The 57,671-nt window shown below is 47.2% G+C and carries 55 protein-coding genes and 1 tRNA gene (2 of these 56 cut by a window edge); 31 read left to right on the forward strand and 25 right to left on the reverse strand.

Translation table 11 applies throughout. From position 1 onward, the window contains the following. Both ACFOET_RS10445 and ACFOET_RS10450 read left to right on the forward strand, forming a co-directional pair. Positions 1-752, forward strand: partial view of a bifunctional UDP-N-acetylmuramoyl-tripeptide:D-alanyl-D-alanine ligase/alanine racemase gene (locus ACFOET_RS10445; protein ID WP_379022300.1) — the final stretch only. It extends 1,711 nt beyond the left edge of the window; the window shows 752 of its 2,463 coding nt (coding positions 1,712-2,463); the start codon falls outside the window, past its left edge; the stop codon is at positions 750-752. A 31-nt stretch (positions 753-783) separates the two neighbouring features. Continuing rightward, positions 784-1,380, forward strand: a complete 597-nt coding sequence (locus ACFOET_RS10450) for a DUF502 domain-containing protein (protein WP_379022302.1) — start codon at positions 784-786, stop codon at positions 1,378-1,380. Between the two features lie 39 nt (positions 1,381-1,419). Here the strand turns inward: ACFOET_RS10450 and ACFOET_RS10455 are convergent, their stop codons facing one another. From ACFOET_RS10455 to ACFOET_RS10470, 4 genes are read right to left on the reverse strand one after another with little or no spacing between them, the layout of a single operon-like run. Then, a complete protein-coding gene (locus ACFOET_RS10455) occupies positions 1,420-2,412 on the reverse strand; it encodes an LLM class flavin-dependent oxidoreductase (protein ID WP_379022304.1) in 993 nt (330 codons plus the stop codon). A gap of 43 nt (positions 2,413-2,455) precedes the next feature. Beyond that, a complete protein-coding gene (locus tag ACFOET_RS10460; RefSeq protein WP_379022306.1) occupies positions 2,456-3,637 on the reverse strand; it encodes a class I SAM-dependent methyltransferase in 1,182 nt (393 codons plus the stop codon). 12 nt (positions 3,638-3,649) lie between these two features. Then, entirely contained in the window at positions 3,650-4,849 is a 1,200-nt protein-coding gene (locus ACFOET_RS10465) for a polysaccharide pyruvyl transferase family protein (protein ID WP_379022308.1), read from the reverse strand. A gap of 29 nt (positions 4,850-4,878) precedes the next feature. Continuing rightward, positions 4,879-6,066, reverse strand: coding sequence for a cysteine desulfurase family protein (locus tag ACFOET_RS10470; protein ID WP_379022310.1), 1,188 nt, complete (start codon positions 6,064-6,066; stop codon positions 4,879-4,881). A gap of 73 nt (positions 6,067-6,139) precedes the next feature. Here ACFOET_RS10470 and ACFOET_RS10475 point away from each other — a divergent pair, with 73 nt between their 5' ends. The 10 genes from ACFOET_RS10475 to ACFOET_RS10520 all read left to right on the forward strand — a co-directional run bounded on the left by ACFOET_RS10475 (position 6,140) and on the right by ACFOET_RS10520 (position 14,495). After that, entirely contained in the window at positions 6,140-6,556 is a 417-nt protein-coding gene (locus ACFOET_RS10475) for an OsmC family protein (RefSeq protein WP_379022312.1), read from the forward strand. Between the two features lie 87 nt (positions 6,557-6,643). Continuing rightward, positions 6,644-6,716 (forward strand) — tRNA-Thr (locus tag ACFOET_RS10480). Positions 6,717-6,994: 278 nt separating this feature from the next. Continuing rightward, positions 6,995-9,361 (forward strand): mechanosensitive ion channel family protein, encoded by a 2,367-nt coding sequence (locus ACFOET_RS10485; protein ID WP_379022314.1) that lies wholly within the window; start codon positions 6,995-6,997, stop codon positions 9,359-9,361. Positions 9,362-9,508: 147 nt separating this feature from the next. Next, a complete protein-coding gene (locus ACFOET_RS10490; RefSeq protein WP_379022316.1) occupies positions 9,509-10,417 on the forward strand; it encodes an SDR family oxidoreductase in 909 nt (302 codons plus the stop codon). A gap of 15 nt (positions 10,418-10,432) precedes the next feature. Next, positions 10,433-10,927 carry a CinA family protein gene (locus ACFOET_RS10495; RefSeq protein WP_379022318.1) on the forward strand — a complete coding sequence of 165 codons (495 nt, stop codon included), beginning with the start codon at positions 10,433-10,435 and terminating at the stop codon, positions 10,925-10,927. Between the two features lie 90 nt (positions 10,928-11,017). Then, complete coding sequence (locus tag ACFOET_RS10500) at positions 11,018-11,485, forward strand: thermonuclease family protein (protein ID WP_379022320.1); 468 nt, start codon at positions 11,018-11,020, stop codon at positions 11,483-11,485. Between the two features lie 130 nt (positions 11,486-11,615). Continuing rightward, a complete protein-coding gene (locus tag ACFOET_RS10505; RefSeq protein ID WP_379022322.1) occupies positions 11,616-12,614 on the forward strand; it encodes a helix-turn-helix domain-containing protein in 999 nt (332 codons plus the stop codon). Positions 12,615-12,692: 78 nt separating this feature from the next. Then, on the forward strand, positions 12,693-13,484 hold the full coding sequence (locus tag ACFOET_RS10510; RefSeq protein WP_379022324.1) for an SDR family NAD(P)-dependent oxidoreductase: 792 nt from the start codon (positions 12,693-12,695) through the stop codon (positions 13,482-13,484). A gap of 81 nt (positions 13,485-13,565) precedes the next feature. Further along, on the forward strand, positions 13,566-14,075 hold the full coding sequence (locus tag ACFOET_RS10515; protein WP_379022326.1) for a GNAT family N-acetyltransferase: 510 nt from the start codon (positions 13,566-13,568) through the stop codon (positions 14,073-14,075). Positions 14,076-14,093: 18 nt separating this feature from the next. Beyond that, positions 14,094-14,495 carry a hypothetical protein gene (locus ACFOET_RS10520; RefSeq protein ID WP_379022328.1) on the forward strand — a complete coding sequence of 134 codons (402 nt, stop codon included), beginning with the start codon at positions 14,094-14,096 and terminating at the stop codon, positions 14,493-14,495. A gap of 63 nt (positions 14,496-14,558) precedes the next feature. Here ACFOET_RS10520 and ACFOET_RS10525 read toward each other — a convergent pair whose 3' ends face one another. The 4 genes from ACFOET_RS10525 to ACFOET_RS10540 form a co-directional block, all read right to left on the reverse strand. After that, positions 14,559-15,014, reverse strand: a complete 456-nt coding sequence (locus ACFOET_RS10525; protein WP_379022330.1) for a hypothetical protein — start codon at positions 15,012-15,014, stop codon at positions 14,559-14,561. 29 nt (positions 15,015-15,043) lie between these two features. Further along, complete coding sequence (locus tag ACFOET_RS10530) at positions 15,044-15,538, reverse strand: ankyrin repeat domain-containing protein (protein WP_379022332.1); 495 nt, start codon at positions 15,536-15,538, stop codon at positions 15,044-15,046. Between the two features lie 11 nt (positions 15,539-15,549). Next, positions 15,550-17,160, reverse strand: coding sequence for a catalase (locus ACFOET_RS10535; RefSeq protein WP_379022443.1), 1,611 nt, complete (start codon positions 17,158-17,160; stop codon positions 15,550-15,552). Between the two features lie 203 nt (positions 17,161-17,363). Further along, positions 17,364-18,851: a glycoside hydrolase 5 family protein gene (locus tag ACFOET_RS10540; RefSeq protein ID WP_379022334.1), complete on the reverse strand. Its 1,488-nt coding sequence runs from the start codon at positions 18,849-18,851 to the stop codon at positions 17,364-17,366. A gap of 426 nt (positions 18,852-19,277) precedes the next feature. On the opposite strand from ACFOET_RS10540, the gene ACFOET_RS10545 reads away from it, so the two are divergent. Together ACFOET_RS10545 and ACFOET_RS10550 are read left to right on the forward strand one after the other, a co-directional pair. Beyond that, positions 19,278-20,192: a pirin family protein gene (locus ACFOET_RS10545; RefSeq protein WP_379022336.1), complete on the forward strand. Its 915-nt coding sequence runs from the start codon at positions 19,278-19,280 to the stop codon at positions 20,190-20,192. A gap of 139 nt (positions 20,193-20,331) precedes the next feature. Beyond that, complete coding sequence (locus ACFOET_RS10550; RefSeq protein WP_379022338.1) at positions 20,332-21,354, forward strand: LLM class flavin-dependent oxidoreductase; 1,023 nt, start codon at positions 20,332-20,334, stop codon at positions 21,352-21,354. A gap of 153 nt (positions 21,355-21,507) precedes the next feature. On the opposite strand, the gene ACFOET_RS10555 is transcribed toward ACFOET_RS10550, so the two are convergent. Beyond that, positions 21,508-22,416, reverse strand: coding sequence for an alpha/beta fold hydrolase (locus ACFOET_RS10555; RefSeq protein ID WP_379022340.1), 909 nt, complete (start codon positions 22,414-22,416; stop codon positions 21,508-21,510). Positions 22,417-22,641: 225 nt separating this feature from the next. Here ACFOET_RS10555 and ACFOET_RS10560 point away from each other — a divergent pair, with 225 nt between their 5' ends. After that, the gene (locus ACFOET_RS10560) at positions 22,642-25,785 is read left to right on the forward strand and encodes an error-prone DNA polymerase (RefSeq protein WP_379022342.1); all 3,144 of its coding nucleotides are present in this window, start codon (positions 22,642-22,644) and stop codon (positions 25,783-25,785) included. A gap of 70 nt (positions 25,786-25,855) precedes the next feature. Here ACFOET_RS10560 and ACFOET_RS10565 read toward each other — a convergent pair whose 3' ends face one another. The 11 genes from ACFOET_RS10565 to ACFOET_RS10615 all read right to left on the reverse strand — a co-directional run bounded on the left by ACFOET_RS10565 (position 25,856) and on the right by ACFOET_RS10615 (position 33,598). Then, positions 25,856-27,010 carry an Sb-PDE family phosphodiesterase gene (locus tag ACFOET_RS10565; protein WP_379022344.1) on the reverse strand — a complete coding sequence of 385 codons (1,155 nt, stop codon included), beginning with the start codon at positions 27,008-27,010 and terminating at the stop codon, positions 25,856-25,858. Between the two features lie 302 nt (positions 27,011-27,312). Then, the gene (locus tag ACFOET_RS10570; protein WP_379022346.1) at positions 27,313-27,537 is read right to left on the reverse strand and encodes a CDGSH iron-sulfur domain-containing protein; all 225 of its coding nucleotides are present in this window, start codon (positions 27,535-27,537) and stop codon (positions 27,313-27,315) included. A 164-nt stretch (positions 27,538-27,701) separates the two neighbouring features. Beyond that, positions 27,702-28,247, reverse strand: coding sequence for a DinB family protein (locus ACFOET_RS10575; protein WP_379022348.1), 546 nt, complete (start codon positions 28,245-28,247; stop codon positions 27,702-27,704). 19 nt (positions 28,248-28,266) lie between these two features. Further along, positions 28,267-28,518, reverse strand: a complete 252-nt coding sequence (locus ACFOET_RS10580) for a hypothetical protein (protein ID WP_379022350.1) — start codon at positions 28,516-28,518, stop codon at positions 28,267-28,269. Positions 28,519-28,523: 5 nt separating this feature from the next. Then, positions 28,524-28,940 carry a hypothetical protein gene (locus ACFOET_RS10585; RefSeq protein WP_379022352.1) on the reverse strand — a complete coding sequence of 139 codons (417 nt, stop codon included), beginning with the start codon at positions 28,938-28,940 and terminating at the stop codon, positions 28,524-28,526. A gap of 22 nt (positions 28,941-28,962) precedes the next feature. After that, positions 28,963-29,463, reverse strand: a complete 501-nt coding sequence (locus ACFOET_RS10590; RefSeq protein ID WP_379022354.1) for an OsmC family protein — start codon at positions 29,461-29,463, stop codon at positions 28,963-28,965. A 314-nt stretch (positions 29,464-29,777) separates the two neighbouring features. Beyond that, positions 29,778-30,626 carry an NmrA family NAD(P)-binding protein gene (locus tag ACFOET_RS10595; RefSeq protein WP_379022356.1) on the reverse strand — a complete coding sequence of 283 codons (849 nt, stop codon included), beginning with the start codon at positions 30,624-30,626 and terminating at the stop codon, positions 29,778-29,780. A gap of 42 nt (positions 30,627-30,668) precedes the next feature. Further along, positions 30,669-31,199, reverse strand: coding sequence for a glycosyl-4,4'-diaponeurosporenoate acyltransferase CrtO family protein (locus ACFOET_RS10600; protein WP_379022358.1), 531 nt, complete (start codon positions 31,197-31,199; stop codon positions 30,669-30,671). 66 nt (positions 31,200-31,265) lie between these two features. Then, on the reverse strand, positions 31,266-31,772 hold the full coding sequence (locus ACFOET_RS10605) for a hypothetical protein (protein ID WP_379022360.1): 507 nt from the start codon (positions 31,770-31,772) through the stop codon (positions 31,266-31,268). A gap of 84 nt (positions 31,773-31,856) precedes the next feature. Beyond that, entirely contained in the window at positions 31,857-33,035 is a 1,179-nt protein-coding gene (locus ACFOET_RS10610) for a hypothetical protein (protein ID WP_379022365.1), read from the reverse strand. Between the two features lie 2 nt (positions 33,036-33,037). After that, positions 33,038-33,598 (reverse strand): RNA polymerase sigma factor, encoded by a 561-nt coding sequence (locus ACFOET_RS10615; RefSeq protein ID WP_379022367.1) that lies wholly within the window; start codon positions 33,596-33,598, stop codon positions 33,038-33,040. Positions 33,599-33,802: 204 nt separating this feature from the next. On the opposite strand from ACFOET_RS10615, the gene ACFOET_RS10620 reads away from it, so the two are divergent. Then, a complete protein-coding gene (locus ACFOET_RS10620) occupies positions 33,803-34,513 on the forward strand; it encodes a DUF4397 domain-containing protein (RefSeq protein ID WP_379022369.1) in 711 nt (236 codons plus the stop codon). A gap of 103 nt (positions 34,514-34,616) precedes the next feature. On the opposite strand, the gene ACFOET_RS10625 is transcribed toward ACFOET_RS10620, so the two are convergent. Continuing rightward, positions 34,617-34,895, reverse strand: coding sequence for a hypothetical protein (locus ACFOET_RS10625; protein WP_379022371.1), 279 nt, complete (start codon positions 34,893-34,895; stop codon positions 34,617-34,619). 489 nt (positions 34,896-35,384) lie between these two features. Here ACFOET_RS10625 and ACFOET_RS10630 point away from each other — a divergent pair, with 489 nt between their 5' ends. The 5 genes from ACFOET_RS10630 (at position 35,385) to ACFOET_RS10650 (ending at position 44,010) form a co-directional block, all read left to right on the forward strand. Continuing rightward, entirely contained in the window at positions 35,385-38,321 is a 2,937-nt protein-coding gene (locus ACFOET_RS10630; RefSeq protein WP_379022373.1) for a SusC/RagA family TonB-linked outer membrane protein, read from the forward strand. Positions 38,322-38,365: 44 nt separating this feature from the next. After that, positions 38,366-40,111: a RagB/SusD family nutrient uptake outer membrane protein gene (locus ACFOET_RS10635; RefSeq protein WP_379022375.1), complete on the forward strand. Its 1,746-nt coding sequence runs from the start codon at positions 38,366-38,368 to the stop codon at positions 40,109-40,111. Positions 40,112-40,116: 5 nt separating this feature from the next. Continuing rightward, complete coding sequence (locus ACFOET_RS10640) at positions 40,117-41,187, forward strand: phosphatidylinositol-specific phospholipase C1-like protein (RefSeq protein ID WP_379022377.1); 1,071 nt, start codon at positions 40,117-40,119, stop codon at positions 41,185-41,187. Positions 41,188-41,512: 325 nt separating this feature from the next. After that, a complete protein-coding gene (locus ACFOET_RS10645; RefSeq protein WP_379022379.1) occupies positions 41,513-43,039 on the forward strand; it encodes an FAD-dependent oxidoreductase in 1,527 nt (508 codons plus the stop codon). 2 nt (positions 43,040-43,041) lie between these two features. Continuing rightward, positions 43,042-44,010, forward strand: a complete 969-nt coding sequence (locus tag ACFOET_RS10650; RefSeq protein WP_379022381.1) for a S66 peptidase family protein — start codon at positions 43,042-43,044, stop codon at positions 44,008-44,010. Between the two features lie 67 nt (positions 44,011-44,077). Here ACFOET_RS10650 and ACFOET_RS10655 read toward each other — a convergent pair whose 3' ends face one another. Together ACFOET_RS10655 and ACFOET_RS10660 are read right to left on the reverse strand one after the other, a co-directional pair. Further along, positions 44,078-45,982, reverse strand: a complete 1,905-nt coding sequence (locus ACFOET_RS10655) for an AAA domain-containing protein (protein WP_379022383.1) — start codon at positions 45,980-45,982, stop codon at positions 44,078-44,080. 90 nt (positions 45,983-46,072) lie between these two features. Continuing rightward, positions 46,073-46,441: a winged helix-turn-helix transcriptional regulator gene (locus tag ACFOET_RS10660; protein WP_379022385.1), complete on the reverse strand. Its 369-nt coding sequence runs from the start codon at positions 46,439-46,441 to the stop codon at positions 46,073-46,075. A gap of 156 nt (positions 46,442-46,597) precedes the next feature. On the opposite strand from ACFOET_RS10660, the gene ACFOET_RS10665 reads away from it, so the two are divergent. The 3 genes from ACFOET_RS10665 (at position 46,598) to ACFOET_RS10675 (ending at position 48,166) form a co-directional block, all read left to right on the forward strand. Next, a complete protein-coding gene (locus tag ACFOET_RS10665; protein WP_379022387.1) occupies positions 46,598-46,921 on the forward strand; it encodes a DMT family transporter in 324 nt (107 codons plus the stop codon). Positions 46,922-47,076: 155 nt separating this feature from the next. Next, the gene (locus ACFOET_RS10670) at positions 47,077-47,649 is read left to right on the forward strand and encodes a Crp/Fnr family transcriptional regulator (protein ID WP_379022445.1); all 573 of its coding nucleotides are present in this window, start codon (positions 47,077-47,079) and stop codon (positions 47,647-47,649) included. A 73-nt stretch (positions 47,650-47,722) separates the two neighbouring features. Further along, positions 47,723-48,166 (forward strand): DoxX family protein, encoded by a 444-nt coding sequence (locus tag ACFOET_RS10675; RefSeq protein ID WP_379022389.1) that lies wholly within the window; start codon positions 47,723-47,725, stop codon positions 48,164-48,166. 399 nt (positions 48,167-48,565) lie between these two features. Here the strand turns inward: ACFOET_RS10675 and ACFOET_RS10680 are convergent, their stop codons facing one another. Together ACFOET_RS10680 and ACFOET_RS10685 are read right to left on the reverse strand one after the other, a co-directional pair. Further along, complete coding sequence (locus ACFOET_RS10680; protein ID WP_379022447.1) at positions 48,566-49,363, reverse strand: rRNA adenine N-6-methyltransferase family protein; 798 nt, start codon at positions 49,361-49,363, stop codon at positions 48,566-48,568. Positions 49,364-49,690: 327 nt separating this feature from the next. After that, a complete protein-coding gene (locus tag ACFOET_RS10685; protein ID WP_379022391.1) occupies positions 49,691-50,572 on the reverse strand; it encodes a LysR family transcriptional regulator in 882 nt (293 codons plus the stop codon). 95 nt (positions 50,573-50,667) lie between these two features. Between ACFOET_RS10685 and ACFOET_RS10690 the strand changes: the two genes are divergently transcribed. From ACFOET_RS10690 to ACFOET_RS10720, 7 genes are all read left to right on the forward strand, one after another. Continuing rightward, positions 50,668-51,552, forward strand: a complete 885-nt coding sequence (locus ACFOET_RS10690) for an alpha/beta fold hydrolase (protein ID WP_379022393.1) — start codon at positions 50,668-50,670, stop codon at positions 51,550-51,552. A 150-nt stretch (positions 51,553-51,702) separates the two neighbouring features. Further along, positions 51,703-52,455 carry an SDR family NAD(P)-dependent oxidoreductase gene (locus ACFOET_RS10695; RefSeq protein WP_379022395.1) on the forward strand — a complete coding sequence of 251 codons (753 nt, stop codon included), beginning with the start codon at positions 51,703-51,705 and terminating at the stop codon, positions 52,453-52,455. Positions 52,456-52,535: 80 nt separating this feature from the next. After that, positions 52,536-53,120: a TetR/AcrR family transcriptional regulator gene (locus tag ACFOET_RS10700; protein WP_379022397.1), complete on the forward strand. Its 585-nt coding sequence runs from the start codon at positions 52,536-52,538 to the stop codon at positions 53,118-53,120. Positions 53,121-53,626: 506 nt separating this feature from the next. After that, positions 53,627-54,349, forward strand: coding sequence for an SDR family NAD(P)-dependent oxidoreductase (locus ACFOET_RS10705; protein WP_379022399.1), 723 nt, complete (start codon positions 53,627-53,629; stop codon positions 54,347-54,349). A 43-nt stretch (positions 54,350-54,392) separates the two neighbouring features. Beyond that, on the forward strand, positions 54,393-54,851 hold the full coding sequence (locus ACFOET_RS10710; protein ID WP_379022401.1) for a GNAT family N-acetyltransferase: 459 nt from the start codon (positions 54,393-54,395) through the stop codon (positions 54,849-54,851). A 168-nt stretch (positions 54,852-55,019) separates the two neighbouring features. Next, entirely contained in the window at positions 55,020-56,639 is a 1,620-nt protein-coding gene (locus ACFOET_RS10715; RefSeq protein WP_379022403.1) for a DUF6377 domain-containing protein, read from the forward strand. A gap of 223 nt (positions 56,640-56,862) precedes the next feature. After that, on the forward strand, positions 56,863-57,671 hold the 5' portion of the coding sequence (locus tag ACFOET_RS10720) for an SGNH/GDSL hydrolase family protein (RefSeq protein ID WP_379022405.1). It continues 598 nt past the right edge of the window; the window shows 809 of its 1,407 coding nt (coding positions 1-809); the start codon lies at positions 56,863-56,865; the stop codon falls past the right edge of the window.

A 57,671-nucleotide genomic window follows, 5' to 3' on the forward strand; every position in this document is an offset into this window, starting at 1 on the left:
CCAATAGGGGAATGGCCGAATATCCAGTCCACATCAAACTGGATACAGGGATGCATCGGCTGGGTTTCGGTGTAAATGATATCAATCAGCTAACAAGTGACTTATCTGAAACAAATGCAGTAAAGGTTAAGTCTGTATTTTCCCATTTAGCAGCTGCCGGTGAGGGAGAACACGATGCATTTACGAAAAGGCAATTGGCGTCGTTCGACGCAGCAGTAAGCCGATTGAGGAAGGTTTTGGGCTATCCCTTTATCTGCCATATCGCCAATACCGCAGCAATCCAGCGGTGGCCCGGCGCGCATCTGGACATGGTTCGCTTAGGTATCGGTCTTTACGGGATTCGTAACGCGGGCAATCATTCCATACCGTTGCAGCAGGTATGCACGTTAAAAACAGCGATTGCGCAGCTCAGGAGAGTGCCCGCCGGTGAAAGCGTAGGGTATGGCTGTAAAGGGATACTCACAAGGGAACGTATCATAGCGACAGTAAACGTCGGGTATGCGGATGGTTATGACCGGCGTTTCGGCAACGGAGTAGGCTGCATGGTTATCAATGGAAAGGCCGTGCGTACGGTGGGGGATATCTGTATGGACATGGCAATGGTTGACGTCACGGGTGTTGAAGTTCGGGAAGGGGATGAAGTGGTTGTTCTCGACGACCTGGCACAGCAAGCGGCTGCTATCGGTACAATTCCGTATGAGCTGCTGGCGGGTATTTCGCAGCGTGTCAAACGGGTATATTTTTATGGTTAACGTGGTGATTTATTAGAGGCAATTTAACAATATGAAGCATAAAACGATACGATTATTTTTCAATTACCTAATTAAAGGAACGCTGGTGATGGTGCCGTTGGCTGGGGCGCTGTTCCTGATCGTTTGGGTGGTAGCCAGCATTGATTCGGCACTCAACCTAAGCAGTTGGCTCTGGGAGGATGAGAGTGGTGCGCCGCTCTACGTGCCGGGTCTGGGTATCCTTACCGTAGTGGTCTTATTGATTCTCGTGGGGATGGTATTTACCAATGCGGTTACCGAGCCGATATCCAATTGGTTTAATAACCTGCTCAACCGGATTCCGTTGTTCAATACCTTGTATTCTTCCATTAAGGATTTTACGGAAGCCTTCGTTGGTGACGCCAAAAAATTCAATGAACCGGTGATTGTGGAGGTTAACGAAACGGGATTGAAGAAAATCGGTTTTTTAACGCAACGGGACCTGAGTAAGATCGGTCTGTATGGTGAAGTTATAGTTTACTTTCCTTACTCTTACTCATTTGCCGGTCAGGTTGTTGTCGTAAAGTCCGAGCGGGTGAAACCGCTGCATATGAGTGCCACGGACGCGATGAAACTCGTAGTGTCAGGCGGGGTGAGCGGCTTGGAATAGGAGCCGCGTTGTCGGTGGCCAGGACAGCCTTTGCATTGGCTACGACAATACTTCCTTGAGGATGCGGTATGATTTCAATCGTGCGCCCTGATCGTAGATATTGCTTGTTGTCATCAGCTCGTTGATGCCTGTCTCTTCGATGAACCGGGAAAGCTGAGCTGCCAGGGTTTTATCACTTCCGATGAACGTACAAGCCGTCATCTGCCTAACAGCAGCCTCCACCTCGGGCGACCAATACGGGTCCATCGAAGGTACGGGCGGCGATAGCGGTCTCCGGGTGTTTGTGACGATGCCTAGGAACATGCGGTACATACTGGTAGCCAGTACATGTGCTTCTTCATCGGTGTCTGCCGCGATAACATTCACGCAGGCCAGTACATACGGTTTATCCAGTTGTGGCGACGGTTTGAAATGCTGCTTGTAAAGCGCTATTGCCGTGCGGAATTGAGCTGGAGCGAAATGCGCTGCAAAAGCATAGGGTAAGCCCATTTCTGCCGCAAGAAAGGCGCTATCCGTACTGGATCCCAATATCCAAAATGGAATGTTCAGCCCTTCACCTGGGAATGCACGCACGCGGCCGCCACTGTTATCATTGCTGAAATAGGTTTGAAGCTCGCGGATATCTGAGGAAAAGTGGTACGCGGTATTGGGGTTGTTTCGGCGCAGTGCCATGGCGGTCAGTTGGTCTGTGCCGGGAGCCCGCCCTAGGCCAAGATCGATGCGTCCCGGATACAATGTTTCCAAGGTGCCAAACTGTTCGGCAATGGCCAACGGTGCATGGTTAGGCAGCATGACTCCGCCCGAACCCACGCGTATGTGAGTTGTTTTACCAGCCACATGACCGATTAGGACCGATGTGGCCGAGCTGGCGATGTATTCCATGTTGTGGTGCTCGGCGAGCCAGAGGCGTTTGTAGCCAAGTTGTTCGATATATTGGGCAACGTCTACGGTGCGGGCGATGGCTGTAGCGGCATCACCTCCTTCAATGACTACGGAAAGATCAAGGGCAGAAAGTTTCACTTGCTTTGACATGTAAACAAATTACCGCATTATGGCGATGAGGGGCAAGTGGGTGTCAGCATTTTGATGAAAAGATGACCAATGGCGCTTCATCAATGCCTTTACAGAAGAATAGGTAGGTGTCTCCACCATCCTGTATCTGGTGTTTTTTACGCAATTCTTCTGGCTTCAAAGGAAAATTCCTTGCACTGATATTACCGCGTATCGATTTTTTATTCCGTTTAAAATCAGTGTAATCTACCGTTTTATCTATACGGAAGATTCTACCTGAGAATCCGGGTATATAGTCTGTGGAGGTATAGAGGTGGGTGTGCCGGTGAAGCTTCTTCAATTTATAGTGTTGGGCGACAAGTTTGAAAGCTCCGCATTTGAGCAGTGCTGCATCAGGTTCGTACAGGTAGTACTCCGGTAGACCGTATTCGGGCATGGCGGCTTTTTCCTCAGCGATATGGAAGGGGAAGGTGTGCTGTTGCCCGCCGTCCAGCATCACCGCAATGATGCGCGGCGTCGCGGTAGGCTTTCGGTCGAGTATGAGCAATAATTCTTTGCATTCGTTATCCATGCTGATCACATGTATCTCGCGGATGTTTTTCAGGGCATTCATGGCGATGGAGATGTCCAGCAGTGGCGCCGCCTTGATGAACACCCTCGCGGTTTTTTCCAGCAGTTGTTCTTGGTATTTTACCACATCCGGCTCGCAATCCTCAAGCCGGAACACCCTGCGCTGCTGCACGCGCCGCGACGGATCGATAAACATGCAGTCAAACGTATCAGTAGGTTGGTCCAAAAGGTAGGCCATGCCGTCAGATGCTACGAAGCCCATGTTGTCTGCGTTTAAGACTGAAGCATTGTGCTGGGCAATCTGTGAGAGGAGCTCAATTTTTTCGCAATGCGTTACTGATGCGGCATGCTTGGCAAAAAAAAAGGCATCAACGCCGAATCCTCCTGTTAAGTCCGCCATTCGGCTCCCTGGAGCTATAAGGGCGGCTTTGTATTTGGCCGTCAGCTCGGATGAAGCCTGCTCTATTGCACGTTTTTCTGGGTAGTAGATACCGGTTGCATTATACCAGAGGGGTAATTTTTTACGGCACCGCCGCCGGGCATCAAGCTGTTGGGCCAATTCCAGGGAAGACACGTTTAGAAACGGACTTTTCTTAAGCGCCATACTAGCGGGATCAATCTGTTCAGGCCGTCGCAGGTATCGTTGTACTTCCGGTTCGAGTATATGCAGGTTCATTCGCCGTGTTCGTTATGGGAAGACAAGTTGGCTGATCTGTTGAAAAGATTCTTCCGCGGCCTTCAGCTGCTTTTCCTTAGACTGGTGCAGTGCGGTCCGGTCAACTCTCAGGGCTTGCCTGAAGCCTTCGGATATGCCATCCAGTGCCACAATGCCGTTTATACCCGCTACACCCCACGTTTGTAAGTAGCTGTTCAGCTTCGGCACTGCCACGCCGACATAAGGGACAGCGTAGCTCATTGCCGTGATGGCCCCATGCAGGCTGGTTCCGATGTACACACCTGCATTGGCGATCAGATACATGATATCCCAGATGCTGACATCATCGAACACCGTACAGGGATGCGCTAGCAGTGGCGCAATTCGTTGCAGGGCAAGATGGTCGTCATGATTCAGCGCTTTACCGATTGGGCATAAACACAGATGCATGCCCGATTCTTGGGCAATCGCATTCAGTTGCTGAGCGATGCGATTTTCGTTGTTTTTTGCATGGTTGTTTTTAATTTGGAAGAACACGTAGGTTCCTTGTTTTTCGGCTACATAGTTGCGGACCGCCGGAGAGACCCGCTCAATTAAAACGGCGTTTGGGAAAAATTTGGACATCAGAATGGCCGAATCAGGATACAGCAGTGTCTTTATATCTTGGTTAGCGAGGTTTAGCTGTGTGGCGTTGTCGCGTACGGCGAAGTAGTCCACCTGACGCAGCTTGTCCTGTAGGGCAGGGTAACGGCTGAAAATGGAGGGATCAAGTTCCGATCCGCCAAGCGAGTTGAAGATCACTCGGTTTATTCTTGGAAAATCAGAATTGGTAAACACAAAGGGCAAGGCTGTCCGGCCGTGCAGCATCCGCCGGGCAAAAGCATTTAGGTCAACTATCTTGTTTAGATGATGATGGAATCGATGCGTGCGCTTGAATGTCTTGTTCAGTGCCAATAGCAGCGAACTCCAAGTCACTGCCACCGCCTCTCCGCCGGCCACAACGATGCTCGTATGCCCTGTGCTTTCATCGCACCGGCGGTAAAACGCACGGATATCCGCTGTAGGTTTCCCGCCCAGCGCGCTAAGATCGCTGGATATAATACCAAAGTATGACACCTCGTAAGGGCGCCCATATGTGCTCAATTGCGCTTCGATAACTAGGGGGAACAAAAGGTCGCCATAATTGTAGCGGTCAAAAGCCCCGATGATCAGGATATTGTTTTGTTCAGTCAATCTGTTAAAAATTAGTATAAAAACTCAATTTAATCTGTCAGTCCGGCCTCATGCAGCTGCCAGATAGGAGAGGTAGCTCTCAGTTTTTCAACAGCCGCAAACACCAATTTGATGCATGTGCGGATGTCTTCACTCGTGTTGAATCTGCCCAGACTGAAGCGTAGCGCGGCGTGAGCATCGGCATCCGACAACCCCATGGCTTTCAATACATGCGACGGATCCCGTGTGCCGCTCACACAAGCCGAGCCGGAGGCGATGGCAATATCAGGTACACGGCCCATGATCTGGTCTGCCCTAAGGTGCCTGAAGGAGACATTGCTTACATTCGGCAGTCGTTGAGCTCCTCGGCCGTTTATGAATGTGGCTGGCAGTTTTGCAAGGCCGACTTCCAATTCATTGCGGAGATTGGCCAGCCGTGCAGATTCCGTTGCCATGTTTTGCGCTGCGATGGCGGCGGCTTTGCCCAGTCCCACAATACCTGGCACATTCAGCGTGCCTGCACGGAGCCTGTTTTCCTGGCTTCCGCCATGCAGGAGCGCGCCGGTTTGTATCCGTTTGCTTCTGCGTCTTATATATAGTGCACCAACGCCCTTCGGTCCGTAAAGTTTGTGTGCGCTCAAGCACAGCAGATCCGCGCGTATTGCTTTCACATCCACAGCAACTTTACCCGCCGCCTGCGTAGCGTCGCAGAAAAACAACACATCATGCTTTTGGGCTATTTCGCCGATCTGGGCCACCGGATGCAATACCCCGGTCTCGTTATTGGCGTACATCAGGGCTACCATTACCGTATCCTTGCGGATGGCTGATTCGAACAACGCGCTGTCGAGCGTCCCATCTGCTTCCACCGGCAGGTAAGACACCTCGGCTCCCTGCTTGTCGAGATAAGCAAAAGTATCCAGTACCGCCTTATGTTCTGTCTGGCAGGTAATGAAATGGCTACCTTTGGCGCGGTAATGCTCAAATACGCCTTTGATCGCCATGTTGATGGCTTCTGTGGCTCCTGAAGTAAATGTTATTTCGCGTGATGAGGCTCCAATAAGCCCGGCAACCTGCTCCCTTGCGTTTTCCACCGCCGCGGCTGCTGCCCGGCCTGCGCGATGGGTCACGCTGGAGGCATTGGCGAAGTGCGTGGTAAGGAAAGGCATCATTGCCTCCAACACCAGCGGGTCAAGCGGGGTAGTGGCATTGTTGTCCAAATATATGAGTCTTCCCATGTTGCGAATTTATAAACAATTTAAGCGTAATACTTGTTCTTGAAATATACTTTACAGAAAAATAGCGAATACCATGAAATTAACCAGAAAAGCAACTGCTCATTGGAAAGGCACAGGCAAAGACGGAAGCGGTACCGTCTCTACACAGAGTACCGTGCTTGACAAAACCCAGTACTCCTATAAGACCCGCTTCGAAGACGGCGTTGGTACCAACCCGGAAGAGTTGATTGGTGCTGCCCACGCCGGTTGTTTCACCATGCAGCTCAGCTTTTTGCTCAGCGAAAAGGGATATGAACCGGACAGCCTGGACACGGAAGCAAAAGTCACGCTTGAGGACGGTAATATTACATTGATTGAGCTGGTTTTGCGGGGAGAGGTGGCGGATATTTCCGAAAGCGAATTCAAGGAAATCGCAGAAAAAGCGAAGGATATCTGTCCGGTATCCAAGCTGTTGGAGACCTCAATTGAGCTGACGGCAACATTAGCTTGACACGCGCTTGGCCGGCCAATAATGTGAGGCAGGTGTTTTGCAATTGTTGAGTATCCCGTATATTTGCGTCGGTAAATCTTTACCGACGCCGACGTAGCTCAGTTGGTAGAGCAACGCATTCGTAATGCGTGGGTCGCAGGTTCGAGTCCCGTCGTCGGCTCGTTTCCAAACCACATATCCCAAGGGTATGTGGTTTGCTTTTGTTTAAAACGCCGTATATGCCATCAATTCGGCAATCTGGCGAGTGGCTGCATAAAGTCAAATCGGGCGAAAGGTCCCAGTTATAGCCTGCGTAGCGTTTGGTAAGATCGCATGGAATCTACAACCGGCGGACGAAAATTAGCCTCCGCGATAAGCGCCATTCAGCCCCGCCGCGGCAGCAAGCAGTGGATAATTTGGTGCGTAATATGTGCTTCACCAGTCACTAAAAACACATAAATGAGCATAATACGATATACTTCACAATATCGACATCACGTCTTTTTCTTCTTGCTGTTGTTAGTTTTGGCTAACAGGTCATTCGCGCAGGAAGGAGCTGAGCCCATCGCAGCGGATACAGTGACGCTTGGGGAGGCGCTTGCGGCGCTTGATCCGGCTTCGGATGCTGCAACGACAGCCACACGTCGGCGGCGCCTTGGCCGATTTGATGCTCACCTTATAGACAACATACCAGTCGCCTTACTCTCCAGAGAGCTCAACCTGTTGGAAGAACGGCATGTTCTTGCTATGCGGCTGCTGGACAGTCTTGGTGCAGAGATGCTGTCAGATACCATCGCGTCGATGCGGGAAGCTGCCGAGCGGCGAGTTTCCAGGTTAAATGATTTCAAGATTTCGGTAGCCGCGTACCGGGCCACCCTAGCGGAAGCAATCAGCGATCTTAACGAGTTGGCGAGTGACAGCTTAGTCCAATCGGGTGCTCAACGGCCGTCAGCTTCGGAAGGTTTCAATGAGTTGGACAGTCTGGATCTATTGATTCGGCGGAAAGAGATACAGGCTAAGTTGAAGCTGGATTCGCTACACTTGTTAGCGAACGAAGTAAACCGCCTGCTCCAGCACTCCGTATCGTTGCTTACTGATCTTACAGCCCGTGAGAGCAACGTACAGGTAGTGGCAGGCAGGAAAAATGCACAGCGCCTCTGGGCAGCGCCTGCTTCGTTCGACAGGCAAACCCTGGTCGGAAATTTAAGGGCGACGTATAGCGATTCGAAAGATTTTTCTAAATATTTGAAACAGACGGAATGGACCGGCCGTATTTTCCTGCTGCTGCTGAGCGTCGGTTTCTTTTACTGGAGTTACAGAAAGGGCGTGCAGATTCATCGTTTGACGAAGAAAAATACCGATTACAATTATGCCAGCGATATCATAAAAGCGTTAATTTTTCTTTTTACCCTGCTGCCTTTATTCAGTGTCTTCACGCCGAGTGCGGTGGTGCAGATCACGCAGTTGCTAGTGTTTGTTCTGCTGGCCGTCGAATTTAAAGCGATGATCGACAAACCGCAGCGGCAGGCGTTAACCTATTTGTTTTTATTTTACGTACTGGTCATTTTCGCCAATACGGTGGTGGGTGCCGATTTTTTTTCGCGCTCCTTCAGCCTCTTGCTCAATGTCGTGGCCTTATATGTTTGCCATCGGATGCGTAGAGGGTCAAAAGGACGACCCCGTGCGAAGTTTAGGATCAACAAGTACCTCTTCCTTGTGTTGATACTCATTCATGTTTTTGCTATGCTGTGCAATGTGTTTGGTTATGTCGAGTATGCGCGTTATTGGAGTATAGGGGGAGTAGTCGCTATCGTACAGTCCATTTCGTTAGTCGGGTTTTGCCATGTTGTGGTAAGTGCATTCAAACGGCAGTTCCACTACGTCAGTATCCGTAAAACCAGCAGCCGGTTCGATAAGGTAAAAACCATGCGTAGTGTCAGAAAGTTTCTGACCGTGATATGCGTAGCGTTGGGTATGGTGGTCCTGGTAATCAATTTGCATAGCGTACAGCAATTCTTCAACTGGCTGTTCTCGGTGTTGGACGAGAAGAGGCATGTTGGCAGCATTGCCTTTACGTTTGGCAATCTGGCCGTTGGCGTTGTTATCATCGCATCATCCAACTGGCTGCAGAAGCATCTTGCAGCGCTATTGGGCGATACAAGCCAGCCGGGCTACAATCAGACAGTGGAGCGGGGTGCCCTACATTCCCTGATGCCCCTGTTTCGACTGTTAATTATCATCGGAGGGTTTTTGATGGGAGTGAGTGCCTTGGGCATTGGATTGGATAAGCTGACCGTCATCATAAGCGCCCTGAGTGTCGGTATCGGATTCGGGCTTCAGAACATTATAAACAATTTTGTCTCGGGTATCATCCTGATCTTTGAAAAGCCGTTCCGTACCGGCGACTTCATCGAACTGGCCGATAAGAAGGGCCGCGTACAGGAAATAGGTATTCGTTCCAGCACCTTGCTGACGCAGGAGGGGTCGGAAGTAATCATTCCTAACGGCGACCTGCTTTCCGGCCGTCTGGTCAATTGGACATTGGGCAAGTCTTATAATAGGGTCAATACGGCCATCAAAATAGCGAAAGACAGCGATATGCAGATTGTTAAGGAGGTGCTGCAGGATGTGTCGGGTAGCATCGATTATATTATGGAAGGTTCGGAAATTGAAATGCTGTATACCAGAATAGGCACAGACATGATCGAATTAAAGCTGCATGCGTGGATTGTAAATATTTACAATGAAGAGGTGTTCCGCAGCCAGCTCATCGAAGTTTTAAGCAAGGAATTCGAGAACCGGGGAATAGCCATGGTGAGTGTGTGATATCTTTGTGTATCGCCGCTTGTGTCCTAATTTTTAGATTATGCCAACAAAAGGGGTATGCTAGCTGTCATTCCGATAGACTGAAGTTCGGTTGAGCACCATGAAGTCATCATCGGTGTTGATTGTTGGATATGAAATTAAAAGATTATGGAAACAAAGAACAATGGCGAGAAACAGCCCAACCAACCTTATGAAAAGCATCCGCAGCCACCCTTTCCTGAGCAAAAGCAGGATTATCCCGGTACCGAAGCGTTGATGCAGCCGCAGGCCGATCATGGTGAGCAAAGCTACAAAGGGTCCGGAAGACTAACCGGTAAAAAGGCCATCATCACCGGGGGCGATTCGGGTATTGGTAAGGCTGTGGCCATAGCTTTTGCCCGGGAAGGAGCTGACGTCGTGGTCAGTTACCTGAGTGACATGGAAGATGAGGATGCGGCCGACACCGAAAAGCATGTGAAAGAAGCCGGGCGGCGGTGCATCCTGATTAAAGGAGATATCACCAGCGAGGAGCATTGTCAGTCGATCATCGCCCGTACGGTAGAAGAATTCGGACAGATCGATATTTTGGTCAATAACGCAGCCTTCCATATCTCCCGTGAAAAGCTGGAAGATATACCGGCGGAGGAGTGGCGCCATACCTTTTCGGTCAATGTGCACGCCATTTTTTACCTATGCAAAGCTGCGGTGCCCCATATGCCACCCGGCAGTTCGATCATCAATACGACCTCAGTGAACACGTTTGACCCGTCACCCGTATTGCTCCCATACGCAGCGACCAAGGCGGCTGTCGAAAATTACACCGCTAACCTGAGTCAGGTGCTGCTCACACAAGGTAAAGGCATTCGCGTGAATGCGGTGGCGCCCGGACCGGTCTGGACACCCCTGATCACGTCGACCAAAGCAGAGGATGCTCCGACATTCGGAGAGAAAACCCCAACTGGCAGACCCGGACAGCCGGCAGAGCTCGCTCCTGCGTTTGTGTTCCTAGCTTCGGAAGAGGGTAGCTACGTCTCAGGAGCTACCATTCCCGTCACAGGCGGACAGATCACGATTTAGGGAGAAAACATCAGGATGCGGCAAGACGAGCAGGTAAAAGAACATGTAGAAAATTGTAGCGCTTTGTTGGCTCGGCGGGGGCTACATTTAGCCTTTGCCGAGAGTGCTACTGCCGGGGCGCTAGCCGCGGTCTTCTCCCAAAGCCGCGATTCTGGCGATGTATTGAAGGGAGGTGTCGTTTGTTATGATGTATGCCTGAAAGAAGATCTTCTCAAAGTGCCGAGGGCGTTGATCGAAAGGTACACGCCGGAGTCTATGGAGGTGACGCAAGCGATGACGTATCAGTTGAGGGATTTGATCGCGGCGGATATCCATATCGGGGTAACAGGATTGACAAAGCCGGGGGGGAGTGAAAGCCCGGAGAAGCCGGTTGGTACCATGTTTATCTGTCTTGTTCACCGCGATTGGGAATTGCAGGAAACGCGCGTGTTTAAAGGAGATGGGGAAGATATCATCGTTCAGACCATTGTCCATACTTGTAGGCTATTGATGGACAAGGTTGGCGGTTAATCCGTCTGCAGGTTGCGGCGGCGCTTTGGAAAAGAAATTGTATTTGGAAGCCCGCATTTTGGTGGCTACCTTCGCGCTGTGATACCGCGTTTGCTATTTGTTCTTCTTCTTTTTCTTCCCGAAGCGTGTGCTACCCGTTATCTTACCGGCAGCGTTGTTCACGTGGCAGACGGTGATACTTTTACGCTGCTCATTGGTGATGAGCAGCAGCGTGTTAGGCTCCACGGGGTGGATTGTCCCGAAAGAGGTCAGCCTTACAGCCGGGTCGCTACCACCTTTGCAAAAGAGATGCTCGCTTCCGGTTCAGTGAAAGTGAAGGAAATGAATATCGACCGCTACGGGAGGGTGGTTGGTGTTGTCTATATCGCGGATAGCATCAACCTTAATGTGCGTCTGCTGAATGAGGGCCTGGCCTGGCATTACAAAGCCTACGACAACGATCCACTATGGGGTGCTATAGAATCAGATGCGCGGGAGGCACGGCGGGGCCTATGGTCAGATTCAAACGCCATCGCACCATGGCGTTGGCGAAAGGGGGTACGCGCAGAAGGCGAGTGAAGCCAGTCGGTTACGAGCCTTGGTGACATTTTGTGCGCTACATTTGATGGATATAAATCTAATAGTTACAGGACTCATTATAGGTGGGTTGTTCTTGTTGTCATTTCTGAATTTGCGAAATGTAACAGGTGTGAACCGCAAGGCAAATGTCTATTTCGGAGTATTTGCTCTGATATGGGCGACTTTCTGGCTGGACGAAATGATTCTTCCGGCGTCAACCGGAAGCAATGACCTTGTTGTTCTCGGGATACGGTTTGTTCAGTTCATTGCACCGATCACATTCTATTTAAGTGTTGTTTTCTACACGGATCCGCATCACAAGTATGCAGCACGAGACCTGGCATACTTGGCACCATCATGCGTATTTTTGATATTTTCAATGTTGCGTTCTGTTTTTGAGGAGAATATCTTTAATCTGTTGTATCTGATTCTTGTTTTCGGCCATGCGTTGTTTTACACGATATTAGCCTATTTCAAAATCCGGCAACATAAAAAAAACATCGAACGATTCGCGTCAACCAAAGAACCTATCAGTTTAAACTGGATCAAGTATATAATCTATGCGTTCATCGGTTCTTCCGTCGTGGTACTGCTTTACAATGTGGCCGCACCGCTAGCGTCGTTAAACATCTATATCAATACCTATTTTTTAATGGTTGTTTACTTTGTAGCTTACAATTCGGTAAAACAGAAACAGATTTATCCCATAGGATTAGATCATGCAGTTGTCACCGCCGTATCAGGTCAAGACGATACGAAAAGGGGGAAATTATTAGATGATGGGCAGTTGCGTGTAACAAAGGAGCGTTTATTGCTGTTAATGGAAGCCGAAATGCCCTACCTGGATAGCGAACTCAACCTTCCAAAGCTCGCTGGTAGATTAGGCGTTTCAAGTCATCAATTATCTTATGTGATAAATACCGGGCTGGGAGAGAATTTTTATCAGTTTGTAAATCGTTACAGGGTACGTAAGGCGCAAGAACTGCTTTCAAATACCGAATACGATCACCTGAACATGTTGGCGATCGGGTACGAATCCGGGTTCAACTCCAAGACATCTTTTAATACAACATTCAAAAAATTGACCTCTTTTACGCCAACAGACTACCGAAAAAAAAGACAGGTATGATGTTGTTCGGAATTATAAATCCGGGCACCTGTGCGCTATCTACCTAATAGTTTTGCTGCGTTGAAATTATGATAATAAATGGATATGCAGGAAAAATTTGCGGTGGTCACTGGAGCTAGCCAAGGATTAGGAAAGTCCTTCGCGCGGCAGCTCGCAGCACAGGGCCGGAACCTAGTATTAATAAGTTTGCCCAACGAGGGACTGCCAGCCTTGTGTGAAGAGCTCGTCAGCCAATATGGGGTGGTCGCGCATTGCTACGAGATCGATCTGAGCGTCAAGGAGAACGTATTGGCGGTTTCAAAATCGATCAATGAAAATTTCAGCGTAGAGATGTTGATCAACAACGCGGGGATTGGCGGAACGAAAAAGTTTGACGAAGTTCCCGCCGGGTACGTCGAAAAGATCATTCAGGTCAATGTGCTCGCCACGTCACTCCTTACCCATCAGCTTTTGCCCAACCTGAAACTGCAGGAAAAAGCCTATATTTTAAACGTCTCAAGTCTTGCGGCATTTTCCCCGATAGGATACAAAACCGTTTATCCGGCATCGAAAGCCTTTATTCATTCATTTTCCCGGGGGCTCTACCAAGAACTTAAAAGAACAAATGTCTTTGTCAGTGTTGTCAACCCCGGGCCGATGAAAACCAACGCGGACACCACGAGGAGAATCGAAGAACAGGGTTTCTTTGCGAGAGCAACTTCGCTGGATCCCGATAAGGTAGCTCGTTATTGCATTCAACAACTGCAAAAAAGGGATACCGTAATTATGGTCAACCGCCTGAGCTGGTTGCTGCTAGCAATTCTGCCGATTTGGATCAAGCTTCCTATGTTGACAAATAAAATCAAGAAAGAAATTGATGTGATGGCGTGACTTCCGTTTTGTCGAATCCTGCGGGTTGGAGGGAGACAAAATTAAATTACCTTTGGATTATAATTGTCTTAATGAAACCATATGGAATACAAATTTCGGAAGGCAAGCCATGAAGACTTATCCCACATTTGGGAAATTTTGGAGCAAGCCATAAAAAGGAGGAAGCACGATGGCAGTGGTCAATGGCAGGACGGCTACCCCAATTTCGCCGTGGTCCAGAACGATATCGATAACGGAACGGGTTACGTACTTGCAGACGAGATGACCATTGTAGCATATTGTGCCATAATGGTCAATGACGAACCAGCGTATGCAACGATCGAGGGGAAGTGGTTGACTGACGGCGATTTTGTCGTATACCATCGGGTTGCGGTATCAGAAAAATACCTGGGTAGGGGGCTCGCGCACAAGCTATTGGAGCACATCCATGGATTCGCACTGCAACACGGCATCCGCAGTGTCCGGGCAGACACTAATTACGACAATCCGGCCATGCTAAAACTCTTTGAGAAGATGGGATATCGCTATTGTGGAGAGGTCATGTTTAGAGGGACGCCCCGGAAAGCATTTGAAAAGGTTTTAACGGCTTAGCGGATATTTGCATATACCATGGCAAAATCCAAAATAGCCGTCAAAACCCGGATGGACGAAGCACGTAGCTGGGAGAAAGCCGGTAAAAACGCCGATGCGTTGAAGCTATACCGCGGGTCGGCACGGGGCAAGCACCTCAATGCCGAGGCCTATAACCGGATGATGATTATCCTAAGGAAGCAAAAGAAATACGATGCCGAATTGAAAGTCATCAGGCAGGCCACTACTGCTGTCGAGCGTGCGATATCCACCGGCCAGCAGGCCATTGGCGACAAAGACCAAGAATCGGCTGCGTTGAGTCGAAAGTTAGCCGCATCACTGGGACTACTAAACGATAAAGGGCTGCCGGTATACGAAGAACCTCAATTGGTAGCCTGGCGCAAACGCGAAGCTACGGTAACGAAAAAACTGGCTAAATAGGGAGGACTATTCAGTATGTGCCGTTACAGTTATCCTAAATTCTAGTTGTTATCCCTTGCTTATTTAAGCCTTATCACGGACATCCTTATTCAAAGCAAGGTAAGCGGCAGCGGTAACTAAACCTCCAAGGGTATAATACAGCACCGTCAACACCTTTGTCTGGGTAGTTCGGTTTACCGGGGTATCGTCCAATCCCAACGGTTTCGTCGCTGTCAGCGCACCCACGCCCGCCACAAGCCCAAACAACAGGCCCCTTGCCCACGTTTCACGCTGCGAGCTGCCCGTAATCATCCGATAGTAGGCGGTGTTGGCTACCAGATCTCCGGCCATGGCCATTGCATATCGTTTCTCTCCCGATGGCGGTTGTTTACCCATTTTTTTATAGGTTTTCGCAATCGCTTCTTCGCCGATCTTATTGATCTCAGGTGCCCGGCTTAGCCGCTTTCTAGCCATTTCGTGCACGAGGTTAAGCACAAGCGAGCCAACCAACGGCGCAATGGTTGCTTTCAATAATTTCATGGCGTCTTGTTTTTGGTTTGCATATTTTACTATTCTGGCATAAACGAGCCGTCCAGCATTGCCACGGCCTCCAAATTTCCCTGCTGGATGGCCAAATCAAGTGCCGTTAGCCCGCGCGACTCCCGCACATCGGTGTCTGCGCCGTGGCGCAGCAACACTTTTACCAGCTCGTTGCGGCCGAACATTGCAGCGAACATCAGGGCGGTTCCGCGGTTTCCGTGCTGCATGTTGAGGTCGGCTCCGCGGCGTATCAGCAGCTCCGCGATTTCAGCATACCCTTTGAAACAAACACCCATCAGGGCTGTGTTGCCTCCATAGTCCTGCGCGTTGGCGTCTGCACCGGCATCCACCAAGGCTTCGGTGGCCTCCAAATGGCCGTTGTAGGCAGCAATGATCAGCGGGGTATAACCGCGGGCATCCCTTTCGTCTATATGTTGTTTGTTTCCAGTATATTGCCTGATAAACGCTGCGTCGCCGGTCCGGGCGGCGTCGAACATGGTTTTTTGCTGTGTATCCTGTATCATATCGGTTGTACTCAGTAAGGTTTTGCGTCCTTGCCTTTCTCTGCTGCTTCCTTCACCGCTTTGTCGGCATCGGCTGAAGCCCCTTCGGTACCTTCCATCGTCGGACGCGCCTGTTGGATACCTTCCGCTATCCGACGGCCATAGTCATCGTCGCAAGCGTAGCACATCTCGATCATTTTTTCCTGTATATGCGCAGGGCACTTTGACAAAGCGTCTACGAGGTTAAAGATCAGTTCCGTCCGCTCCCATTCCTCGAAACCGCGATAGGTTTCCCCCGCCTGTTTGAAGTTGTTTTGGCGGTCAATTTTTGCACGCACCAGGGAGGCGCTGTAGTGCGGCGTGTGGTCTTTTCCGGGTCTTTCGGCTTCTTTAAGACCGCCCAGCGAAGACGGCTCATAGTTGACATGGGGGTTCACCCCATCAACAATGTCTTGATGGTAAGCCATCTGCCCATCGCGCTGGTTAGTAGCCACGTGCTTGCGCGGCGCGTTGATCGGTAGCTGCAAATAATTGGTGCCTACACGGTAGCGCTGCGTGTCGGAATAAGAAAATGTACGTCCCTGCAACATCTTGTCGTCGGAAAAGTCGAGCCCGTCTACCAAAACACCGGTTCCAAAGGCGGATTGCTCCACCTCGGCAAAATAGTTGACAGGATTTCTGTTCAAGGTCATCCGGCCAACCGGCAACCAGGGGAATTGGTCTTTAGGCCAGAGTTTGGTATCATCAAGCGGATCAAAGTCAAGCTCGGCGTGCTCATCATCACTCATGATCTGGACACATAGCTCCCATTGTGGATATTCTCCGCGTTCAATGGCTTCATAAAGATCCTGCGTGGCGTGGTTGAAGTTTTTTGCCTGTATTGTTTGCGCTTCTTTTGTGGTCAGGTTTTTGATGCCCTGCAGCGGCTCCCAGTGGTATTTCACTAATACCGCTTCTCCTTCTTTGTTCACCCACTTATAAGTATTTACGCCCGATCCCTGCATTTGGCGATAATTAGCCGGTATGCCCCAAGGCGAGAACAGAAATGTGATCATGTGCATCGCTTCAGGCGTATTGCTGATGAAATCGAACTGCCGCACAGGGTCTTGCCGGTTAGTCACCGGGTCCGGTTTGAAGGCATGGATGAAATCCGGAAACTTTAGTGCATCGCGAATAAAGAAAATTTTTAGGTTATTACCTACTAAGTCCCAGTTGCCGTCTTCGGTATACATTTTTACCGCAAATCCTCGTGGGTCACGGAGCGTTTCAGGCGAGTGGCCGCCATGGATCACCGTAGAGAAGCGTACAAACAGCGGTGTTATTTTGCCCTTTTCTTGAAAAAGCTTCGCCCGCGTATAGCGCGATGCCGGTTCACTGCCCACCGTTCCGTAGGCCTCGAAGACACCGTGCGCGCCTGCGCCCCGCGCATGCACAACGCGCTCAGGCACCCTTTCGCGGTCAAAATGCGACATCTTTTCCAAAAAATGATAATTTTCCAACGTCGCCGGCCCCCTGTTGCCCACCGTCCTGAGATTCTGGTTGTCGTAGACGGGGTGCCCTTGCCGCGTGGTCAGGATATCGGAAGTTTCTTGGCCGGTACTGCGTACAGTCGATTGTTTCGTGTCCGCATTTTCGTTCGACATCGCGTTGGGCCGAGTGTTCTGCTCCATTACTACTTTAATTAATTGGTTATCACTTTGGGTGCCTATAGCTTGCTGCGCCCTTAGCGATATAACAGTCGACTACCTGGATTGTTTTCGGGAACAGTGAGTCGCTGGCGTCGCCCATTTTGTTCGTACGCTGGTCTGCCACTACCCGCGAGTATCGGCACATCGAGTTTAATACATTAGGGCTTAATAAAGACAGGCGACCCGGATAATGGAATGGTGCCGGCTACGCTAGTTTGCTTACTTTCCCAATTAAACTGCGTTGCAGTTTTGATATTTAATGATGCCGGAAAACTATATTGCACCGATGCAGTTTCTGATGCGCCGCTGGTTTTCGCCCACAATACGTAGATATAGTCGTTGTCGTCGGCAGCGTAGAAGGCTCCGCCGTCGACGGTGGGTGGCAACTGCAATCTGGCGGTTGCGGCCGGATCGTATTGCCGAGTTCTCAATAAAGTGCTTACCGTGCGCCAAGCTATACCTCCGGGCGTAATGGTGGCATTATAAGGGCCTGAGGCCAGCTTTTGATAGAAACCCATCACCTGGTAAGGGTCAGTAGCCTGGGATAATGGTCGGTTTTCAGCGCCACTGTAAATATAAAGCCCGCTGATACCAGCTTTTTGTGCGCGTATTGCCGCCTTAATTAAAAAGTTGCGCTGTACTTCATCTCCGCCGATATAGCCATTTAGGGCTTTCCGGGGAATATTGCTTTCAGTAACAATAAACGCTTTTTTTGGATGGGTTTTTCCGTCATAAGCATAGTGATCAAGCACGGCCTGAAAGTCATTCTTATGGTTCACTACCGATGCTGCTGCTGCATCCGAATTATGGTTGCTGCCCAAGTAATACATCGGATATACATGGTAACTTAAGCAATCGAACCACTCGCCCCCTTTTTTGGGGTAGTCGGCATTAACACCTCCTCCACTTGGGTTGTCGGTATTGCGCAATATCGCATCTAGAAAGCTGGGATAGCCCAAGCCGCCCACGCAGACCATACCATCTTCATCCAGGTGCTTAACGATCTCGTAGGTAATTCTGAGCATCCGCACATAAGATTGGATCGGTGCGGCAAAGTTAGGCAAGTCGCAAGGGTCAGGGTCTGATTGAGTCCAGGATTGTGTAGCCCGCCAGTTGTGAGTATAGTCCGGTTCGTTCCAAACCTCCCAATACTTTACATAGGGGCCATAAGTCTTTACTACATGATAGACATAGTTGGCATAGTAGTTATCGGTATTCACTTTGCCGGGTGAAGACCATATTGGTTCATACAGGTTGGCAAACGTTTTCGATTGGATACTATTACAGTACCTTGTCTGTTCCCTGTGTGCATCAGCGGGACCGTTGAGGAAGATTGTATGCTTTTCGCCGCCCAGTCGTTGGTAAGTTTTAAATGCACCCAGTCGGATGTCGTAACCCCACTTTTGCACAAAATGATCATACATTGCTGGGCGCAAGCTGTTCACCCCAGCGCCGGCAATATCTTTTTCCCGATTGCCAATCAGCAATTCAGCCAGCTGCTGATCGGACCACCCCGAATAGTACCCCATATTGGAGCCGTACAGGAATGGCTCACCCAAATCTGAAGGCGGGCCATGCAGGCCGCCTGTCTGGTCTATACCGGCTTTATCTTTTGTGCACGCACCGAAAAATAATAAAAGAAACAATAAAAAAAGTGGATTAATTCCACGAAACTTGTTCAATTGATTGATCATCGATTTTAAGTAAATTTCGTTTTCCAGGGCGACGTCAAGCGGCGGGCCTTTGCAAATAAGTAGAATTACAGACCAATTAGCGCACAAAATATGTACCAAAATCGTTACTTTCGGGCAAAAGCAATGATTATTATGCTGATGATGCAGAAAGGGAACCAGAGGGAAGGAAAAAAACAAAAAAATATTTTGCAGGGTGTATAAATTACACTATCTTTGTGTCATCATAATTTAGGTTTATAATTGGTTAGTAAAGGTTTCCATTCTCCCCGTTTGGAAACCTTTCTTTTTTATAAACCAATACCATGTGACCTGTTGGGGAACCGTTATTCCGTTCCCAAAAAAATACCTATATTTCCTGTCAGAAAAAGAATATACACTATGCTTGATTTAGTTATCGAATCCCGAGCCGCTGCGATCAGTGCCGAAATGAAGGTAAAGCGAATCCTACCGTTTCGGTTACGCAGGATGATAGGTCCTTTTATCTTTATGGATCATGCCGGCCCTATCCAAAATCAATTTGGGAATCCTTCCGATCTGGATGTATTGCCGCATCCCCATATCGGCCTTTCAACGGTCAGCTACTTATTTGGCGGTGAGGTGACGCATCGGGACAGTTTGGGAGTTCAGCAAATTATCCGTCCGGGCGAAGTAAACTGGATGACAGCCGGTAGCGGAATAGCGCATTCGGAGCGTTTCGAAAGCCCGTCCGCGTTAGCCGGTGGGCTGGAAATGATACAAACCTGGGTGGCCCTTCCCGAAAAGGACGAAGAAGCTGCACCTTCATTTTTCAACTACAAACCTAAGCAATTGCCGGTTTTCACTGATAAAGGTCTTTGGATGCGCCTCATCGCTGGCGATGCATATGGCTTGAGCAGCGACGTAACAACTCATTCGCCGTTGTTCTACCTGCATGTTGTACTGCAGAAAGGTACACATTTTGCCCTTCCGAAAGAACATTCGGAACGAGGATTCTATATTGTCAAAGGGGCCGTTGAAATTTCAGGAACTACCTATGATGATGGCAAAATGCTTGTATTCGCAAAGGGGGTAGATCCGCGCATCGTCGCTAAGGAAGAAACGACATTGATGCTCTTGGGGGGTGAGCCCCTGGGTGAACGCTTTATTTGGTGGAACTTTGTCTCCTCCCGGAAGGAACGCATTGAACAGGCCAAAGAAGATTGGAAGCAAGGCAGGTTCATCCTGCCCCCCAACGACAGCGAGGTCTTCATTCCGCTGCCCGAAGACAGGTCAAGACCGGCGGGTACGCCACCCAACCCTGAGCCGCTTTCGTAAAAGCTATTTTCGGCCTGCGAACTGAAAGATTTCTGCCGCTGCATTTTATACGCGTTGCTCAGGGCCGCCAGGCCACTGCCGGCCGGATTTCCCAAATACCTGAACGGAAAAAAAAATCGCTACCTTTGTTAAGCGATTTATGAAAAAAATAGGCTTTTTATCATTTGGACATTGGTCCAATCATCCGAACTATAAAACCCGTACAGCAAGTGACACGTTGTTGCAGTCCATTGATTTGGCTATTGCCGCCGAAGAAATCGGTTTAGACGGCGCATATTTCCGTGTACATCATTTTGCAGCTCAATTGGCGTCGCCATTTCCGCTACTGTCGGCCATCGGAGCCAAAACAAGCAAAATAGAAATTGGCACCGGTGTAATTGATATGCGTTATGAAAATCCGCTGTATATGGTGGAGGATGCCGGAGCTGCTGATCTAATCTCCGCGGGGCGGTTGCAGTTAGGTATTAGCCGAGGTTCGCCGGAGCAGGTTATCGATGGTTGGCGTTACTTTGGTTATGAGCCGGCTGAAGGAGAAACTGATGCAGACATGGGGCGCCGGAAAGCATTGGAATTCCTGGAGAGGCTAAAAGGTGTGGGATTCGCCCAGCCAAACCCATACCCGATGTTTCCGAATCCACCGGGGCTGTTGCGTCTGGAACCACATTCGGAAGGGTTGCGCGAACGTATTTGGTGGGGCGCTGCTTCTAATGCTACTGCCGTTTGGGCGGCCGAAAACGGAATGAACCTACAGAGTTCCACCCTAAAATACGACGAAGGCGGCAAGCCTTTCCATATACAGCAGGCAGAACAGATCCGGTTGTACAAGGAAGCGTGGAAAAAAGCGGGACATCAGCGCGAACCAAGGGTTTCGGTGAGTCGGTCAATTTTTGCATTGGTAAACGATCAGGACAAGTATTACTTCGGTCAGGAAGCGGGCCGGGTCGATAAAATTGGATTTATTGAGCAAGACAAACGTGCCATTTTCGGGCGTAGTTATGTTGCCACACCGGACCGACTCATCAACGAATTGGCTCAGGACGAAGCCATTCAGGAAGCGGATACACTTCTTTTGACGATACCCAATACGCTTGGAGTTGATTACAATGTACACGTGCTTTCTTCCATTCTGGAGCATGTTGCACCCGGGCTAGGTTGGCGTTAAATTTAGTATGGCTCGCGTCCATGCCTCACGGTTCGACGCGGCCAGACCAAGAATCGTAAATGTGGGCATCAGTGTAAGTTCAATTCAGGCGATATACTATGCTAGCCAAACAAGTCTGAACACTAGCTCCTCCAGAGAAACTTCATAGCCCATTCACTGCTGCATCATCCGCAGAAACTTATCTGCCAAGATGCCATCCAGAAACGGGGTGATGTGCTGCATCAGCATCTCCGTTTCCATTCCCAACCCCACATGGGTGCGGCCCGGTAGGATGAGCATCTGCGATGGCGGCAACCCATCCGTGTCGCCGGACCGGCCGATGTCGGCGGCTTCCATGAATGCCATTTTCTGCTCGTTGCTTACACCGTCGTTGTCTCCCATGAGGTAGAGAATAGGGGTTTGAATGGCTTTGATATTATCGTAGCCCACGTCAAAGGGTTTAAGTTCAAAAGCAAGTTGTTTGGTTATAAATTTCGTCCAATCGGCTGGATTGGGTGCGATGCTGTCATACAAGGCTTTAATAGGCGTCTGATCCAAAAAGTCCGGTTTAAATTCGCGGATGTTGTCCCATACCGACGGATGCCACCCCTGATGATGGTGCGCCGTGGACATGATGATGGCCTTATTTACCAAGTCCGGATTATCCACTATTAATTGCAGCGCCACTGTACCGCCAAAACTATAGCCGAATACATCCACCTGATCAAATTTGAGGTATCGGATGGCTTCGGCCACGTCTTTGGCATGCAGCGCATAGGTCATATCTCGATCCGTCAACGGTGTATGCCCATGGCCATCCAATTCCACGGCAATAACCTTCCGATTTTTAGCCAATGCGGGTATGAGTTCGCCCCAAGTAAATGCAATTGGCCAAAACGAACCATGCAGCAGCAGCACGGGATCTCCCTCGCCATAGATTTCGTAATACATGTCAATGCCCGTTAGTTTGGCGTAGCCTTTTTCTTTCGGTTCCAATGGCGCGTCCTGTTGCGCGCTTGCTAACATCGGCCCCAATAGCGCCAATGTAAGTAGCCAGCTTTTAGCGACGTGTGGTGTTTTCATCCTTCCTTCGTTTAGTAATTAATGTAACAATACAAAAATATCGGGTTCAGCTAGACCGAACGCCATGTGATAATGACATTGTTGCGGGGTATTTGCGACAGTGCGGATGAATGACAGTAAAATTATACGTATAACCCAAAGAAAATTGTTGCTTATCACAGTATATTAGGTGTGCTAATAAAATTAGTATTCTTATCTTTGTCGTTATAAAGAGATGGAGGGCATATGAGCTATGTGGAGTTACAGGTTACAACCAATTTTAGCTTCCTTCGCGGGGCTTCCCATCCGGAGGAACTGGTGGAGCGGGCTGCCTGGCTGGGTTACGAAGCCATCGCTATCACCGACCGAAACAGCTTTGCAGGAATCGTACGGGCACATATCGCGGCAAAGAAGCACAATATCCGCCTCATCCCTGCCTGCCGCGTGGACTTGCTCGACGGCCCAAGTCTGTTGGCTTATCCCACCGACAGGGAAGCCTATGGTCGGCTTTCCACGCTGCTCACCACCGGCAACCGCCGGGCGGAGAAAGGGCAATGCCACCTATACAAGGCTGATGTCTATGCGCATAGCAAGGGTATCGAATTTATTGCCGTACCACCCGGTAAACTAACGGCAAAATTTGAGCTGGATCCTGATTACATCAAGCACATCACCGAGTACCGGGGGGTGTTGGGCAGCCATCTCTGTCTCGGTGCCGTGCGTACATACACGGACGACGGTGCCAAGAAGCTTTTCCGTATCCATCAACTCTGCCAACGGTTGGATATGCCGATGGTTGCGCTAAACGATGTACATTACCACATCCCACAGCGCCGTGAACTGCAGGATGTGCTCACCTGCATCCGTGAGAAGTGCACCATCCACACGGCAGGCTATCGCCTGCATCCCAACGCGGAGCGGTACCTCAAACCGCCTGATGAGATGAACCGGCTGTTCAGGCAGTATCCCGAAGCCATCCGAAATGCGGGCGCAGTCGCCGATGCCTGCCGCTTCTCGCTAGACCAACTGCGGTATGTTTATCCAGAGGAGCTAGCCCCGGAAGGCCGCACCCCGCAACAAGAGCTTGCGCGTCTTACCTGGGCGGGCGCAAAAGAGCGGTTTGGTGATGATATTCCTAAGAAAATCAAAGAAACCATCGAGCACGAGCTGGAGTTCATTCAGAAGAAAAATTATGCTTCTTATTTCCTTACCGTGCATGACTATGTGCGCTTCGCGCGTGAGCGCAATATTCTGTGTCAGGGCAGGGGCTCGGCAGCCAACTCCACGGTGTGCTATTGCTTAGGCATCACCTCGGTTGATCCCGCCAAGTTCCGGCTGCTGTTCGCCCGGTTCATGTCCGATGCACGTGATGAACCGCCTGACATTGACGTCGATTTCGAGCACGAAAGGAGGGAGGAGGTTATCCAGTATATCTACGAGAAATATACTCGGGATAGGGCCGCCATTGTGGCCACGGTTACCCATGTACATGCCAAGGGAGCCGTTCGCGATGTGGGCAAAGCGATGGGGCTTTCGCTTGACGCTGTGGGGCGGCTGGCGGGCACTGTCAGCAGCCATTGGGATGAAAACCTCGATGAGCATCTGCTTGCCGAGCAGGGGTTCAATCCCGGCGAGCCGCACCTGCGCAGGGTATTAGAGCTAACCTACCAGTACATAGGCTTTCCACGCCAGCTGGGCCAGCACACGGGTGGCTTCGTCATCACCCAGGGCAACCTGCATGAGCTGTGCCCTATCATCAAGGCCCGGATGGAAGACCGCACCAATCTGGAGTGGAACAAAGACGACCTCGAGGCACTGGGATTCCTGAAGGTGGATGTGCTTGGCCTCGGCATGCTCACTTGCATTCGCAAGGCGTTTGATCTGGCAAAAACCCATTACGGCCTCGACCTTACGCTGGCCAATATCCCGCAGGACGACCCGAAAGTTTACGAAATGATCAGCCATGCCGATACACTCGGTGTGTTTCAGATCGAAAGCCGGGCGCAGATGTCCATGCTGCCTCGTCTGCGGCCCAAAGAATTCTACGACTTGGTCATCGAGGTCGCTATCGTACGGCCAGGCCCGATTCAGGGCGATATGGTGCATCCCTACCTGCGCCGGCGCAACGGCGAGGAGCCCGTGGAATACCCCTCGGAGGAAATCCGGGAAATTCTCCAAAAAACACTGGGTGTGCCGCTGTTCCAGGAACAGGCCATGGAAATCGCCATGGTGGCGGCCGACTTCACCGCGGCCGACGCAGACGAGCTCCGGCGCAGCATGGCCACCTTTAAGGCCAAGGGCCAGGTATCTGCCTTCCACGAGAAAATGGTAGCAGGGATGATGAAAAAGGGCTATACCGAGGAGTTTGCCAACCGCGTTTTCCGGCAGCTGGAAGGATTCGGCAGCTACGGTTTCCCCGAGAGCCACGCAGCCTCCTTTGCCCTGCTGGTCTATGTGTCTTCGTGGCTCAAGTGCTATTATCCCGATATCTTTGCCGCCTCTCTGCTCAACAGCCAGCCCATGGGATTCTATCAGCCTGCTCAGATCGTCATCGATGCCCGCAACCATGGTGTAACGGTTCTGCCGGTAGATGTAAACCATTCGATGTGGGACCACACGCTGGAGGGCGAATTCGGCAAAGGCTACCATGCGCTTCGCCTTGGCCTGCGGCAGATCAAGGGCCTTCGCGAGGCAGATATGGATGCGCTGCTCGCCGGCCGGGGTGGTGGTTATTCTGCCGTCAGCGCATTGGCCGATGCGGGCGTACCGCTGGCAGCTATGGAACGCTTGGCCGATGCGGATGCGTTCCGCTCCACGGGGCTTGACCGCAGGCATGCTCTTTGGGAAATCTCGGCGCTGGCCGGCCGGCCCGTCGCCCTGTTCAAAGGCCAGCCATCGGAATGCACGACCGAGGGGCAAATCGAGCTGCCGCTGATGACACAGGGCGAGCATGTCGTGCACGACTACGCCAGCACCTCGCTTTCCATCAAGGCGCATCCGGTCAGTTTCGTGCGTGAAAAGCTGGATCTGCTGCACGTTACACCCACAGGCAAGCTCTCGGCTCTTCCGGACGGGATATTCGTCAAGGTGTGCGGCATGGTCACCGTGCGGCAGCGGCCCGGTACCGCCAAGGGTGTGCTGTTTGTGACGATAGAGGACGAGACGGGATTTGCCAACCTCGTGGTGTGGGGTGCCACGTTCGAGAGGTACCGCCGCGAAATCCTGCAGTCGAGGCTGCTCCTGGTCTCAGGCAAGCTGCAGGTCGAGGGCAAAGTTATTCATGTCATTGTACAGCACTGCACCAACCTGAACAGCTGGCTGCGCGGGCTAGCCAAACCTGAAGGAATGGACTCATCAACGGTATTCCACAAAGGCAGAAATTTCCAATAGAAATTTCCAATGATAAGTTAGCGAGATTCCTTCAGCAGCCTTCATACAAGGAGGCTGATTCTTCCATGCGTCACTTCAAAGCAAGCGTCACTATCGGATGCTCATCACTCCGGATATAGGCAGAAACGAGCTCGTACTGAAGGTTTGACTGTCCATCCTTAGCCGTTATGATTTGGGAAGAAGAAGGGTATAGCACGATCTTCTTTGTGCCGTTTCCCGACCGCAACACCAACTCAAAATACAAGTCGCTGTTGTTTGTCACTTCGTAGTAGTTCGTCCGCGTTTCATTTCCATTGGCATCCTTGCTTTTCTTGCTGTGGTATGAAGGCCCGACCTCAACGCAAGCATTAAACAATCTTTTAATGTGTTCCTCCTTACCGGCAAGGTATTTACTGGCCCATGCAACCGTACGGCCTGCTTCAAGCGCCTCACGGATCGATTCGGCAGAGCGTTCTTTCGCCAGTATAAGGGTCATGGTGCGGTGTACATAGTCAGTAGCCAGGTCATAATCATGGGCCACCAAGTTATGGATGTCCGAATTGGCCATGACCGTCAGCCCTTTATCCATCGCCCAATCAAGTGCTTTTTTATGAAACCCCAATCCGTTGAACACTTCTATTCCGCCCAGTACCTTCTCCTTCTGTAGTTGATCTACAAAATCTATCCATTCATAAGACCCTTCGATGGTCGTTGCCTTCCAACCCGGATGGTTCCAAAAAAGGAAAGCGTCCTGCTGTACAGCTTTTTCAATCGCCGCCTTATCTTTGCTGGGATCGTTGTCTGCAATGTAGCCGGAAGCATCACCGATGAATAGGGCATTGAAGTGCCCAGGAGGCGTCTGTCTGGTTATCTCCGTTCCTCTGATCAGGATAATGTTATTTTCAGCCGCTTGATTTTCGGCCAGATCGTAAGACCGTGTGTTATCTACCTTTACATCCGCTTTGTATGGCGTATATTCCACGTGCTCCGTATAAGCAATGGCATCCAGCCCTTCATTCCACGCTTCCTGTACCCGTACATTAGGCCATACATGACCATCCGAAAAGACAGTATGCATGTGAAAATCGGCTTTGAGTACTTGATATCCGTCCACATTCGGAATCCGGATGATTTCCCTTTTCTTGGGTTTGGCGAATTCGCTCATGCGGAACACCTCACCATTTTGAGCGGTGGTCACTGATGCCGCCGTGAGCAAGAACGTTAGTAAGCTAAGATACTTTTTCATGTTATACTGGCTTGATAAGAGCATTTACAATAGGCGCAGCCCATTAGTAAATTGATTTGAACGTTATGATTTTTACGGTGAAAGCCTTTAGTCAACTATGGAAATGCCATTCGCAAACCGTTTAACTTTCGACACGCAAAACTACCTATGTGCTGTTAATTTAACAATAACCAGATGTAATGTCATCAGTTCTTACAATCAGTTTCCGATGGATATCTCGCAGGGACAGCAATGGTTTATAACGCGCGTCAAGTATAGGAAATTCGATAGCCTGTCTTAACTTATCTACGTATAGGGTAAAGTTATGCCTTTTTTGGAGGTAAATCAAAAGCTATCGCCTCATGCTCGAAGTGTCCGTTGTGTGATCCATCGCAAAAGGGCTTGTTTTTTGAGAGCCCACAGCGGCAAATGGAAAGTACGGTTCTCCCCTGTAAGCCGTAGGCATTACCATTTTTGTCAACGATTTCAAAATCGCCTTCAATTCTTACTGAACCGTTGTTATTAATAGTTAGTTTAGTCTTTGCCATTTTGTTTCCTTTTTCTGTCAAAAATAGCACATCCAAATGGTCAATCGATATCTAGTCGCAGTTTAGAAACGTTATAAGCCGGGTAAGGGTGCTGGCTGCTTAGGTCATGTTTATTTTCGTCGGTACGGATAAATACGGCCACCACTCCTAATCCGCCACCCTTGCTACATTACTTTTTCTTCTCGGCTGGCATAAAGAAATCGAATGTAACCTATTTCGGCGGCATTTTTCATCAATTCCAAATTTAGCCATGCTGCGATGTCACTAAACGGACAATCAGCTATAGGCCATCTTGAATATCTATGGGACTCCAGATCATCTGATGACAGGCTATTAACCCGCTCTATCCACTCCTCCTTAAGCGTCTCAAATCGGTTAGTAATTTTTTCGATCGATGACTGCCATATTACTTCATCTTTATTTAGTGCAGCATTCCCGAAAGAATGGTTGATGACCATCGACCACCAATAATCAATATGCCAGATTAACCACGCGATATTTGGAGGACCTACTTCGTACGCTTCGCTTTCAGGCAATGTACCAGCCCATGTATCAGCATTCACCTGCTTAAGATAGATGCCTTTTTTCGATGGTTGCCAAAGACATTCGTCGACCGATAAACTATCAAGGTGGTAACTCAGTAATTGAAAAGAAATCTTAAACTGTGCAAGCAAGCATCTTGCTACATTGTTTCCTGGCGGTATTTCCATGATGTTTCAGCGCTATAAACTAATTAGACATCCACCTCGCCCGAAGCTTCTCCTGTTCGGAACTAACCTTTTCTGCTTTTTTGAACACGTCGTACCTTGCATTCGGTATGATACTTCCGTCGACCTTGATCTTTTTTTCATTTCTAACAACCCAAAGCTGGTATCCATCATTGATATTAACGTTTGCTGCCTGGTTTAAGAACATTTCTGTGTCGGCGGTCGCTCCGTCGTCCAGCTTACCAGACAACACTTGGTCTCCAACTTTCACCATTACTTTTAGCGTATCTGGAGAAGTACTTTCTCAACGATGTATTCATTATTTCTAGGACCAATTGTAAAGCCAAGGGATGGATCATTGCCGGTACCTTCGGGTACAACAGGTAAATAACTGATTCCAACTGGCAAGAATTCAGCTGCATAATTAAACGGGGTATAAGATTCGATGTGGTTTTTGATGAATGACCTGATTTCCGGGTGGGTAGAAGCAATAAATTCGTCGAAAAAGGTATCGTTGTCAAAAGGCCGCCATTTTCCGTATTTCTTCACAAAATCCAGATACACTTCCCGAAGGCCATGTTGTCCTTCTGATAATTGGAGCATACGAATATCAAGAATGGCTGCCGTTAGCGCTCCTAATTGATATATATTGCCATACTGTTGCCCTCCCTCCGCAGTGTGCCATTCATTGCTCAATTTTAACAAGCTGTAGAGATTGTCAAACCTGCGGCTCCACTGCACGCGGATTATGCCCCACGGAAAAATTCACCGAATTAGCAATAAAACAAAGCTCGTTTGCTCGCTTATGCAATTTGTTTGCGTCGGGTATCATCGCGGCTTCTGCGACTGTCACAATTGGATTAAGCGTTACCTCTACAAAGCGGCCGCCTCCGTTCGAATCTTCTGCCATTATACCAATTGCACTGTCCACGTACTCCATAACCACCACTCCGGCTTGCGAACACAGATGTAAATACCAGAGCATGTGGCAAGTCGACAATGAAGAGATCAACAACTCTTCAGGATTATGTTTGGTTATGTCGCCACGAAACGCCGGATCAGAAGAGCCCAAAATATCAATTTTGTTCGCGATCGAAATTACGTGCTCCCGAGAATACGATTTATAGTCACTTGTTCCTTCACCGCTGTTTCCTGTCCATTTTACGTTAACGCTATATTGATGTTGTCCCGCCATTATTTTTATTTTATTTGCTGTCACTTGATGACAATTTTATATTTCGGTGTTATAACTGTTCTTCTTTTCTAATTCGCCATCTTGTGTTCGGTTATTTGCTTCTTTTGATCATATATCCGTTGTCGATTTTTTCAAATCCAGCTTTGGGGTAATATGCTGAATGCCCGTCGAAATGCTGAAATGTAGTTCCGGAAGCACCATCCGCCAATTTCTGATCGACTGACAATCGTCGTACGGATTCCGTTGATCAGTGTACCAAAATCTGCTTACTACATCTTGGAAATCATGCCGGGGTTGGATTATTCGAATAGCCATAAACGGTTTATTTAGAGAGTCTTTTATCGAAAAAGATAGTCTTCCAAAGTCGTTGGAAGCTTTATTACCTTTCCCGGATGTTCGGGAACGGCAATATTGTCGATAACGGCTTGTGTCATACCAACAAGGTTAGCTGCTGTATTTTCCGAAAATCCAACAGATCGTAGGGTTTCCCGCCACTTGATATGTGATATAACTTGTAGGTTAACCGGTTTATTGTGTGTCATTGAAAAAATGTTGGCAACGTCTCTTGGGTTGTATCGTTGCTGCCCGGTAAGTTCAATGACATCTTCGTCACCAAAGGCGTCTTCTTCCACGATCACTTTCGCGATAATTTTCGCCACGTCGATCGGCGAGTTCATCTCGATGTCTAGGTCTTCCGGGAAAAAAGTAGGCAATATGCCGTATCGCTCAATCGTGTCAAGATAACCCAGCCAATTGCTGAAATAGTAGGACGGCCTGACAAATATTTTCCTTGCATTTAAACCGTCAAACCCTTGTTCCAGTATTCGTGACATCAGGATATTCCCTGTATTTCCATCAACGTGAGCCCCTACACACGATAAACCAACGACTTTTTGTATCCCCGTTTGTTCAACTGCTTTTCGGTAGTTTTCTACGATTCGTCTCGTGTCTCCGATAATATCGTTTGACGTTTGGCTTTCGGGTGTTATTACAAAGACGGTCGTACCATCCTCAAATGCTTCTCGAAGTTGATCTGAATCAAATAGGTCAGCTTCTCGAAACTCAATGCTTTTATCTTTAAGCTTTTCCGGATTTCTCACTACTGCCCGCACCGGTGCGCCGTATTTCTTTACCTCGCTGATCAGATTTGAACCTATTTGTCCGGTTGCGCCGACGATAATATTCATACTCCTCTATCTTTTAGTTTGTGGCAAGTTCAAAAAAATGTGTTAGACGTGTTCTTTCTGGCGTTTCATCAACCCCTCTATCCGTAATCTGTTATATTGCTGTAAGAGAATTGTGGGTATGTTAAAAACGACATTTGCCACCGTAATCAATATACCATATGTGCCCCTATCGTGAAGAAAACAATGTAGGCTAGACAACAAAAAGAAAATCAGACAGCACCAATGGAACCGTTCGTACATATCAATTTTTCCGAGGTATTGTTTTGCCTTCAGTGGGTTGCTGATACTTCTTGTCCTGGTTTTAGTCGCCCAGCTGTGATCTCCCTCTTGAACAAATTTTCTAAACGTTTTCAAGCGCCATTTCTCGTAAGACTTCTTGTTTTTATAAATCCGTAGCTTGTGCAAAATCTGCCTGGGCACGAACGCGGTGACGATGCTTAGCATGATTAAAACAGAAAGCCACTTGTCTATGCCGACTTCCATCCAATACATTAGGAGCGGAGTAAAGAAGATTACCGACCATCCGATATTTAACAAGTGGCTAAAAACATCTATTTGTTTTCTTTTCGGCATAACCCGGGAAACCAAGAAAGAGGCTCCAATTACGGCGGCCTCTTAATTAGCTATTCACTCACTTCACTACCTTTTTTCGGACGTCGTCGTACCATCAGGGTTGAGCGTCACGGTCTGTATTTGTGACCCGTTGATCACATTGAAATGGTAATCGTCGACGTTGTTCCGCTCGCCGATTATTTTTTGCAGATTCACGGATACAGACATCTCCCTGTCGCTATCAAAATCCCCATCTGCGTTGTCATACAACATAATCAGCCGAATACCCATCGGGAAAGATTCCTGTACGCGGCCATCCCAAATAAACTGGAATGAATCGGCTTTGCCGCCGCCTTTCACTTTGACCTCCAAAACATCTTTTTTTCGGATTACATCCAAAACCTCAAAAACACTTCTCGAGTTTCTACCTTCGAGCGTATTGACAAATAGTTTGCTGCCCATCAGCAGGTTTGCTTCCAGCTGATACGGATCTTCGTTGTTCGGCCCGTTATTCTCCTTACTGCAACCAGAAAGGAAGAGTGCACTCAACGTCGTCAACAATGCGGACAGTGTAAATAAAAGTTGCTTTTTCATATTTCTGTTGTTTAGTTAATCTGATCTTCATTATATAAAACACCATATTACCCGCATTTGCTACAACAAAGTAGATAATACCGCCTAAAAGAGTACTTTGATTCTAATACCTGAATTAAGAAGGTTTATATCCCGGCGTTGCAGGCCACCCATTGGAATTTTGATGAACGGTTCAAATAGCAGATCAGTACGTTTGTTAATATGATGTTTTTTGCCTAGGGAAAAATTCAAATAACCCAGATTACTCCGCCCCTCGAAATCAGTATCCGTGCTTTCTTTACGGTACTCATTGGTGACCACTTTGAAAACAGAGACCGACGCTCCGCTCTCTGGATCTGTCACTATACTTTCGCGCAAAACTTCCGATTTCATTCTGTAAATTTTACTTTCCGCTAAAACAGCCAAAGCCGAAACGCCGACCGAAGCATACCAGCCGTCGATAGGTTCGTAAACGACTGCTAACGGAATGTCAATTGCCTTGATCATCGACTCGCCACCCACTATCTTCGTATCATAGGATAGCTGCACAGGGTCAGTCGCATGTATGGCTGACATGCGCGAATACGTTAACCCTGTAGAAACGCTGACCTTGTCGGAAACCTTGAATTGCGTCAATATTCCTGCAGCATAATTAATTTTGTCTGTTGTTAGCGAAGAATTCACCTCAATACCGAACTGCCACCTGCCACCCGCCAACGACTGCTCTTCTTGCCTGGCTGCATAAGTGGGTGCCCTCGCTTCTTCGCTGGAATGCGCCGTCTTCTCGCTGACGATCGTGGAAAGTAAAGGGGTTGGCGTAGCGACGCCTTCCGATGCAATAAGGGGTTGCTCTTCTTCGGCATCAGGTTCGATAACTCCGGCACCTTCGGCAGGAACCGGATTGTTCGGCAAAAACGCAACCTCTTTTGGAATACGCCGTCCGGACGAAGGCGCACCTGCGGTGTCGGTAACCGGCTTTGTGGAAAATGGGTGCAGATTTTCCTTGATTGTAGGCTTTGGCTGCTCGGCAATCTGACTTTCGCCGATATTCGGCTCCTCCGTCCCGTACCACGGAAGGCAGATTAAGACGCCGATTAATACCGCGGCAGCTGACACATATTTCCAAAGGGATAACGGTAGTTTTCGTCGCTTTAGATCGTTTTCGACTAATTTTTCTCCATACGACTTCTGGAAATTTTCCCAGCTTCCTTCCTCGTAAGGAATCTCGAAATCATAAAGGCCATTTCTGATTTCCTCGATCAATTTTTTTTCCTCGCTGTCCATTTTTATACCATTAAAGTCCGGTACAACATCTTAAGTTTTTCTTTCGCTCTCACCAGATATACCCGGCTTGAGCTTGCTGTTATCCCCATCAATTCAGCGATTTCATCGTGGTTGAAACCTTCGATCTCATACAAGGTGAATACTTTTCTGTAGTTTGGGGTAAGGTTATTGATCAGCTCCCATACGTTTTCCACATGCAGATTATCCTGCAGCATTACTGGAAAGCGCCAATCAGATTCGTCAGTCAGTGGTTCCTGAAGCGCGGCTAGTTTATGTTTGCGGATTTCGTTAAGCGCGGTTCGTGCGGTTATTTTCGCCATCCAGCCTTTCAATATCCGGTTAAAATTCTCAGGGTCGTCACATTGAAACGTGCGTAGATTCGTAAAAATTTTCATAAAGCTGTCGTTCACGACCATGTTTGCCGTATCGCGATCGGAAACATATCTTAAAGCGACCCCCATAAGGAACCCCCAATAATGTTTATATATACGCTCTCGCAGTTTATCTCCGATGTTTTGCCAATCCCTCGACAGAACTTCGACTAAGTCTTTATCAGTACTCAATTTATTCCGACGATTAGCTTTCAGCCTTCCTTACAGGATATCCCAAATTGTTTAAGACATAAACACAGCTTTTAGCATCAATGCTACATCAGATCGGGTGATGTTCATCTTTATCGTTCAAATCAGTTGTGTTTGTAGCGTTACCAATTGTTCGTGTGTTTGGGTTAGGGAAATGAATTTATAAACACAAAAAATCAAAGTATCATGAACATCGAATTACGAACAACTTCAAAACTATTTCTCCTTGCCTCATTCGTTTCAATATTGGCAATGACTGTTGGTTGCGAAAAGGATGACAAAGGCACACCCAAGCCGCCAGATGGGGAGGGTAAAGTCGCGCTTTTGAATGCGGTTTTTGGAACGGACTCCCTTAACTTTTTTGTTGACACGAAAAAAGTGACCAAAAAGCTTCTCGGGTACAGCGATAGTTTAAACTACGTAGCCGTCACCGCTGGCGAACGCGAATTTGAGCTCAAAGGGAAAGATGACAAATCCATTGTTAAAAAATCGTTCAAAGCCGAGAAAGACAAACACTACTCCATATTGGCTGCCAATTCAGCGGATGGCAAAACGTCTGAGCTGATCCAGGTGAGTGACGATTTAACGGCGCCTAAGACGGACAAAGCCAAAGTTAGGTTCATTCACCTATCACCAGACGCAGGTAAGCTGAATCTGTCGATAGGCGAGACTAAACTAGCTGAAAATATCGCCTACAAAAACGCCAGCGCTTATAAAGAGGTGGATGCGAAAAAGACCTCTTTTGATATCGTTGATCCCGAAGCAAAAGAGACGCTACTTACCGTCAAAGATCTTGAACTGGCGAAAGGTAAGATATATACCATTTGGATAGCTGGTTTGCAGGAGACTAATGACGAAGAAAAGAACCTGCAAGCTAATATCTTCGTCAATAAGTAGTATTTAAATCAGGAAACTATTGGCAGAAACCATCTGATCCTGGATGGTTTCTGCCTCATTCCAGGAAACTAAACACTTAAATAAAAATACACTTCGTCCGCGATTATATCTGCCGATCGGCTGATCCGTCCGAAATAGTTACTAAGATTCTTATTGGGTTGGGGGTGTAATGTAGATTCGCTGAATAATCAACAAATTCAAGTGGTAACATAGAAGTTGCGATAGTGATATCAGCGTCTTTCGCCTGAAACTCGTAGAAAAGCGTCGATGATTGGCGGGGTAGCAGCTGATAATTTTTGCCGACCTTTGAAGCAACCTCCTTAACACCGCCGGCTTTAGATAGGTCAACCCAATTTTTTGCAATAATTAATTGAACACCCACCTTACCTGCTCAAAATTTTTAGTCTCAGCATCCTACCCAAAGGTGTGAACGTAGATGGAAGAACAACAGGTAGGACAGATTAATATCTTCTCCATACCCTTTGAAAACGACGGTTAACAAATAGCCTGCAAGTAAGTTAGCGTTTGTCGCAAATAATTAGTGCTGGGCGAAGTCTGCTGGCTGGAGTAAAGATAGACGATTTTTTTGGATCCATAGCAGGCGGCAGTGATAATTTGGTCCTGTCCAAGCAATGTTTTATTCATCGAACCTTAACATTTTCGTTACAATATCCTATTGTCTATAAACTAATTTTGGCGCAGAAAGATGAGCTTGCTGTGACAGGCTCCGCAAAAAAGCATTGAAAAATTCTCAGTAGTCAAACACGCTATTTTTATGCATCCAAAAACCCTGTTATCTCTAATTATCTGCGCTTCAGCATGGTCTGTTCCCACGGCCGCTTTTAGTGCCGTTCCCTTGAATGCAATTTCCGTGTCCATACAACAACGTGTGGCAGGCACCGTAATAGATGAAACAGGGGCACCGCTGTCCGGCGCAACCGTTCTGGAAAAAGGAACGACGAAAGAGGTAAAAACAGATCGCGACGGAAACTTTATCATCGATGTGGGTACCGATGCCGTTCTTCAAATATCTTTTATAGGATATGCGCCGAAAGAGGTTCCCGTGAACGGGCAAACAAAACTTACGATCCAGTTGGATCCTGGTGCTACCCAATTAGAAGATGTTGTCGTTGTGGGTTATGGTACCCAGAGAAGATCAGACATCACCGGCTCGATTGCTTCCGTAAGAAGTGAGGATTTCAACCAGGGAATCGTGATGAACCCTGGTGATCTGCTGCAGGGCAAAATGGCGGGTGTAAACATCACTGCTAATAGTGGAGAGCCAGGAGCTGCACAAAATGTCATTATTCGAGGCATAGGCAGTTTGCGCTCCGGCACACAACCACTCTACGTGGTAGATGGGTTTTTGCTGGATAACGCATCCACCGGCGTCGCTACCAATCCATTGAACTTTCTTAACCCAAACGATATCGCCAGCATCGATGTATTAAAGGACGCTAGTGCCACGGCAGTATACGGTTCCCGCGCATCAAATGGGGTAGTAGTTATCACCACAAAAAGAGGAAGGGTGGGAAGAACGGAGATGAACCTTTCCCTTTCCACGGCAATGTCCTCTTTGTCCAATACGATCGATGTGTTCAGTGCGGATGAGTTTCGTTCCCAAGTAGTCGCCGCCGGGGGCGCGCTTGAAGATTATGGTGGAAACACCAATTGGCAAGATGAATTGTCCCAAACAGGAATCTCAAAAAACCTCAACTTTTCGATGAGTGGAGCAAATAGCGAAAATTTTTCCTACTTCGCTTCTGTGGGTTACCAAGATCAGGAAGGGATTCTGAAAAAAAGTGGATTGGAGCGCTATTCCGGTAAATTGAACGTCAACCAGAAAGCCTTTAATGGCCGCTTAAGCGTCGATTACAACCTGACAGCATCGCATATGGCAAACTTGAGACCGAGCATCAATTCCACCATAAGTGATATGCTCAGTCTGAATCCCACGGTGCCAGCCTATACTGATGGTGAGCCGACGCTGTTAAATACCAATGCATTAAATCCGCTCACAAGGTATGCTATTTATAGCGACAAGGCCGTCAATAATAGAATCATAGCGACCATCTCACCCGCAGTCGAGATTGTAGACGGTCTGGTATATAAACTGAATTATGGAGTAGATTATTCTGGTACCAACCGCGACCGGCAGTACAAGCCTTATACCAAGGTTGTCAACGAAAGCAATATTTCAAACGGAGATTTGGTTACCAATATAATTGCTAATTCTAATCAACTGATCGAGAATACCCTTACCTATAATTTGGACAGGGATGCGCACAACCTGGTTGTATTGGCCGGGCATTCTTACCAAAAGTTCATGGATGAAGGCAGGCAGTTTTCGTACAGGGGCTTTGCGGACAACAATATCGATCCGATTTACCAAGACCACACCAGTACAACCGAGTATCCGACCTCCGTAAATTCCTCTGCGGTTAAAAATGAACTTCAATCGTACTTCGGTAGGGTAAATTATTCCTATGACGACAGGTACTTAGTAACCGCGACCGTCAGAGCAGATGGATCCTCCAAATTCGGGGAAAACCGAAAGTATGGATACTTTCCGTCGATCGCCCTGGGGTGGAACATGACCAACGAACAGTTCATGGAAAATTCAGCTTTCAACAACCTGAAATTGCGTGCCAGTTGGGGGCAAACCGGCAATCAAGAGATCCCGTCAAAAATTACACAGGCGAGCTATTCAGAAGAACGCCTGATCACGGGAGCGCCAAGTTATAATACCTATCCGATCGGTACCGGCAACAATTCGATAGACGGGTATCCTTACGGGATTGTGTATACGCGTTTGGCAAATCCAGACCTTCAATGGGAAGTTTCTACGCAAATCGGTGCAGGTATCGATTTTACGCTGTTTAACTACCGACTATCAGGAACCTTGGAATATTTCAGCAAGGTGTCTTCAAATATCTTACTGGAAGTTGTCCCAGCCGACCCGGTACAGCCTACACCTACCTTCTGGACCAATATCGACAATATGAAAATTCAAAATAACGGCGTTGAATTGGCTTTGGATTACCAAAGCGGCCGGGCAGGTGATTTTTCATACAATATCGGGGGCAACCTCACCTATATCCAGAACAAAGTGAAGGATTCTCCCTATGCCGTATTGACAACGGGTGCCGCTCAAGGTTCTGGTCAGACCGGTGCAACCATCAACGGCTACATCAATGGTCATCCGATCGGTGCGTTTTATATGTTCGAGTTTGATGGTATCGGCGAAAACGGCCTAAACCAATTCCGAGACCTCGATGGAAACGGGGAAATACTCGATAACGACAGGACAGTGGTAGGAAGCGCTATTCCGAAATTCATTTACGGTTTTCACACCAACTTCAAGTATAAAGCATTTGACCTACGCTTGAATTTCAACGGTATGGCCGGGAATAAGATGTACAACCACACCAAAATGTCGCTTTTCACCAAAGCCCAGCTATCAAGATCTAACAATACCACCGATTTCGCAATGGAGTACCCCCATGAGTCTATTGCCAACGCAAATACCGTATCCACACGTTTCTTGGAAGACGGTTCATTTCTAAGGTTGAACAACGCCACACTGGCATACAACTTCAGATCTGATCAACTCGGTTTGCGCGATGTCTTTCAGCATGTACGCTTCTCGATAACAGGTCAAAATCTATTCACCATCACGAAATATTCAGGATTCGACCCAGAAATCAACACGGGTTCAAGTACCGGTGGAATCCAAACATTTGGCGTGGATTATTTCACATACCCTCGGGCCAGAACCTTTATGGTTAGCTTGGATTTGCTATTTTAAAAATAGTCCACTGTCTTAATAGTAAGGATAAAAAATCGAATAAAATGAAAAATAGAAGATTTAATAAAGCACTTTCCACATTCGTATTCCTTTTAGCGTTTGCAGGCTGTACGAATTTACAAGAGGACGTCCTCGATGAGTCTCTTACGGGAACAGGCGACGCCGAATTAATCAGTGGATCGATAGCACCCGTCTATGGAAATCTCCGATACGTATGGATGCATACCTTAAATTTCGGATTACAGGAGGTTGCTTCAGACGAGGGCATCCTTCCCTATAGAGGAGGCACAGATTGGTATGATGGCGGAAAGTTCATTGCCGTGCACCAGCATTTGATGACCCCAAGCAACAGCTTGGTCGGGGATACTTGGACCGGTATTACGCTGACCCTCTCGAGGGCGGTCATTGCCGCTGAAAGGCTGCGTGACGAAGCTGAAAACGGGAATACAGATGCCCGAAACGCCCTGTACGAAATGGAAGCAGCGAAAGCCTATCTGAATATGCTGGCGTTGGATAACTGGGGCTTGGTTTTCAAAAAGGAAAGTTCCGATGAGACATCTGAAATTCTCAGGGGACAGGAAGCCATAGCTTACATTGAAGGCAAGCTCCTTTCCGTAGTGGATGTTATCGCCGAGGGCAATAATCCCGGACGATTCAACAAACATTCTGTAAAGGCGTTATTGGCTCGTCTCTATTTGAATGCTGCCGTCTACCGGGATCCTTATGGCACACCGGTTTTCAGAAATGAAGACATGGACAAGGTGATTCAATATACAACGGACATCATTTCCGGTCCGTATGCTTTGTCCGCCGAATATTTTGATTTATTCAACGACGACAACCATACTAATCCGGAACTGATCTTCGCGCTGGATCAAAGAGGTGTACTTGAAACGGAGCACAGTCGATGGGCCTATTGGTCAATCTCCGGGGATCAAGTACCCAGACCTGAGCTCCCAAACACAAGGGGTACTGATGCCGTAGCCGCTACCCCAGATTTTTACCAAACCTGGGTCGATGCTTATGGCGATGTTGATCCTGCTGACGCGGATGCCCGTTTTTTCCAGGAAAACACCGTGATACCAGATCATCTTAAGGACCTCACCGGAATCAATCCGACTAATGATTCAGAGCATTATTATTGTGTAGATGCCCAGCAATTTGAGATGGACAGGGGGATACTAAGGGGTATTATATGGGGTCCTAGAAAAGATGGCGGCGGTAATATTCTTAGATGCAGTGACGGTAAGGTAAGAATCTATCCGGTGATCAATCGGAGGACTAGTGGTGCGAACATCACCTATGTTGACCATACACTTGAGGTCAATTTTACGGCTAATGGCAGCTTACACAACACGGGGCACCGTTTTTCAAAATACCAGTTTAGCCGTACCGCTCCCAACTGTTGTTCTTATAGCAGTGTAGATTTAGTATTGATCCGACTTGGGGAAATTTATTTGATGCGAGCAGAAGCCAGGTTGAGAAAGGGAGATGCTTCCGGAGCCTTGGCCGATGTGAATACATTAAGAACCTCACGAACTGCACGTCCTGCGCAGACACCTGCCGCATTGACTTCGATTGACCTTGATGTTTTGTTCCGCGAATCCGGTTTTGAACTATACTGGGAGGGTTTCCGGAGAAACTATCAAATACGCTTCGGAAAATACGAGGATAGGTGGACCGAAAAGACCAGTAGCGATGTGAGAAAAAGATTGTTCCCAATCCCCCAGAAGGCGATTGACGGAGCATCCGGCGTGGAGGGTTTTCTGGTACAAAATGAAGGATATTAATAGACATGAAAATCTCATTCGCCATATTGATATTGGGCGTGCCTTTCGTGTTTTCCAATTGTTCAGCGCAAGGCGACAGCCGGAAAGAAATAAAATTAAATGATATCCAGGTGATCGGCAGCCACAACAGCTATAAAGTTGCCATCGAACAGCCATTGCTGAATTATCTGTTCGAACGCGATTCGGCGACCGGCAGGTCCCTGCAGTACGAACACATACCTTTGACAGAGCAATTACAACTGGGCCTCAGGAGTCTTGAGCTCGATGTCTATCACGATCCGGAAGGTGGTTATTATTCCAATCCTGCCGGTCTGGATATTGTTAGAGCCTCCGGAAATACACCCTTACCTTTTGATCCCGAGGAGAAGTTAAAATTACCCGGGCTCAAGGTCTTTCATGTGCAGGATATCGATTTCAGGAGCCACCAATTGCTCTTTAAAGATGCTCTTACAGAGCTGCTCACATGGTCGGAAAAGAATCCGAAGCATACACCTATTATCATAACGATCAATGCGAAGGACGGTAAAATCCCCGAGTTGAAGGTTCCGTTTCCCTTCGACGCCGATGCATTGCAAAACTTGGACACGGAAATACAACGGGTTATTCCGGCAGATAAATTGATTTCGCCCGATCTGGTGCGAGGCGATTATGCTACGCTTGAGCAAGCCATATTGACAAGGGGGTGGCCTGCGTTGGATGCCGTTAGCGGAAGGTTCCTCTTCGTGCTGGACGAGGGCGATGCAAAAAGCGATCTTTACCTAAAACGATTTCCAGGGCTTAAGAAAGCGGCGCTTTTCGTCAATAAGGAAGAAGGACATCCTGAAGCTGCCTTTCGTATCATCAACAATCCTATTGCTGGTTTTGACAAAATAAAGTCCTTGGTTGCAAAAGGATATATGGTACGTACACGTGCCGATGCAGACACCGAAGAAGCAAGAAGGAATGATTATACCAGATTTGAAAAAGCGAAGGAGTCTGGAGCGCAGGTTATTACTACCGACTATTACCTGCCTGGTAAACTGTTTAAGTCCGACTTCAAAATTAGCTTTACTGATGGCGGGTACGAAAGGCAATAGTCATCATTCTTTCCTCGCGTTCAAATCGTGGATAGATTTTTCAATCCGTCGCTGAAGTGTCCTTCCACTCTTCCGTGTCCAGTTCTTGCTTACGGCGAGTGCTAGCGCCCTAACCCTGCCGGGCCGAACCGGTTAGCTTAACCAAGGCAACAGGTTTCTTTCTTTACCTTTCCAAGTCCGACCGTTGATCTGCCGATCCGGCAGTAACCAAAAAAGTATTTCTGAAAATTCGTAAACCAAAAGATTCTATTCATGTTATTTATAGCATAGAACGCCACTAAATATAAAACGCCATTAAAATCATTTCACTTAACAATATTTCATTATGGAAATTAAACATTTCACTAACCGGGCATTGTGGAGCGAAAGTACAAGTAAACATGACTTTCCCCGGTTGACAGGTGACATAGAAGTAGACGTGGCCATAGTGGGTGGCGGAATCACCGGTTTAAGTGCGGCCTATAATTTAGTTAAATCAGGTAAAAAAGTTGCTGTATTGGAAGCATTACAGGTCGGCATGGGTACAACAGGCTCCTCTACAGGAAATCTTTATGCTTCAATAGACGAATATTTGTTCACTATAGGATCCAAACATAGTGAGGAAGCCTTAAAAGCGGTCGTTGCATCCCGTTTGTCTGCCATTGATTTCATTGAACAACGGATACAGGAATATAATATTAGCTGCGATTTTCGGCGGGTTCCTTTTTACCTCTTTACCACTGCTGACACCAGTGCCAAAAGTAACCAGATTGAAAAAGAACAGCAAGCTGCCGTAAAGGCCGGCCTGAACATAAGTAAATCACCCCCGGAAAATTTTCCTTTTTCAGTTGATGAAATTGTAAACATACCTGATCAGGCTCAGTTTAATCCGCTTAAATATGTTAGTCAGCTTGCCTTAGCCCTACAAGGGGATAATTGCCAGATACTTGAGAACACAAAAGTGCTAAAGGTTGAAGAAGGCGAACCGTGCACGGTGCATACCAGTCATGGCACGGTTAGGGCAAAACAGGTTATTATGGCTACTCACACACCAAAAGGGATCTATGCGGTACATACCGCTATGGAACCCTACCGGGAGCATGCAATGGCCGTAAAAATCAAAGGTGAACTTCCTGCAGGCGGTATTTACTGGCACATGCAATTGACGCAACATTATTCATTACGGCCTTATATCGACGGTAGTGAGCAATTTCTTCTTGTACTGGGGGAGGCTTATAAAGTGGGCCATGAAAATGATACAGCGCAGAACTTCAAAAAGATTGAAGAATATGTTCGGGCCAACTTCAATGTGGAAAGTATAGCATATACTTGGGCGGCCCAACACTATAAACCCGCTGATGCATTGCCATATATAGGTAATAGTCCGACGGAAAAAAATATTTTTATTGCCACAGGCTTTGCTGCGGATGGTTTGGTTTACGGTACGTTGTCGGGAATGATCATCAGTGATCTTATAATGAATAAAGAAAATCCCTATGCAAAAATGTATAGTCCAACCCGGTTTACCCCTATAGCTTCAGCGACTAAGTTTGTTAAAGAGAACTTAGATGTAGGCTATCAGCTCGTAAAGGATCTGCTGTTTTATGGAGATGCAGATGAAGTCAAAGATATAAAAATAGGGCAGGGAAAAACCATTAAATTAAACAATGAGCGTTTGGCAGTCTATCGGGATGAGCAAGGCGCAGTACACCTGGTATCTGGTATCTGTCCGCATATGGGATGTGCCGTACATTGGAACAACGGAGAAAAAACATGGGACTGCCCTTGCCATGGGAGCCGTTTTGGTATTGACGGGGAAGTTTTGGAAGGGCCGGCTTTTACGGGACTGGCCAAGCCAAAGCATAGTCATTAACGATGATACCACCGAAACTAAAAGCAGGTGATAACCTTAGGGTTATAGCCCCTTCCCATAGCTTCTCGAAAAAATTTACCAAGGAGATGAGGGAAAGAACAGCTGAGCGATTCGCTGCATTGGGCTTGAAGGTTAGCTATGGTAAATATGTGGATGAGACCGACGATTTTAAGACTGCCACAATTGAGCATAGGATGGAGGATCTTCACGGAGCATTCGCTGATTCGTCTGTACAAGCAATTATACCTGCAAAAGGGGGGGCCAGTGCAAGCCAATTGTTAAAATATCTCGACTATGATCTAATCAAAAGCAATCCTAAAATATTTTGCGGCCTGTCTGATATTACAGAGCTTGCTAATGCCATCAATGCGCAGACAGAGCTCGTAACCTATTATGGACCGCATTATACAATGGCCGGAGCAAGTATGCTTATAGACTATTCAATTGATTATTTTAAGAAAGCTTTTCTGTCGCAGGAACCTTTCCAGGTCAGTCCTTCGAAATATTATTCAAATACCGAATGGAGCAAAGAAGTTATCCTAAATGATGGATTCTGGCTTATCAATAAAGGAGAAGTTGAAGCAAGGTGCATAGGAGGAAACTTACGCACAATCAGTCTTACGATAGGCAGTGATTATGTGCCCAAATTGGAAGGTAAAATTGTGTTCCTTGAGGATAATAAAATAATAGACTACAGGGGAGTGCAAAAAGAGTTACAGGCAATTTTAAACCACCCAAAGGGAGATAAGATAGCGGGTTTGATTTTTGGCCGTTTTCAAGTGCAAACAGGGATGACAAAAGATTTGCTAACCAAAATTATAAAATCAAAAAAGGAGCTGGAAAATGTGCCGGTTATCGGAAATGTAGATTTTGGCCATACCATTCCAATGGTTTCCCTTCCTATCGGTGGATCAATAAGAATGGTGGCGAAGAATGATGCGGATATTAAGTTAGAAATAGTCAACCATTAAGAAATTTTAACGTATGCTCAACAACCTTGTGGTAACAAAGCGGGGTCGCCGAGTGTCTGGTTCAACGTTATCTATCCCATTCCCATACACTGTGATGCTTGGCTAACGAGTCGATATAATCTAAAAACCCAGCATAAAAATAATGGCGCCCTATTGTGCTGCTGTCGCCGATTATGATCAGCTTTTTCCTGGCACGGGTCATTGCCACATTCATACGCCTGGTATCGGCTAAAAAGCCGATTTCCTGTTTTTCGTTGCTCCTTGTCAAACTGATGTAGATCACGTCTTTTTCCTGCCCCTGGAAGCTGTCTATGGTGTTCACTTGCAGTTGTTCCATATAGGGTTGCAAGCGCTCATCCTGCGCGATGATTTCAAGCAGATAAAGCGACTGGGCCCGGTACGGTGTGATAATGCCGATGCTTGGAAAGGCTTGATCTGAAAGCGATGTGTTGAGGTTTGTTGCAAAAGAAGCGAGGTGGTTGCGCAAAAAGTGGGCTTCATCGCGATTGGAAACGGCATGATCAACGACTGTTTCTTCAAAGCCGGCACCAGCCGTATCGATAAATATTATCGGGCTGTCATCGCCGCACAATGTCCAATGGGCCGCGGTTGGCCCTGCCTGTAACCGGTCTGCGTAAAGGGCAACAGATGGGTATTTCATAATCTGGACATTCATCCTGTACTGCACATCCAGCAGCGATACGTTGAGCGGGTGCCGTGTAACTAATTTTTCGAACAACGTGTGGTATAATCCACCAGAGGTGCGGTGGTCTGATTTTATCGTTGGGGGCAACTGGCAATGGTCGCCCGCCAGGACAACATGATCAGCTTTCAGGATGGGAATCCAACAAGCGGGTTCCAGCGCCTGCGCGGCTTCGTCGATAATAACGGTTCGGTACTGCCGATCGCGAATGGTGTAATGGTTGGCGCCTACCAACGTAGCAGTGATCACTTGCGCTTTAGTCAATACGTCCTGAACGATATAATCCAGCAACTGATCAACCTCCTTCCGGATTTTGCGTGCTTCATCAAACAGCGCTTTCCGTTGCTCACGCTCTGCCTTTCCGAAATTGCGTTTGTATTTATGCGCCATGTCGACATAGGCTCGGGCTTGCTTCTCCAGTGTCTTGACCGTTTTACGGGAGGCGTGGTTGTCTACCCGGGCATCCAGCGTGAGCTCTTGTAAGTGATCCGAAACCTTGACCGGGTTGCCGATGCGGACTACCGATACGCCGGCCGCATCAAGGCGTTCGGTCAGCACGTCTACGGCCGTATTGCTTGGCGCTACGATAAGGAGCTGCTGTGGCTGCTGCATCAGGAGAGCTTGTACGGCGTAGACCAGCGTCGTTGTTTTACCCGTGCCGGGAGGCCCGTGCAAGATGGACAGGGGATTTCCGCCAAGTATATGCGCTATCGCCTTGTTCTGGCTGGGGTTCAGGCTATCGTTTTCGTATGCCGGGTTGTGGGGTGGCACTCGAGCGTCGGCTTCGCCCAGCAGCAGCCTTACCAGGCTGTATTGATTTTCGTTGCTAAGCGCCAGGTTGGCTTCGTCCAGCGCACGATGCATTTCTTTGTACGAATTTTCGTCGAACAGCAGGTCGATTCCGAGCCTGCCCCCACGGCTCCATGCAGGAAGTTCGTCTACCCGGAACGAAATCCGCATGGTGTCACGACCGGCAAACGCAATGACCCCATGAAGTCGATCTTTCTGGGGACTATGGTTTGAAAACAAGGATACCGGCATGCCGAACCTGAACCGATGCCCCTCTTCCAAGTGATTGGTTCGGTTCACCGTGATGGTCAGGTAATCACCCCGTCCTAATTCGCTATTCGTTATCGCAATCGGAAACCAAGTGACGCCAAGTGCAATCCGTTCCTGAACCGAGCGCTGCAGTAGCAATGCTTCATGCTGGGCTTTGTCAAAAGCTTGTTCCCGATCCAGCAATCTCGCCAACTCGTTAAAATAATTCATAAAGACGCTCCGTGAATTTGTGCTTGCCTTGAAGTGATGAAAGCTGAACCATGGCACTTATTTGATGTCGATAGCTAACGCATCAGTACGTTATAAAACGATATTTTCATTCCTTTTCACTGCTATGTCAGCTACCTTTTCCGCATTAGCATCACCCCATTTTTGCATGGCATCGATGACGGCTAACAACGTAGTTCCAAAAGGTGTTAACCTATATTCTACTCTTAGCGGATATCCCTCAAATACTTCTTTTGAGACAATTTCGTAGTCCAATAATTCGGCGAGTTGTTGATTTATTACCCTTAGGCTGGCCTGCTTTATCGCTTTCTGAATCTGCGCAGGCCGACTTATTCCATTTGCGATACAATCTATTATACAGGGTTTCCATTTGCCTCCGATGACTTTCATTGTGACGGACACGCCATAATCAAGTGTCAACGGAATTTTATTAACGTACATAAGTTGCTCAATTAGTTGATAATGACATTGCGAAGTTACGAATACAACAGATGACTTTCCAGTTATCGGGTAGTGATAATATTTTCCATATGATTCTTTTGCCCCATATTTCGAGTCTGTTTTGGTCGAATTATCTTTGTTTAAATTTAATATAGTATGAAATATCTATTTCTTTTGGGTGCAATTATGGCTGAAATAGCCGGCGCGATAGCGACACGACAGTCCAATGGGTTCAGTAAGTTTTGGCCGTCCTGCATTGCAGTACTTGGGGTAGTAGGTGCATACTTTCTCTTGTCGCTATCCCTAAAAAATGGCATGCCATTAGGTGTAGCCTATGGAATTTGGGCAGCTTTAGGGATAACGCTGTTAGCTCTTTTCGGAGCTTTTTTCTTCAATGAACCGTTGAGTGTTATCCAGGTCGCAGGAATAATACTGATTGTAGGAGGAGTTTTAGCTTTGGAACTGGGTAAGACCGAATAGAAATCCTAAACTGCACCAAAAGGAATTTGTATTACATCGGGAACACGCAGAAAACATCAAACGGGTCAAACTGGTATAAATCCGAAAATTTGCGGTGATTCTTTTATTATGTAACTTGCTTGAAAAAAAAAGTGAGGTGCAAGGCCATGGACAGCATGAGGCTGATTGAACACATCCAGAAACATATCCGGTTAAACCAAATAGAATGCGAAAAGCTTATCCCATATTTTACAACAGTTAACGTTAAAAAGAAAGACTTCCTACTTCGGGCAAGCCAACGGTGTAAAGCGGAGAGCTTTGTTCTCAAAGGCTGCTTCAGAACATATGCAGTGGATGAAAACGGTTATGAGCGGACCCTGCTGTTTTCTGTAGAAGACTGGTGGGTAGGCGACTTGTTGAGCTTTTTGACCCAACAACCCTCCCTCTATTATATTCAGGCAATAGAAGACGCCGAAGTTTTGCAAATCACCAAGGACCGTTTGGAAGAGCTATATTTGCACATCCCGAAAATGGAACGATACTTTCGGTTACTGGTTCAAAATGCTTATGTCACTCAATTGGAAAGGATTAACGAGCGTTTTTCCTTGCCGGCAGAGCACCGTTACCTGAAGTTTGTTGAGAAATATCCCGGCCTGATGCATCGTATTCCGCAAAAGAATATAGCCTCCTATCTTGGTATCACACCCGTTTTTTTAAGTATGCTCCGGAGGAAAATAGGTAAAAGTTGATTTATTAAACTACTTTAACTTGTTTCCATCCATCGCTGGCGAGTTTTGTAGCCAAATACTAATACATAACGATATGAAACAAAAACTCTTTGGCGTACGTAACGATTGGACTGGAGTTGTATTGCGTCTAACGCTTGGAATCGTCATGCTTCCTCACGGAGCTCAAAAGATGCTGGGATGGTTTGGCGGGCCCGGATTTCAAAAGGAAATGCTACATCTGACTGAAGATGTGCAGTTGCCCTGGCTCATTTCGCTTTTGGTCATTCTTATCGAGTTTTTTGGGTCAATCTGCATTTTAGCCGGATTGGCTTCGAGGCTATGGGCTATTGCATTCTTTATTCTTTTTACAGGCATTATTTTTTCTTCTCACATCGAATTCGGCTTTTTTATGAACTGGTTTGGCAACCAATCGGGAGAAGGAATCGAATACCATCTTCTGGTACTTGGCATATGCATAGCAGTCTTTTTGAATGGCAGCGGAAAGTTTGCACTCGATAAAATGCTATCTGTTAAATGAAACCACAACCCTGCACCCGGCCCGGGACTACACATGCCATTTTAAGTCCCGCGTAGTTTTTTTACCCTCCAAAGGGTATCGGGCGATGAGGTAATATTGCGACGGCGGAAATTTTGTTATTTCATAAATTTTTAACATTGTTGCTGTAACAAAGTGGGGCTACCGAGCGTTTAATATTCAGTTATTCAAAAATTGTCTTTTCATAATTTAGGTTTATAATTGGTTAGTTAAGAAGTCCCGATTCTCCCCGTTTCGGGGCTTCGTTTTAAACGCGACGAGAACGTTGAAAACGGAACGACTTAAAAATTACGTAATTTTCTCAAATCTATATACTAATTGTCATCATAATAGTCGCTTCCTACCTTAACCACTCCAGAGCACCGCGCAACTTGTCCGCCACTACGGATGAAATTTCTCTGGCACTACTTTCAACATCTCATTAAAGCACGCCTTCCAGAGGAAAGGATTAACGTTTTCAACGTTGATACCTGGGTCTAAACTATGCTTTGAACAGATGGACTCAATTTGTGATTTCCTGAATATAGCTTTTAGTGCAGTTCTGGTTTTAGTCCCAGGAACTGCAATAAGTTTTTGAATAAACCGAAGATACTTTTCTTTATGAACGTGCTCGATTCGGATACCATTTGGCTCGATACATAATAGGGCGGATTGTACAGTCGGAGGAGGCATGAAACTAGCTGGGTTAATCTCGTATTGCAGTTTCATATGGAAAAATGTCCTGTAAAAAATGGCATAGGGGCTATAGATTTTGTTGGACGTCAATTTTCGGGCAGGAGCCAATTGCATTACTATTGAACCACCTTTAAAATTCTCTAAGTTGGCAAACATCAATATTTTCAGAATATCCGATGTAATACCATAAGGGATGTTCGAAACCACTTTGAATGGTCTTGCCGGAATTCGAAAATTCAAGAAATCAATGTTTAATATTGTTAGGTTCGTGTAATGCCTATACTTATGTTTCAGGTAGCTCGCCAAACCGGTATCTTTTTCTATTGCTATAACATCTCCTGAGTGATGAAGCAGATGAACGGTGAGAAAGCCTTTGCCGGCACCTATATCAAGTACGGTGTCTGAATATTTCAGACTAGCAAGCCGTATTGAATCAGAAATGAGGGTCTTATCTATGGTAAAATGCTGTCCCGTAAATCGGACAGGCAACTTCCTTTTAGTCACTTGAAAATGAATTTGGATGAATACGTTAACCTGGATCACGATAAAGTGATAAGGCAGTATTCTCCAGCATTTTACAAATGACGAAAGATCCTAATTATAGCGGCAAATAGAACCTTTGTGCATTCGTGTTAGGAACGTCGGACCGGAAAACTATGATTTGATTATTTTGTACTGCCCATCACTTAGGTGGCAGTCCATGGTCTACTGTAATACATGCTTATTTTTCTTTGCATGGCAGCAAAAGTAAGGTTTTTATCAATGGTTTCAAAGTACACGGATTGCGGGACTACCATCCGATCGCCCCAAACGTTTTATAGCCGCGAGCGGTTACATCGGCTCAGCATTCATGGTTGCGCTTGCTATGTCCGCGAAGGCCGTTAACGCCGTTGATCTGGGGATATCATTCCGATAAATCAAATAGGTCTTCATCATCCCGAACTCTTTGGGTAAAGGAAAGGTTCTGATTTTTCTATTGCGATAAAAGGTAGACACAATTTCCCCGGGCAAAAAGCTGAAGCCGATCCCGGATTCGATAAAATTGATTACCCCTTCTATCGAATTCATCACTGTCTTGTGGTAATTGGAAATCCCGTTAAAGACTAGCCAATTTTCCAGTCTTGATCTGAACACACAGTCCTGGTCAAAGACAATTGCTTTTAGCGGCGTTTGCGATAAGATGCCGTTTAAACCTGCGCAGTCGTCGGGCCCTACGGCGACAATTTCTTCCTCCTTAACCCATATTTGCGCTAAATCAAGATGATTCAGCGGTGCTGGCACAAATGCGGCGTCTAATCGGTAGTTAAGCACATCATTTACCAACACGTCTTTCATCGCTGACTTGAATTCCAAATCCACAAACGGATACCGGCTTGCCAGCTCATTCACCAGTTCAGGACCCTTGACCACCAACATTGTTTCCAGAAAGCCTACTTTAATCAGGCCTTTAACCGTTTCCTTTTCGCCAAGCCGTTCTTTAGCCTCTTCGATGAGGCGGTTAATCTGTTTGCTATATCGCAACAGTGTCTCTCCCCCGTTGGTCAATTTCACGTTCCTTGAGGTCCGGGTGAAGAGCGCCGCACCAAATTCCTCTTCGAGCTTTTTTATTCGCGCCGTTACGTTCGATTGCACGGTAAACATTTCTTCTGCGGCCTTGGTGAAACTTTCGTGAAACGCTACCGCCTCAAATAATTTCAGATCATTATCGCTCATTTATCACAAATTATGATTTTTAAAATTGATTTAAATCATTTATAACAATCAAATTTACGCTTTATATTTGAATAATCTCACAAAGCTAATGCGTTATGACACATTCAAACACAAGAAACCCAAGAGCCGTCCACCATCGGACCGCGCAGCTAAACGGCCTGGATATCTTTTACAGAGAAAGCGGTCCGGCAGACGCTCCCGTACTCTTACTGTTGCACGGTTACCCCACTTCATCGCACATGTTCCGCAACCTGATTCCGTTATTAAACGGGCGGTACCGTATCATTGCTCCAGACCTTCCCGGGTTCGGCTATTCGAGCGCTCCAAGCCGGAAAACGTTCACCTATACCTTTGACCGTTTGGCATCAGTCATGCAAGATTTTATTGAGCACCTTGAGTTGACGAAGTTCGCTATTTACGTATTTGATTACGGTGCGCCGACGGGCTATCGTTTGGCTATGTCCAATCCGGAAAAGATAACCGCCATTATTTCACAGAACGGAAATGCGTATGAAGAAGGGCTGGGCGAAGGATGGAAACCCATACAAGCATACTGGGAACACGACACGCAAGAAAACCGGGATGCATTACGAGGGTTCGTCACCTTAGCGGGCACCAAGTTCCAGTATTACACGGGCGTCTCTGACGAATCGCTGATCGCCCCGGAAGTGATCACGATGGATCAGTATTTTCTGGACCGCCACGGGTCGGATGAAATCCAGTTAGATCTTTTACGCGATTATAAAAACAACGTATTGCTGTATCCGAAATTTCAAGCCTATTTCAGCACATGGAAACCCCGTCTGCTGGCTGTCTGGGGAAATAAGGATCCATTTTTTCTGCCGCCCGGCGCAGAAGCTTACAAACGTGACATTCCTGACGCCATCGTAAAATTTTATGATACCGGCCACTTTGCGCTGGAAACACATGCGGCAGAAATAGGCGCTGATATCTTAAAATTCCTGGATTCGTTGTCCTGATTTGCGATCGCCTGACGGTACAGAAAACCGAATGCTGCGTTTCGAAGCGTGTTGTTTTATTTTTATTTGGAACGATTGTTCCAAACGTGTAGATTTGTGGAACGATCGTTCCATAATGGAAGAGCATTTATTAATTCAAAAATGGTAAAAATGAGCAAACTAAAAGACAAAGTCGCAGTTGTAACAGGCGGCAGTTCAGGAATTGGCTACGCAGCCGCAAAAGAATTCGCTGCGCAAGGTGCAAGGGTGGTGATTACGGGCCGCAATCAGACCGCCATTGACCAAGCGGTGCAGGAGTTGGGCAGCCATACCATCGGTATCCGTGCTGATGCCGCAAGTATAACCGATACGGAAAAACTGGCCGCGCAAGTAACCTCCGATTTCGGTAAGGTTGATGTGCTATTCGTAAACGCCGGTGTCGCTTTTCAAGAGCCGATAGGGCAGATTTCGGAGTCCATCTTTGACGAACTCGTCGGCATCAATTTCAAAGGAGCCGTTTTCACGACCGAGAAGTTTATTCCCGTCATGAAAGACGGAGGGGCCATTATTCACATGACTTCGGTCAGTGCATTTACTTTTGCATACGGGACCGCCATATATTCCGCTACAAAAGCTGCACTTACGGCGTATAGCAAGTCTGCTTCCGTAGAGCTGGCAGACCGGAAAATCAGGGTGAATACCGTTGCCCCTGCGATGACGGAAACCCCCGCGATTCACAAGGGGCAATTTGCGGATGATGAGATTCATACGCTTATTAAAAGCAAGTTTCCCTTCAAACGTTACGGAACGCCCCAAGAAGTTGCCAAATTGGTTGCCTTCCTAGCCTCCGATGAGGCTTCTTTTATTTCGGGTGGCGAATTTACGGTTGATGGCGCAGCTTCCGTAAACACATTCCGGATATAATTTTTTTTGCCCATATTTGGAATGATCGTTCCGTAATTTATATCTTTGTAAGGCAATTAATTGCCTTACAAAGATTTTTTATGGCACGAACGAAAGTATTTGATCAGGATGTCATTTTGGAAAAAGCGATGCATGTTTTTTGGCAGAAAGGCTACAACGCTACCTCCGCCCAGGATTTGGTGGACAATCTGGGTATTAGCCGCTCAAGTTTGTATGATACCTTCGGCGACAAGCATTCGCTTTTTATAAAGGCGTTGCAGCGCTATCGCAAAGAACGCATAGACCCTGTTATAAAAGGATTGGATACAGCTGAAGACATAGAAGCTTACGTCAAATACATTTTCGAGACCGTAAAAGTCGAGGCTGTCGGCACAAGCCGGTCAAAGGGTTGCTTTATGGTCAATTCCGCGGTTGAGTTGGCCCCCATTGACAGCGAGGTAGGGGCAATAGCCAATTCCATCATGCATGACACGGAGGAAGCGCTCTGCAAGGCGATAAAGAAGGGGCAGGACCAGGGCATCTTTACAACAAAGTATCCCGCACGTTCAATGGCACGGTTTGTCTTTAATTCATTAAACGGATTCCGCGTAACCATGAAGTTTGATGGCAGCAAAAAAATGTTCGATGATATTGTCAATGTCTGCCTTTCGTTTCTGAAAAGCTGACGGATATTGCATATTTTGCATGTCTACCTCGGAGGTACTATTAACTCTGGACCCTGAAGACCTAAACAAATTCATTACTTCTGCATCACGCGGCGTATGTTCATTGCCGAAAGTGCCAATGGTTACCATTTCAGCAACGCACCTTTGGAACACCTTTTCCATCAAAGCCGCCACCTGCACCCGGAAAGTCTCACACCAACTGGTTGGAAGGCAATTTGGAAACCTACTTCTGTGGTTTATCCCAAAAATTGTTGAAGATGAGCAGCGTTGCTTTGCCGATTTTATCAATATTACATGTTTTTAACGTTTCTCGCGGTAAAGAGAAATGTTGTTTGTTTACTTTTGTCACTGACTTGCAAAAGGTAACAGTGGCATTCGGCCAACAAGGCCAGTTTATGAGGGCAATTCCTATTATTCAAATCTTTCCGATAGGGGAACCGGGCACCGAAAGAAGATAATAGAAAATGGCTGTGCGTCGTATATATTTAAAAAAATCAGAAGGCTTAATGGAGCGAAAAACATACCTGATCTTTGGAGTAAGCAAGGGCCTTGGGAGAGCCATTACACTCAACCTTCCAGATGGAGACGATCAGGTCTTCGGTATTTCACGGAGTGAACCGGACTATCTTTCGAAAACTCCCAATGTCCGTTGGATTTCTGCTGATTTATCCAGTCCGGCCGAGAGCGTCAAAACTCTCAAACAACATATAGGTCATACTAAAATAGACTATCTGATTTATAATGTCGGTATTTGGGAAAGCGATGCGTTTTCGGACGATTATAATTTCGTTACCAATACGCCTGAAGAGGTAATCAACCTTATCCATACCAACCTAACGTCCTGTATTTTGAGCATTCAGTCCATGATTGAGAATCTGAAAAAAGCCGATCAGGCAAAAATAATCTTAATTGGGTCGACCTGGGGATTGGATAATCACAATGGGAAGGAAGTGACGTTTTCTGCAACCAAATTTGCTTTACGGGGTATTGTACATTCGTTACGAGAAAACCTCCGTGGGAACAGAATCGGAGTCTCCGTTTTAAATTTAGGGTATTTAGCGATGGAGAGCCAAGCGGATGGGTTAAAGGATGCGGGTACTGAAAGGACCGCGGTAAAACAGATACCGTTACAAGATGTGATCCTGGCGCTTAAATTTATCATCTCCACTTCAGACGCTAGCTGTGTAAAGGAAATCAATATGCCGGCGATGGATGATAACAACATGTAGCGGCGATACCTTTGAGCTTAGGTCTGTCGTTAAAAATAATGATATGGATGATCTACGTATAGAGAAGCTGCGGGCAAAAGACCTTGCCTATTTTAAAGACCTCATCGGCCTCTTCAAAGACGTATTTGAAATGGAAGCTTTCGAATTGCCGGCAGATGAATACCTGAGCAACCTATTGGCAAATTGCGATTTCCACGTTTTCATTGCGTTACAAGAAGACGCCGTAATAGGGGGACTGACAGCTTACACCCTGAACCAGTACTACTCCACAAAGCCGTTGGCTTATATTTACGATTTGGCGGTGTCACGCCAGCACCAAAGGAAAGGGGTGGGGAAAGCGCTGCTTAAGGCCGCCACAACCTACTTCCGGCAGCAGGGCTATGAAGAGGTTTTTGTACAGGCGGACAAAGCTGATAGCTACGCGATTGACTTTTACCGACAAACAAGCCCTACGGAAGAAGAGGACGTGTCGCATTTTTATTATACGTTACGGAAACAGTAGTGCTGCCCGGCGCAAGATTAGCCGTGCCGGCTTTCAGCGTTCAGCTTTTCCCAATTCGAGTGCCAAACATTATCCATCCCCTCCGTATCCGTTCACGGTCTTTTTTCTACGTATATTTCTTTAGCTTTGCACTTCACAGCAACTTGCCAGCCAATTATTGCTACTGAAATGAAGAGACTGTTATTCATCATAATTGCTGTACTGGGTTCCAGTACGTTTTCCTTTCCGAAGAGCCGGGGCGCTGAAATAGATTCGCTGTTGCAGGTATTGGATAAAACCATCGCAAAACGCACGGTTTACATGTCGGAAAAGGAGCAGAAAATTGACGAAATAAAACGGCTGCTTAAACATGAGCATTCGCCTGAAAAGCGCTTTCAATTGAACACCAAGCTAATAGCCGAATACCAGTCATTTATATGTGATTCTGCACTGGGTTACATAGATCATAATATTCAATTGGCAAAAACCTTGAACAACCGGGAATTTATGGATGAGAGCCGATTGAGATTAGCTTTTGTGCTATCGATATCGGGCTTGTTTACCCAAGCCGCCGAGGTGTTTGATGTCATTGAATACGACGCATTGCCGCATCACCTAAAGGTATTTTATTGTTGGGGTTACATCCGATATAATGAAAATCTGATAAAATATACCGATCATCCGAAGTACGAAGCGGTACATATACGGGAAATTTCGAGATGCAGGGATACATTGATGAACTTGCTTGGAAAGGAGTCGCACACATACCTGAAGGAAAAGTCGTTCAAGCTGAAGGCAGAAGGCGCCTTTGAAGCCTCTGCCGAGATCCAGACAGAATTGTTTAAGAGGGAGCAGGTGGATTCCCACGGGTATGCGATGGCTGCGATGGGATTGTCTATGATTCACAAAGAACTCGGAAATCAATCGTTGCAGGAAAAGTACCTGTTGCTTGCAGCCATAACGGATGTGAGGCTGGCCGTGAAAGAAAACGAATCCTTATTGACGTTGGCTATCTATTTATACGAGCAGGGAGAGGTAGACCGGGCTTACAATTATATCCACGCGGCCCTTGACGACGCAAATTTTTATAATTCTCGCTTCCGGAATGCAGTGATCGCGCGTACGCAACCCAAAATTGAGGCTATGTACCTGGCAAAGATCGAACAGCAACGAAAAAATTTAAGATCTTATGCATTGGCAATAAGCATTTTCCTGATTGTCCTGGTCGTTACCTTGTACTTTCTTTACAAACAGATAAAAACCGTATCGCGAGCCAAGCGGAACCTGAATACCATTAACGAACAATTAGTCTCCGTCAACCAGCGGCTGGATGAGGCTAACTTGATACGCGAACGGTATATCGGCTATTACATTAACCAATGCGCCGTATACCTCGATAAGTTGGACGAGTTCCGGAAAACTGTAAACAGGAAAATCAAAGCCGGACAGCTGGACGAATTACAAAAGCTGAGCGTATCGACGGCTACGCTTGAAAAAGATGCACAGGAATTGTATACGGACTTCGACCGCACGTTCCTGGAGGTATATCCGGATTTCGTGGAAGAGTTCAATGCGTTGCTCAGGGAGGAGGAGCGGTATGTGCTTAAAAAAGATCACCTGAACACCGAGCTCCGCATATTTGCCTTGATTCGACTGGGTATAACAGATGTCAATCAAATTGCTACGTTTCTGAGGTATTCCATACAAACGATTTATAACTATAAAAGCAAAGTGAAGGGAAAAGCCGCTGTCGACATCGATCACTTTGAAGAAAAAGTTAAAAAAATCGGTACGTTTCCTGTCCGATAGATTCTCGTGTATTTACCAACTGCCCGCCGCTAGCTGTTGTTAAGTTGCTAGTTTAAAGAATTTTATATTTTTTAAAAATAAAATTGTCTTACCAAGAGGCCTACTTGCGCATGCAGGTGGGCCTCTTGGTGTATAAATTTGCCGACATGGAAATCAGGTGAAACCTGTATTCCGGCTAACGCTTAACCTTTAAATTATAAACGTTAAAATTATAAGCACCGATATGAACAATCGTCTTTCCGTGATCGCTTGGCTATCCACCATTGTTCCGTTTGTCTTCTTTGTGGGCGCAACGGTACGGGCTCAGGAAATCACTCCGTTCAGAAACGATGACCGGGTCGTTTTTTTAGGAAATAGCATCACCGATGGGGGGCATTATCACGCATACATATGGCTTTATTACATGACGCGATTTCCGGAAATGAAGATGTCGATACAGAACGCAGGGATCGGCGGGGATCGGGTCATCGAAATGGTCAAACGCTTGGATGGAGATGTTTTCAGTAAACATCCCACCGTGCTTGTGACGACGTTTGGCATGAACGATTCAGGTTATCTTGAACATAACGGCTCGGAGCCGGATAAGTTTGCCGATGAGAAAGTAAAGGAATCCGCCGCGGCGTTTCAGGAAATGGAAAAACGGTTTAAGGAACTTAGCGACACCCGGATTGTCTTGATGGGGAGCTCCCCTTATGACGAAGGTGCTGTGATTGAGGGAAATTTACCTTTAAAGGGGAAAAATGCGGCAATGCTCCGCATCGTGGATTTTCAAAGGGCGTCCGCTCAATCAAACAACTGGGAGTTTCTCGACCTTAATCGGCCGATGACACATATCAATGAACGCATCCAGCAGCAAGATCCGGCATTCGCGCTTTGCGGTAGCGATCGTATTCATCCCGACAACGACGGACACATGGTAATGGCGTACCTGTTTCTAAAGGCACAGGGGTTTGCGGGAAACAAGGTCGCCGAAATAATCGTTGACGCCGGTAGTCAAAAAATTGTTTCTGCTGTCAATTGCCGCTTGTCAAA

This window comes from Parapedobacter deserti, from assembly GCF_042646065.1.
Taxonomy (GTDB): Bacteria; Bacteroidota; Bacteroidia; order Sphingobacteriales; family Sphingobacteriaceae; genus Parapedobacter; species Parapedobacter deserti.

Coding starts and splice junctions, on each gene's coding strand:
- ACFOET_RS10640 (WP_379022377.1), top strand. CDS start 40,117: ATGAAAATCTCATTCGCCATATTGATATTGGGCGTGCCTTTCGTGTTT.
- ACFOET_RS10580 (WP_379022350.1), bottom strand. CDS start 28,518: ATGGTGAAAGTTGGAGACCAAGTGTTGTCTGGTAAGCTGGACGACGGA.
- ACFOET_RS10575 (WP_379022348.1), bottom strand. CDS start 28,247: ATGGAAATACCGCCAGGAAACAATGTAGCAAGATGCTTGCTTGCACAG.
- ACFOET_RS10705 (WP_379022399.1), top strand. CDS start 53,627: ATGGAGCGAAAAACATACCTGATCTTTGGAGTAAGCAAGGGCCTTGGG.
- ACFOET_RS10610 (WP_379022365.1), bottom strand. CDS start 33,035: ATGGACAGCGAGGAAAAAAAATTGATCGAGGAAATCAGAAATGGCCTT.
- ACFOET_RS10645 (WP_379022379.1), top strand. CDS start 41,513: ATGGAAATTAAACATTTCACTAACCGGGCATTGTGGAGCGAAAGTACA.
- ACFOET_RS10685 (WP_379022391.1), bottom strand. CDS start 50,572: ATGAGCGATAATGATCTGAAATTATTTGAGGCGGTAGCGTTTCACGAA.
- ACFOET_RS10550 (WP_379022338.1), top strand. CDS start 20,332: ATGAAAAAAATAGGCTTTTTATCATTTGGACATTGGTCCAATCATCCG.
- ACFOET_RS10485 (WP_379022314.1), top strand. CDS start 6,995: ATGAGCATAATACGATATACTTCACAATATCGACATCACGTCTTTTTC.
- ACFOET_RS10690 (WP_379022393.1), top strand. CDS start 50,668: ATGACACATTCAAACACAAGAAACCCAAGAGCCGTCCACCATCGGACC.
- ACFOET_RS10535 (WP_379022443.1), bottom strand. CDS start 17,160: ATGTCGAACGAAAATGCGGACACGAAACAATCGACTGTACGCAGTACC.
- ACFOET_RS10655 (WP_379022383.1), bottom strand. CDS start 45,982: ATGAATTATTTTAACGAGTTGGCGAGATTGCTGGATCGGGAACAAGCT.
- ACFOET_RS10560 (WP_379022342.1), top strand. CDS start 22,642: ATGAGCTATGTGGAGTTACAGGTTACAACCAATTTTAGCTTCCTTCGC.
- ACFOET_RS10545 (WP_379022336.1), top strand. CDS start 19,278: ATGCTTGATTTAGTTATCGAATCCCGAGCCGCTGCGATCAGTGCCGAA.
- ACFOET_RS10710 (WP_379022401.1), top strand. CDS start 54,393: ATGGATGATCTACGTATAGAGAAGCTGCGGGCAAAAGACCTTGCCTAT.
- ACFOET_RS10450 (WP_379022302.1), top strand. CDS start 784: ATGAAGCATAAAACGATACGATTATTTTTCAATTACCTAATTAAAGGA.
- ACFOET_RS10530 (WP_379022332.1), bottom strand. CDS start 15,538: ATGATACAGGATACACAGCAAAAAACCATGTTCGACGCCGCCCGGACC.
- ACFOET_RS10555 (WP_379022340.1), bottom strand. CDS start 22,416: ATGAAAACACCACACGTCGCTAAAAGCTGGCTACTTACATTGGCGCTA.
- ACFOET_RS10600 (WP_379022358.1), bottom strand. CDS start 31,199: ATGCCGAAAAGAAAACAAATAGATGTTTTTAGCCACTTGTTAAATATC.
- ACFOET_RS10515 (WP_379022326.1), top strand. CDS start 13,566: ATGGAATACAAATTTCGGAAGGCAAGCCATGAAGACTTATCCCACATT.
- ACFOET_RS10670 (WP_379022445.1), top strand. CDS start 47,077: ATGAGGCTGATTGAACACATCCAGAAACATATCCGGTTAAACCAAATA.
- ACFOET_RS10520 (WP_379022328.1), top strand. CDS start 14,094: ATGGCAAAATCCAAAATAGCCGTCAAAACCCGGATGGACGAAGCACGT.
- ACFOET_RS10715 (WP_379022403.1), top strand. CDS start 55,020: ATGAAGAGACTGTTATTCATCATAATTGCTGTACTGGGTTCCAGTACG.
- ACFOET_RS10490 (WP_379022316.1), top strand. CDS start 9,509: ATGGAAACAAAGAACAATGGCGAGAAACAGCCCAACCAACCTTATGAA.
- ACFOET_RS10675 (WP_379022389.1), top strand. CDS start 47,723: ATGAAACAAAAACTCTTTGGCGTACGTAACGATTGGACTGGAGTTGTA.
- ACFOET_RS10475 (WP_379022312.1), top strand. CDS start 6,140: ATGAAATTAACCAGAAAAGCAACTGCTCATTGGAAAGGCACAGGCAAA.
- ACFOET_RS10660 (WP_379022385.1), bottom strand. CDS start 46,441: ATGTACGTTAATAAAATTCCGTTGACACTTGATTATGGCGTGTCCGTC.
- ACFOET_RS10650 (WP_379022381.1), top strand. CDS start 43,042: ATGATACCACCGAAACTAAAAGCAGGTGATAACCTTAGGGTTATAGCC.
- ACFOET_RS10470 (WP_379022310.1), bottom strand. CDS start 6,066: ATGGGAAGACTCATATATTTGGACAACAATGCCACTACCCCGCTTGAC.
- ACFOET_RS10510 (WP_379022324.1), top strand. CDS start 12,693: ATGGATATGCAGGAAAAATTTGCGGTGGTCACTGGAGCTAGCCAAGGA.
- ACFOET_RS10460 (WP_379022306.1), bottom strand. CDS start 3,637: ATGAACCTGCATATACTCGAACCGGAAGTACAACGATACCTGCGACGG.
- ACFOET_RS10665 (WP_379022387.1), top strand. CDS start 46,598: ATGAAATATCTATTTCTTTTGGGTGCAATTATGGCTGAAATAGCCGGC.
- ACFOET_RS10635 (WP_379022375.1), top strand. CDS start 38,366: ATGAAAAATAGAAGATTTAATAAAGCACTTTCCACATTCGTATTCCTT.
- ACFOET_RS10605 (WP_379022360.1), bottom strand. CDS start 31,772: ATGAAAAAGCAACTTTTATTTACACTGTCCGCATTGTTGACGACGTTG.
- ACFOET_RS10570 (WP_379022346.1), bottom strand. CDS start 27,537: ATGGCAAAGACTAAACTAACTATTAATAACAACGGTTCAGTAAGAATT.
- ACFOET_RS10525 (WP_379022330.1), bottom strand. CDS start 15,014: ATGAAATTATTGAAAGCAACCATTGCGCCGTTGGTTGGCTCGCTTGTG.
- ACFOET_RS10700 (WP_379022397.1), top strand. CDS start 52,536: ATGGCACGAACGAAAGTATTTGATCAGGATGTCATTTTGGAAAAAGCG.
- ACFOET_RS10595 (WP_379022356.1), bottom strand. CDS start 30,626: ATGAATATTATCGTCGGCGCAACCGGACAAATAGGTTCAAATCTGATC.
- ACFOET_RS10620 (WP_379022369.1), top strand. CDS start 33,803: ATGAACATCGAATTACGAACAACTTCAAAACTATTTCTCCTTGCCTCA.
- ACFOET_RS10455 (WP_379022304.1), bottom strand. CDS start 2,412: ATGTCAAAGCAAGTGAAACTTTCTGCCCTTGATCTTTCCGTAGTCATT.
- ACFOET_RS10695 (WP_379022395.1), top strand. CDS start 51,703: ATGAGCAAACTAAAAGACAAAGTCGCAGTTGTAACAGGCGGCAGTTCA.
- ACFOET_RS10495 (WP_379022318.1), top strand. CDS start 10,433: ATGCGGCAAGACGAGCAGGTAAAAGAACATGTAGAAAATTGTAGCGCT.
- ACFOET_RS10565 (WP_379022344.1), bottom strand. CDS start 27,010: ATGAAAAAGTATCTTAGCTTACTAACGTTCTTGCTCACGGCGGCATCA.